Annotated in this window: 49 protein-coding genes and 1 other RNA gene (2 of these 50 only partly in view); 3 read left to right on the forward strand and 47 right to left on the reverse strand. The window is 48.1% G+C overall.

Features of this window, described 5'->3' with window-relative positions; all coding sequences use genetic code 11:
- The 10 genes from J2Z65_RS03075 to J2Z65_RS03120 form a co-directional block, all read right to left on the reverse strand.
- A protein-coding gene (locus J2Z65_RS03075; RefSeq protein WP_167063632.1) for a hypothetical protein crosses the window boundary here: on the reverse strand, positions 1-885 show its beginning. The gene continues 1,542 nt to the left of window position 1, outside the view; only the first 885 of its 2,427 coding nucleotides appear in the window; it begins with the start codon at positions 883-885; its stop codon lies beyond the left edge, outside the window.
- Between the two features lie 131 nt (positions 886-1,016).
- Entirely contained in the window at positions 1,017-1,697 is a 681-nt protein-coding gene (locus J2Z65_RS03080; protein ID WP_167063629.1) for a TerC family protein, read from the reverse strand.
- 81 nt (positions 1,698-1,778) lie between these two features.
- Positions 1,779-2,987 carry a tRNA uracil 4-sulfurtransferase ThiI gene (thiI, locus tag J2Z65_RS03085; RefSeq protein WP_167063626.1) on the reverse strand — a complete coding sequence of 403 codons (1,209 nt, stop codon included), beginning with the start codon at positions 2,985-2,987 and terminating at the stop codon, positions 1,779-1,781.
- Entirely contained in the window at positions 2,984-4,162 is a 1,179-nt protein-coding gene (locus tag J2Z65_RS03090; RefSeq protein ID WP_167063623.1) for a cysteine desulfurase family protein, read from the reverse strand. The genes thiI and J2Z65_RS03090 overlap by 4 nt, the downstream gene beginning before the upstream one ends.
- A 162-nt stretch (positions 4,163-4,324) precedes the next feature.
- Complete coding sequence (locus tag J2Z65_RS03095) at positions 4,325-5,020, reverse strand: lytic transglycosylase domain-containing protein (protein WP_167063620.1); 696 nt, start codon at positions 5,018-5,020, stop codon at positions 4,325-4,327.
- Positions 5,021-5,142: 122 nt separating this feature from the next.
- Positions 5,143-6,435, reverse strand: a complete 1,293-nt coding sequence (locus J2Z65_RS03100) for a hemolysin family protein (protein WP_167064338.1) — start codon at positions 6,433-6,435, stop codon at positions 5,143-5,145.
- 335 nt (positions 6,436-6,770) lie between these two features.
- Positions 6,771-7,208 (reverse strand): hypothetical protein, encoded by a 438-nt coding sequence (locus tag J2Z65_RS03105; protein WP_167063618.1) that lies wholly within the window; start codon positions 7,206-7,208, stop codon positions 6,771-6,773.
- A 2-nt stretch (positions 7,209-7,210) separates the two neighbouring features.
- The gene (locus J2Z65_RS03110; protein ID WP_167063615.1) at positions 7,211-7,426 is read right to left on the reverse strand and encodes a DUF1540 domain-containing protein; all 216 of its coding nucleotides are present in this window, start codon (positions 7,424-7,426) and stop codon (positions 7,211-7,213) included.
- A gap of 47 nt (positions 7,427-7,473) precedes the next feature.
- The gene (locus J2Z65_RS03115) at positions 7,474-8,568 is read right to left on the reverse strand and encodes a glycoside hydrolase family 15 protein (RefSeq protein ID WP_167063612.1); all 1,095 of its coding nucleotides are present in this window, start codon (positions 8,566-8,568) and stop codon (positions 7,474-7,476) included.
- A 77-nt stretch (positions 8,569-8,645) separates the two neighbouring features.
- A complete protein-coding gene (locus J2Z65_RS03120) occupies positions 8,646-9,146 on the reverse strand; it encodes a YpuI family protein (RefSeq protein WP_161406086.1) in 501 nt (166 codons plus the stop codon).
- A gap of 172 nt (positions 9,147-9,318) precedes the next feature.
- On the opposite strand from J2Z65_RS03120, the gene J2Z65_RS03125 reads away from it, so the two are divergent.
- Positions 9,319-11,250, forward strand: a complete 1,932-nt coding sequence (locus J2Z65_RS03125; protein ID WP_167063609.1) for a S8 family peptidase — start codon at positions 9,319-9,321, stop codon at positions 11,248-11,250.
- Between the two features lie 100 nt (positions 11,251-11,350).
- Here the strand turns inward: J2Z65_RS03125 and rnpB are convergent.
- The 26 genes from rnpB to rsgA form a co-directional block, all read right to left on the reverse strand.
- An RNA gene (rnpB, locus tag J2Z65_RS03130) (RNase P RNA component class A) lies at positions 11,351-11,768 on the reverse strand.
- A 121-nt stretch (positions 11,769-11,889) separates the two neighbouring features.
- On the reverse strand, positions 11,890-12,999 hold the full coding sequence (locus J2Z65_RS03135) for a Nif3-like dinuclear metal center hexameric protein (RefSeq protein WP_167063606.1): 1,110 nt from the start codon (positions 12,997-12,999) through the stop codon (positions 11,890-11,892).
- Positions 12,975-13,739, reverse strand: a complete 765-nt coding sequence (locus tag J2Z65_RS03140; RefSeq protein WP_167063603.1) for a tRNA (adenine(22)-N(1))-methyltransferase — start codon at positions 13,737-13,739, stop codon at positions 12,975-12,977. The genes J2Z65_RS03135 and J2Z65_RS03140 overlap by 25 nt, the downstream gene beginning before the upstream one ends.
- A gap of 3 nt (positions 13,740-13,742) precedes the next feature.
- Positions 13,743-14,573: a hypothetical protein gene (locus tag J2Z65_RS03145; RefSeq protein WP_167063600.1), complete on the reverse strand. Its 831-nt coding sequence runs from the start codon at positions 14,571-14,573 to the stop codon at positions 13,743-13,745.
- A 113-nt stretch (positions 14,574-14,686) separates the two neighbouring features.
- On the reverse strand, positions 14,687-15,802 hold the full coding sequence (rpoD, locus tag J2Z65_RS03150; RefSeq protein ID WP_127451881.1) for an RNA polymerase sigma factor RpoD: 1,116 nt from the start codon (positions 15,800-15,802) through the stop codon (positions 14,687-14,689).
- A gap of 37 nt (positions 15,803-15,839) precedes the next feature.
- A complete protein-coding gene (gene dnaG / locus J2Z65_RS03155) occupies positions 15,840-17,687 on the reverse strand; it encodes a DNA primase (protein WP_167063597.1) in 1,848 nt (615 codons plus the stop codon).
- Between the two features lie 49 nt (positions 17,688-17,736).
- The gene (locus J2Z65_RS03160) at positions 17,737-18,201 is read right to left on the reverse strand and encodes a YaiI/YqxD family protein (RefSeq protein WP_167063594.1); all 465 of its coding nucleotides are present in this window, start codon (positions 18,199-18,201) and stop codon (positions 17,737-17,739) included.
- Positions 18,202-18,294: 93 nt separating this feature from the next.
- Positions 18,295-19,110: a pyruvate, water dikinase regulatory protein gene (locus J2Z65_RS03165; protein ID WP_167063591.1), complete on the reverse strand. Its 816-nt coding sequence runs from the start codon at positions 19,108-19,110 to the stop codon at positions 18,295-18,297.
- 182 nt (positions 19,111-19,292) lie between these two features.
- Positions 19,293-20,042 (reverse strand): DNA repair protein RecO, encoded by a 750-nt coding sequence (gene recO, locus J2Z65_RS03170; protein ID WP_167063588.1) that lies wholly within the window; start codon positions 20,040-20,042, stop codon positions 19,293-19,295.
- Positions 20,043-20,085: 43 nt separating this feature from the next.
- Positions 20,086-20,238 (reverse strand): YqzL family protein, encoded by a 153-nt coding sequence (locus J2Z65_RS03175; RefSeq protein WP_167063585.1) that lies wholly within the window; start codon positions 20,236-20,238, stop codon positions 20,086-20,088.
- 94 nt (positions 20,239-20,332) lie between these two features.
- Complete coding sequence (gene era / locus J2Z65_RS03180; RefSeq protein WP_167063582.1) at positions 20,333-21,232, reverse strand: GTPase Era; 900 nt, start codon at positions 21,230-21,232, stop codon at positions 20,333-20,335.
- 6 nt (positions 21,233-21,238) lie between these two features.
- Complete coding sequence (gene cdd, locus J2Z65_RS03185) at positions 21,239-21,652, reverse strand: cytidine deaminase (RefSeq protein ID WP_167063579.1); 414 nt, start codon at positions 21,650-21,652, stop codon at positions 21,239-21,241.
- 31 nt (positions 21,653-21,683) lie between these two features.
- Entirely contained in the window at positions 21,684-22,388 is a 705-nt protein-coding gene (locus J2Z65_RS03190) for a diacylglycerol kinase (RefSeq protein WP_167063576.1), read from the reverse strand.
- The gene (gene ybeY / locus J2Z65_RS03195) at positions 22,388-22,915 is read right to left on the reverse strand and encodes an rRNA maturation RNase YbeY (protein ID WP_167064333.1); all 528 of its coding nucleotides are present in this window, start codon (positions 22,913-22,915) and stop codon (positions 22,388-22,390) included. The genes J2Z65_RS03190 and ybeY overlap by 1 nt, the downstream gene beginning before the upstream one ends.
- Positions 22,916-22,948: 33 nt before the next feature.
- Positions 22,949-25,177 (reverse strand): HD family phosphohydrolase, encoded by a 2,229-nt coding sequence (locus J2Z65_RS03200; protein WP_167064330.1) that lies wholly within the window; start codon positions 25,175-25,177, stop codon positions 22,949-22,951.
- 40 nt (positions 25,178-25,217) lie between these two features.
- The gene (locus J2Z65_RS03205; protein WP_167063573.1) at positions 25,218-26,183 is read right to left on the reverse strand and encodes a PhoH family protein; all 966 of its coding nucleotides are present in this window, start codon (positions 26,181-26,183) and stop codon (positions 25,218-25,220) included.
- Positions 26,184-26,189: 6 nt separating this feature from the next.
- Positions 26,190-27,383 carry a sporulation protein YqfD gene (yqfD, locus tag J2Z65_RS03210; RefSeq protein ID WP_167063570.1) on the reverse strand — a complete coding sequence of 398 codons (1,194 nt, stop codon included), beginning with the start codon at positions 27,381-27,383 and terminating at the stop codon, positions 26,190-26,192.
- 36 nt (positions 27,384-27,419) lie between these two features.
- On the reverse strand, positions 27,420-27,698 hold the full coding sequence (yqfC, locus tag J2Z65_RS03215) for a sporulation protein YqfC (protein ID WP_167063567.1): 279 nt from the start codon (positions 27,696-27,698) through the stop codon (positions 27,420-27,422).
- 158 nt (positions 27,699-27,856) lie between these two features.
- Positions 27,857-28,315 carry a hypothetical protein gene (locus tag J2Z65_RS03220; protein WP_167063564.1) on the reverse strand — a complete coding sequence of 153 codons (459 nt, stop codon included), beginning with the start codon at positions 28,313-28,315 and terminating at the stop codon, positions 27,857-27,859.
- A gap of 16 nt (positions 28,316-28,331) precedes the next feature.
- On the reverse strand, positions 28,332-29,324 hold the full coding sequence (floA, locus tag J2Z65_RS03225) for a flotillin-like protein FloA (protein ID WP_193581052.1): 993 nt from the start codon (positions 29,322-29,324) through the stop codon (positions 28,332-28,334).
- Positions 29,325-29,336: 12 nt separating this feature from the next.
- Complete coding sequence (locus J2Z65_RS03230) at positions 29,337-30,002, reverse strand: NfeD family protein (RefSeq protein ID WP_167063561.1); 666 nt, start codon at positions 30,000-30,002, stop codon at positions 29,337-29,339.
- A 134-nt stretch (positions 30,003-30,136) separates the two neighbouring features.
- Entirely contained in the window at positions 30,137-30,580 is a 444-nt protein-coding gene (locus J2Z65_RS03235) for a GatB/YqeY domain-containing protein (RefSeq protein WP_167063558.1), read from the reverse strand.
- An 8-nt stretch (positions 30,581-30,588) separates the two neighbouring features.
- Entirely contained in the window at positions 30,589-30,762 is a 174-nt protein-coding gene (gene rpsU / locus J2Z65_RS03240; protein WP_029195880.1) for a 30S ribosomal protein S21, read from the reverse strand.
- 114 nt (positions 30,763-30,876) lie between these two features.
- A complete protein-coding gene (locus J2Z65_RS03245; RefSeq protein ID WP_167063555.1) occupies positions 30,877-31,227 on the reverse strand; it encodes a histidine triad nucleotide-binding protein in 351 nt (116 codons plus the stop codon).
- A gap of 163 nt (positions 31,228-31,390) precedes the next feature.
- Positions 31,391-31,693 (reverse strand): hypothetical protein, encoded by a 303-nt coding sequence (locus tag J2Z65_RS03250; protein ID WP_167063552.1) that lies wholly within the window; start codon positions 31,691-31,693, stop codon positions 31,391-31,393.
- An 86-nt stretch (positions 31,694-31,779) separates the two neighbouring features.
- A complete protein-coding gene (gene rsgA / locus J2Z65_RS03255; protein WP_193581051.1) occupies positions 31,780-32,841 on the reverse strand; it encodes a ribosome small subunit-dependent GTPase A in 1,062 nt (353 codons plus the stop codon).
- Positions 32,842-33,044: 203 nt separating this feature from the next.
- Here rsgA and J2Z65_RS03260 point away from each other — a divergent pair, with 203 nt between their 5' ends.
- Positions 33,045-34,955, forward strand: a complete 1,911-nt coding sequence (locus J2Z65_RS03260; RefSeq protein WP_244999132.1) for an FAD-dependent oxidoreductase — start codon at positions 33,045-33,047, stop codon at positions 34,953-34,955.
- 68 nt (positions 34,956-35,023) lie between these two features.
- Here the strand turns inward: J2Z65_RS03260 and J2Z65_RS03265 are convergent, their stop codons facing one another.
- From J2Z65_RS03265 to J2Z65_RS03300, 8 genes are all read right to left on the reverse strand, one after another.
- The gene (locus J2Z65_RS03265; protein WP_167064319.1) at positions 35,024-36,964 is read right to left on the reverse strand and encodes a stalk domain-containing protein; all 1,941 of its coding nucleotides are present in this window, start codon (positions 36,962-36,964) and stop codon (positions 35,024-35,026) included.
- Positions 36,965-37,113: 149 nt separating this feature from the next.
- Positions 37,114-38,217 (reverse strand): chymotrypsin family serine protease, encoded by a 1,104-nt coding sequence (locus J2Z65_RS03270; RefSeq protein WP_167063546.1) that lies wholly within the window; start codon positions 38,215-38,217, stop codon positions 37,114-37,116.
- A 151-nt stretch (positions 38,218-38,368) separates the two neighbouring features.
- Entirely contained in the window at positions 38,369-41,839 is a 3,471-nt protein-coding gene (locus J2Z65_RS35635) for an SbcC/MukB-like Walker B domain-containing protein (RefSeq protein ID WP_167063544.1), read from the reverse strand.
- Positions 41,840-41,874: 35 nt separating this feature from the next.
- A complete protein-coding gene (locus tag J2Z65_RS03280) occupies positions 41,875-43,053 on the reverse strand; it encodes an exonuclease SbcCD subunit D (RefSeq protein ID WP_167063541.1) in 1,179 nt (392 codons plus the stop codon).
- A gap of 15 nt (positions 43,054-43,068) precedes the next feature.
- A complete protein-coding gene (addA, locus tag J2Z65_RS03285) occupies positions 43,069-47,031 on the reverse strand; it encodes a helicase-exonuclease AddAB subunit AddA (protein ID WP_338111758.1) in 3,963 nt (1,320 codons plus the stop codon).
- 25 nt (positions 47,032-47,056) lie between these two features.
- Entirely contained in the window at positions 47,057-50,584 is a 3,528-nt protein-coding gene (addB, locus tag J2Z65_RS03290) for a helicase-exonuclease AddAB subunit AddB (RefSeq protein WP_167063538.1), read from the reverse strand.
- Positions 50,585-50,762: 178 nt separating this feature from the next.
- Complete coding sequence (locus J2Z65_RS03295; RefSeq protein ID WP_167063535.1) at positions 50,763-51,881, reverse strand: citrate synthase/methylcitrate synthase; 1,119 nt, start codon at positions 51,879-51,881, stop codon at positions 50,763-50,765.
- Between the two features lie 830 nt (positions 51,882-52,711).
- A complete protein-coding gene (locus tag J2Z65_RS03300) occupies positions 52,712-54,088 on the reverse strand; it encodes a class I SAM-dependent rRNA methyltransferase (RefSeq protein ID WP_167063532.1) in 1,377 nt (458 codons plus the stop codon).
- 120 nt (positions 54,089-54,208) lie between these two features.
- On the opposite strand from J2Z65_RS03300, the gene J2Z65_RS03305 reads away from it, so the two are divergent.
- Entirely contained in the window at positions 54,209-55,213 is a 1,005-nt protein-coding gene (locus tag J2Z65_RS03305; RefSeq protein WP_167063529.1) for a Na/Pi cotransporter family protein, read from the forward strand.
- Here J2Z65_RS03305 and deoC read toward each other — a convergent pair.
- From deoC to J2Z65_RS03320, 3 genes are all read right to left on the reverse strand, one after another.
- Positions 55,176-55,856, reverse strand: a complete 681-nt coding sequence (gene deoC, locus J2Z65_RS03310) for a deoxyribose-phosphate aldolase (protein WP_167063526.1) — start codon at positions 55,854-55,856, stop codon at positions 55,176-55,178. The genes J2Z65_RS03305 and deoC overlap by 38 nt on opposite strands.
- A 126-nt stretch (positions 55,857-55,982) precedes the next feature.
- A complete protein-coding gene (mtaB, locus tag J2Z65_RS03315) occupies positions 55,983-57,323 on the reverse strand; it encodes a tRNA (N(6)-L-threonylcarbamoyladenosine(37)-C(2))-methylthiotransferase MtaB (RefSeq protein ID WP_167063523.1) in 1,341 nt (446 codons plus the stop codon).
- Positions 57,324-57,328: 5 nt separating this feature from the next.
- On the reverse strand, positions 57,329-57,671 hold the 3' portion of the coding sequence (locus J2Z65_RS03320; RefSeq protein WP_167063520.1) for a 16S rRNA (uracil(1498)-N(3))-methyltransferase. 425 nt of this gene lie beyond the right edge of the window; only the last 343 of its 768 coding nucleotides appear in the window; the start codon falls outside the window, past its right edge; the stop codon is at positions 57,329-57,331.

The following is a 57,671-nucleotide window of genomic DNA, read 5'->3' on the forward strand; positions in this document are numbered from 1 at the left end:
AATCGACTCCGCTCCGCCCGTCAGTTTGGCTTGAGAAAGCGTGAACGGCTGGGGGAATACAAGTTCCTTCTCCCCAATCTTCTCAACCGTTGGAAGCTCATTCAATTCTGTTGTCCCTTCATAGGTCACTGGCGATGCTTTTGCAAAAGGAGCCGCTGACTTCGGATAACCCGCTCCGCCTGCCAAGAGAAGGGTGCCCCCCCGTTGTGTCCAAAGCCCTATGGCTTGTACTTGCTCTGACGTTAATGTATCCGCGGCAAAGTCATTGATAGCAAGCACATCAAGGCTATCTAGGCCAAGTGATTCCTTAGGGATATCTTCTTGCTTAAGATGAAGAACATTCACCTTGTTTCCCGACTGGTTCAAAAGGGTAAGAAAGTTCAATGTATCCACATCTCTGGCCAAAACGCCGACTTGCAACGTTTCCTTCGGTAAACTGAACGCTTCCAAGTAGGTATTGCCTGCCAGCGTTATTTTCTTCCCGTTTTTTTGCGATTTTTCATAAAAAGCTATCGTATTATTGCTTTTCGTGTACCCATTGCCAGGTATGAGCATCGTCACGACTTTGGTGCTGCCTTTTGGAAGTTCAACATGCTGTACATAGTTAAAATCCTTATTTCGATTCGGGTTCGCCACCTGAATGACGAGATCACCGGACAGATCGGCCCCTTGGTTGCGGAGCGTCATTGTGACTGGAGTCCATCTCCCTTGCTTCACATTAGAAGCCCCAAAGCCTATTTGGGATTCAATCTCAATGAGAGCGGCCTCATCTGCCCTAGCAGTGCCCAGGAAAAGCCCGCAGCATTGCATCCATAATACGAGAAGGATACTGCCAATCAAACAAGTAAGACGAAACGTACATTTGTTGAGAAAACTGGGTTTCACTCGGGTAACTCCCTTCTACTCATTCCTATCTCATATCTAGACGACAAAATTGGAAGAAAGTTTCAATTATTTTCCAACAAAAATAAAACCGCATCGCTGAATACTACCAGCTTGGCGGTTTTCCCAATTCTCTATTCGTTTCTTGTTTTTAATTGCAATAATCGCAGCCATTTGACGGACAAACCAATCATGATAACAAGGGCAGATGCAACAATCGGTATCCAAACATGTAAGAACTCGTAATCATGCAGGAACCAATCGATCATTTTCTCGTCTTTTACAAACATTTCACCTGCAGTATAGCCAAGAATGCCCGCTCCCAGCAAGACGAGAATCGGATACTTATGCAGCAAATTCATGACAAGCGTACTGCCCCAAATAATGATAGGGATGCTAAGACCGATCCCCAAAATGATAACCGTATTATTGCCATTGCCTTTGGCTGCAATCGCCAGTACATTGTCCAAACTCATCACGAAATCTGCAACGATAATCGTCCAGATAGCTTTGCCAAGCGTCGAAGCTTCCTTCACATTCGCATGACTGTCATCATCCGTCAGCAGTTTGATGGCAATCCAGAATAATAAAATGGATCCACCCGCTTGAATATAAGGGATATCGAGCAGACTAACAGCTACTAACGTCAGGACCAGCCGTAACGCAATAGCTCCAAACGCCCCCCACCATACGGCAAGCTTTCGTTGTTCTAGAGGGAGATTTTTGCTGGCAAGCGCAATGACAACGGCATTATCGCCACTAAGCACAATATTGATCAACATAATTTGTAAAAACAAAATGAGCGCATCAATCATGCTTGATAACCTCCCGGGATCCTTGGCGAGCTAGTGAAGAAAGGTGATGAAGTCAAAGACTGCCCGGCGCCGGAAAAGCATTTAGAAGAAATGCTGATCGGGCACCTTCTTCATTTGTCCATGTACAATTTCAATCGTTTCCGTTTGTTCCACGGCTTTCTGGATTAATTCCGGTAGAAAATCCATGCCGTTCTCGAGCCTCTCTACCATATTCAAGTTTGGATTGGTGCTTGGAGATGGAGGCAGAAATAAAGAACAGCAATCCTCGTACGGTAAAATAGAAATCGGGAACGTGCCGATGCTTTCGGCAATCCGTATAATTTCTTGCTTGTCCATCATCATAAGCGGCTGTAAAATCGGCAAGGATACAACGCGCCCAATTACATTCAGGCTTGGCAGCGTTTGACTCGCCACCTGCCCTAAGCTTTCTCCGGTCACTAACGCACTAAGGCCTTCACCATCTGCGATTTGTTCTGCTATCCGATACATCGCCCTGCGAATCAGCGTGACTAATAAGTTATCCTTATACGCGCGATGAATAGAGGTCTGCACATCAGTAAAGGGCACGAGATGCAGCTTGATGGAGTCCGTATATCCCGAAAGTTGATGAGCCAAGTCCATCACTTTATCCTTCGCACGTTCACTCGTATAAGGGTAACTATGAAAGTGAATCGCTTCAAGGGTAAGACCTTTACGCATTCCTAACCAACCTGCTACCGGACTGTCAATCCCTCCCGAGAGCATCAACAACGCCTTTCCGCTTGTACCTGCCGGGAATCCGCCCGCTCCCTCAATGACTTCCGCATACAACAATACCTGCTCTTCACGAATTTCCACGCGGAGCTCCACTTCGGGATTCCGCACATCAACTTGCAAACCAGGACATGCTTCTAGAATATAGCCTCCGACGAGATAATTCATTTGCTGGGAATCGAGCGGAAATGATTTATTAACTCTGCGGACATTCACCTTAAAGGTTTTTGGCTGTTTGGGGAGATTTTGTACGATGCGCAGCGCAGTTTGTTTGATAGCTTCTGCCTCCATTGGAGCATGATAAGCCGGACTAAACGATGCCAGTCCAAAAACGCGCTGCAAAGCCGCCGAAGCCTCCTCATACGCAGCACCCCCTAGCTCCACATATACGCGTCCATATTCCGGAATATACCTCAAATCTGGAAATGCCCCTAGAACTTTACGAATTTGCGTGATAACACTGCGCTCAAAACGCTTACGGTTCTTCCCTTTGAGCGTCAACTCGCCAAAACGCAATATTAAACAATCCGGTTTCATCTTTGCTTCCCCCTTTTGACTGACGATTTGCCTAACATGGGAGAGAGTTCTCTCACGACCTCCCTAAGTGCAAGCAAAAATCGTTCCATATCTTCAATCTGCAGCTCATCTGAAAAACTGATTCTGAGCCCGCTCACCGCCTGCTCGCGCGTGCAACCTAATGCCAGCATGACTTCGCTAGGATCCGACGCCTCAGAAGCACAGGCAGATTTCGTTGAGATGTACATCTGTCTTTGCTCTAGAGCATGGACGACGACCTCCGCTTTCATCCCGGCAAAAGCAAAATGGACAATGTGCGGCGCCATCTCCTCATTGCGTTCAGATCCCATTAAGGTGAGCTCAGGAATCGATACAATGCCATCCACAAGATAACGTCTGAGCCTATACTTATGCTCCAGCTTCTCTGGCAGATTTTGCATCGACAGCCGCAGCGCTTTTGCCATTCCTACGATAAGCGGAACGTTCTCTGTACCCGAGCGCAGGCCGTCTTCTTGCCCGCCACCAACGAGCAGCGGCTTCAACTGTACACCCTCCCTGCGGTACAAAAAGCCGGCTCCCTTGGGTCCGCGAAATTTATGCGCCGAGACACTGCATAAATCTATTCCCCATGCCCTAGGGGAAAAAGGAAGCTTGGCTACACCTTGTACGGCATCTACATGAAACAGTACTTTCGGATACTTGGCAAGTAGCTGGCCAATCGCTTGTACAGGCTGTATCGTGCCTATTTCATTATTTACATGCATCACACTAACAAGGATCGTATCTTCACATAAGGCCTCTTTTACTGTTTCCAGTTCTAGACAACCATTCCGATTGACAGGCAAATACGTTACACGAAAGCCCTCGCGCTCCAGCCCATAAAATACTTCTTTCACGGAAGGATGCTCGATTTGTGTGGTTATGAGGTGCTTGCCCCGATTCTGATAGTGATAGGCTGCGCCACGAATGGCCAGATTGTTGCTTTCCGTTCCACCGGAAGTACATATAATATTGGCAGGCTGAACGCCTATAGCTCCTGCTATCACTTCTTTAGCGCTATGCAGCAGCTTCTCTGCTTGGACACCTAATCCATGGATCGAAGAGGGGTTCCCATAGTGCGTTTTCATTACTTCTGCTATCGTATCAATGACTTCATCATATGGCGGTGTGGTCGCCGCGCAGTCCAAATATAACATCTTCTTGCTGATTCCCCTTTTTCATGCCCTGCAGTCTCGCAATCAAAATAATTTCCTTACATCATTAAAGCCTAAAACAGGGCATAACTCAAGCACGCACCTGAACGCAAAAAGCCGATCCCCGCATGATTCATGCGAAAATCAGCTCTTTGAAATTCCCAACTACATTGAAAATTTCACCCTATGACCTAAAACCTGGGAGACATACGCTTGTGTTTCTTTCGGCAATAAGTGTAGTTTATTGGATAAGTCCTGATCGTTCTTGATGCCTAAGCGGTCAATGCGTCCTGGTCCTGCATTGTATGCTGCGAGAGCAACGCCTTCGTTCCCATTGTACTTCTGAATCAAATTGCTTAGGAAATGCGTACCCGCATCCACATTTTGCTGAGGATCAAACGGATTCGTCACACCAAGACCTCGGCCAGTGCCGTCCATTAACTGCATTAAGCCTTTAGCTCCCGCTGGGGAAACGGCTTGATGGTTGAAATCGGACTCTTGTTGAATAACCGCTTTCACCAGGGACTGATCAACCCCGTATTTGGCACTAGCCTCTTGTATGTAGGGATCAAACTGTACTGTGGAAGAAGATTGACTCCACGTTTGCAAAGGGGTGTACGCTTTATTCAAGCCGACCAAGGAGCTCGGAGCGCTATTCGTCGACTTATCGAGCAAGGACTGACCGTCAAGACCGGTGCCGGATGCCTGTCCCATCAATGTGTTCAGTAATGAGCTGAAATCGCTGGAATCGTCCGTACTTGCCGTATCGGAATTTCCGGAAAACAAACTAATTTTACTCATCATTTGAAGCTGCAGCAGCTCCTTCAGAACTCTAGGATCAATGCTGTTCGCACTATTCATCCGTCAGACCTCGTTTCCTATCATCATCGTTGTTTTTATTGTACACGTTTTGCGCCCTAACGACCATCCCAAATTTTTAGAATCAAAAAAAAGGACAGTCATTCGACTGTCCCGTTTGCATGTCATGAGATGTTCTGTTGTAAAATCTCGTCTTGTTCCGTCATTTTTCTAACAATCAGGCGTGATATTCGCAAATGGTCCGTTTCTTCCACGATAAACAAAAACTCATCATTGTAGTTCACCTGCTGGTTCTTGCTTGGAGGAATTTCTGTCTGCGAGTAAATCCAACCGCCAATGGTATCATAGTCATCGGATTCAATATCGAGCCCGAAATAGTCATTCACTTCATCGATCAATAGCAGACCGTCAATGGAGTAGGTATGTTCATCCTTGATTTCGATGGTTGGTCGTTCTTCATCAAACTCATCCTGGATTTCACCTACGATTTCTTCCATGATGTCTTCCAAAGTCACAAGTCCTGATGTGCCGCCATATTCATCAATAAGCAGGGCCATCTGACTCTTTCTTTTCTGCATCATTTTAAGCAAATCACTAATATGAATGGAATCCGGCACCGTCGTGATCGGTCGAATAATTTTCTTAATTCCTTTCAGGTTGGCATCCGGCTTAAGCAAATCCTTGATATGGACGAAGCCAATAATATTGTCTTTGTCCGGATCACAAACCGGATAGCGCGTGCGCATTTCTTTAATGGCAATCGCTAAATTCTCCGAATACGAAAGTCCAGCATACAGACATTCCATCTCAGTTCTCGGAATCATAATTTCCCGAGCTGTCGTCTCGGCAAATCCGAATATATTATCAACAAGCGTTAGCTCTGTGTTATCTATAAGTCCATTTTTGTGGCTTTCTTTCATGAGGACTCGAATTTCATCCTCGGTGTGTGCTGATTCATGCTCCGTTGTCGGCTCAATACCCGCGCGGCGAAGCATCCAGTTCGATATCCCGTTTAACAACCATATAAAAGGATACATAATTTTGTAGAATAAGACCATCGGTCCTGCGGAAAGCAGCGTGATCTGTTCAGCTTTACGAATAGCATACGTTTTGGGGAACTGCTCGCCCAATGTAATATGCAAGGTAGTCATTAAAGAAAAGGCAATAATAAAGGTAATCGTGTGGAACACCGAATCTGGTAAATTCAGCGGAGCGAACAGAGGTTCCAGAATTTTAGCGAACGTCGGCTCCCCAACATAACCAAGTCCCAACGAAGTAAGTGTAATCCCGAGCTGACAAGCACCTAAGTACGCATCGAGATTGTTCATGATTCCTTGTGCAAATTTCGCGTTCCGGCGTCCTTCTCCTACAAGCGAATCAATTCGACTACCTCTTACTTTAACCATCGCGAATTCAGCTGCGACAAAAAAACCATTCAACAACACCAGTCCAAACATTAACAGAAAACTGATTAACGTTTCGGGCAAAGGATCTTCCAATACCTTACCTATCCCCTGTCAAGCGCGGCTTCCGCACCAAGGAGAGTAGGTACACCTCCCTTAATTTTGATTTAACTTGAAATATCACTTTTCATTATATAATAATACTGTAATCATTCAAAGGTGCGAATATGACTCTTGAAGCCAAATAGTACGAGCAAACGGGAGTATAGGGTTTAATATGACGCCATAATGAGACCTAACCCGTTAATTATCCCTCATAAACAGCGAATATCCCCGATTTTTTCTGAAAAAAGAAAAACAAGCCGATGTCTCGGCTTGCTTATCCATGATCAAGCATAAAAAGGAACGAGTAAAAAATAGGCAGCGACGGCAATAAAACCAAGCACGACTGACCAGGTTCCAAGTCCTTTGTTCCCCATGAAGAAGGCTATGATACCAAGTACAATACCCGATACGCCAAGCAGCACAGGCCATACAAAGAGTGAAGCTAATGCGACGAACAAGGCAATGTACCCAACCGCCTTATTGCGTGTAACAGCTTCAACTAAATCATCGATCTCCTCATCCGTAACATCCGATTGGGAGGCTGCTCTCTGTACCTCTGCATTTTTTGCTTTATAAGGCTCGGCATAATTGATTCTCCGCGAGGGAGCTGTGATCTCGGCTGCGTATTCTTCCTGATGGCTCAGACCGCTTTCCTTTCGAAGCTGATCCTGCTGGAACCGCTCCTTAGTCGCTTTATCCAAATTGCCTCCATGCTGTCGCATGATTACTGATTCTTCTTTGCTTGAAAGGTGTGGCAGCAAGTGTTCGCGGCTTTGCTCGCTGCATCTTGATGATCGGTATCGAATGATTCCCCAGCAAACTCTTCATTGTAATTGGCATTGGCATGCTGATCTACTTCAATCATAATGGTCCCTGCGTTGCAGTTGTTACCTTGCGTCCAATATTCGCAGTTAGCAACTGAACATTTTACATCTGGCATAGTCATCACCCCACTAACAATTTGCCCGCTAATAGGGTGAGCTATGCTCAGTCTAAGCTGTCAGATAGCACCAAGAACATGGCATGGGACCAAAGCAGCGGCAAAGCCGGTTCCCCCCATTTAGCCAACCATTCCGTGTATGCGGAAGACTCTCTAAGTTGATCGGGAACTTGTTCAGGAAGCCTGCCTAGCTCATCCGCTTTACTTATGATCCAATCTAGGCAACGCTGTGCTTCCTGACGGTTTCCAAGCTCTTTCTGATACCATCCATACCAAGCCGTTAATAGCAACCACTCGCCTCCGCCATAATACCGGTCTTCCACATAACGCTGAATCCCCTCATGTTTCAAATCACTTTCGATCTTCTCTACAGTTTTCAGCATGATGGGATCATTAACTTCACATACGCCAAACGGCACTGCTAGCCAAAGCAGACTGGCATCTACACCCGCTAAGACAGGTTTCCACAACTCTTCCATGCATTGAACAGACTTCACGAACCGGCCTTCATACACGCAATGGCTGAGAATGAATTCTTTCACCTTAGCCGCCTTATCAAGCAGCTGCGGACGTTGTTCCAACTCCCCAAGTGCTTTCAATCCGCCGTACACGCAAGCAAGTGTTGCAGGATGAACATAATCAGGGAACTCTTCCCAACAATCAAAGTTCGGATAATGCCAGAACGTCATTAAATAATCAACCGTGATCTCAATGCTTTCGCGCAGCTCTTCTAATAGAGTCCTGTTCCCGGTCACTTTTATGTGCTCTGACAATCCCCAAAGCCAAGCTCCATAACCATCCAGTTGAAAATGTCCCCATTCCGAGACATCATCCCGGCCATCCAAATGATAGCGGGTTCCCAGAAATTCAGAACGATCGATCCACTCTTTGTTTTCATGTTTATGTAAGAGAGCATCAACACGGGAACGTTTGTTCCTCAACACACCTGCAACCCATTTGTAAAAAAGGGCAGAGCTATCGGTTTGGCCTGCACGGTCCATCGCATTCGCTATGAATGTGCCATCGCGCAGCCAGCTATATGCATATGGCGGGAAAAGCGGAGATGCAATATATCCTCCGCGGGGATGCTGATTGCTTTTAATAATCGAGATTGAGTGGTTGATTAATTGATCACGCTGCATACACATGTCCCCTTTGAAAAGAAAAGAGATGCGCTGAATGCCGCATCCCTTATATCTTTTGTAATTTCACGTTACAATTATACTTTTTCACCTTGCATTCGGCGCTGCGTGATGTAATCTGTCTCATAGTAAGCAAGATCTTCGCGAAGCTCTTCAAACACTTTGGACAACTCGATCGTTAAGTCACGCACTTCGCGTGAAGGTTTTTTACGAAAACGGATTGCATCTTGTCCGGTATAAGCATAACGACCATCCTCGGAATAGCACTCGTTCTTAGGATAGAAAAATGTATTCACGCAAGTATGGTATACCTCATACAAAACTTTTTCCGAAAAATCAACATTAAAAGTAGGACGTCTCAAGCTAACGCCCAATTTCTCATACGCCACTTCACAAAAAACTAAAAGATGACGTGTATCTTGGAGATAACCACGATAAAATTCATCCATTGCGGGATCATTTTCTACATTGAGTTGTGAGAGTGAATGTTGATTTAGAAACAATTCCATTTTGGCGGTTGTTTCTTTTAGCTTTGTACGCGTTGAATCACAAATATTTTTGACATTAAAAACAGCCATTTATGATGACCTCCTCTAATTGCGCTATTCCTATCCTACCATAAATTAACCTGAAAAGGTATATGTAAAACTCCCGATTACATGCATAAAAGACTCCCTTGAACCTCACTCTAATCTAAGATACTGCGTTTGTCACCCACTGAGGAGATGCGAGTAAGAAGGAGGGTTATTGATGTGGCGTTATTTATCTTCTATTAGTCTAGTTTTAGGCCTAGGTTTCGTTCTTTTTCCACACCACTCTAACAAAGAAAATACACCCGGTCCGGAGGTGTACAGCGCGAAGTACGAAACGGATCAAAAATTATCTTTGCTGCAGCAGGATGTTGCGTTAACCGATGATTTATGTCGAACCCAATGTTCGATAGACTATTCGAAAATGATTCTACAGATTGAAAGCGGCGAATCAGCGGCCAAAGTGCTTGGGGATATGAAAGCCCAGCACGAAAAAATGGACATCCTGATTTGGTCAAAAAATAGCCAGCCGATCGATCAAGGGGTAAAAGCCGGTGAAATTCCTGCCTCTGATAAAGATCAGGCGAGCAAATATTTACAAGAAGCTAAGACTGCCGCTGAGTCAGGTAAGCATTATCAGTCACCCAAATTCGGTGCCGGTAAGCAAATCTATTTTGTTCAAGGAATACCATCGACAGATAGGGGTTCTTCACTCATTGGCGTAATTCATCAAGATATTCTTCATCAAGTGACGGATCATCAGATGAAAAATTTGCGTCTCGAACCGTATCCGAACGAAAATCGCTGGAAAGTTGAATCCGTGGACACAGATACCTTGAAGGACAAGGTTGTTGATCATCCTGAAGACAATCAAGGAACAAGCCACTACCATCTGAATGAGGTCGTCGTTAAGTTCAAGCAGGATCCGACAGAGGCGCAACTGGCTCAAATGAAATCAGAGATAAAAGCCACTACTGTACAAAAGCTTGGTTACACATATGTATTCCGAACAGAAGCAATGGAAGCTAAAGCGTTAATGGCCTATTTTAAAAAATGGGATGTTGCTTATGTTGAGCCCCACTTTTTATATTTGACCAATGATTACTACGATGATCAGGAAAAGAATGACACAAGTGATTCCAGCGATTATACGGATTCTACTAAAAACTCCAATGAGTCGGCGAGCATCGCGCCTAATTTCAAACCAAATGACAACTTGTACAGCCGATATCAATGGAATCTTCCTCTGATTGAAACCGAACAAGGCTGGCAATTGAACAGGGGGACCAAGGATGTTATTGTGGCAGTCGTCGATACAGGCGTTGATTTGCAGCATCCAGATCTTAAGGGCCAACTGTTGCCCGGATATAATGTGATCAGCGGGGATGACAAGCCGCAGGATGATGTCGGTCATGGAACTCACGTGACAGGTGTTATTGCAGCTTTAGTGAACAATAATTTGGGCGTTGCCGGAATGACTTGGTATAACAAAGTTCTGCCTGTTAAAGTTTTAGATCAAACTGGAGCCGGCAGCACGTATTCCGTTGCTCAAGGCATCATTTGGGCTGCGGATCATGGCGCTAAGGTAATGAATTTAAGCTTAGGGAATTATGCGGATTCTGGTTTTCTGCACGATGCGATTAAGTATGCTTATGACAAAGATGTGGCGTTGATCGCGGCAAGCGGCAATGATAATACGGACAGACCTGGCTTTCCAGCCGCATATCCGGAAGTTTTCGCCGTTGCCGCCAGCGATTCGCAGAATAATAAAGCTCCATTTTCCAATTATGGCGATTATATCGATGTAACGGCACCGGGGGTCAGCATTGCCAGCACGTATCCAAACAATCAATATGCTGCACTATCCGGTACATCCATGGCCAGTCCGCATGTGACCGCATTGGCTGCGCTAATCCGCTCTACAAATCCGAATTTGAAGAATACAGAAGTCTACCAAATTATGAGAGATACAGCGCAAGATCTTGGCACAAAGGGTCATGACCAATATTTCGGGTACGGACTGATTGACGTTGTCAAAGCCGTACAAAAAGCGGAAGAAAAAACGAGCGTTGGCTTCGACTGGCCACATCACTGGTTTCGTCAGATGAGCCTTGTTTCCAAAAAGTATGCCGGTCCTGAACTTACCAAATAAAAAAAGGCTGCCTTTAGGTTTCGATACCTTGAGGTGGCCTTTTTTGCTGGCTAAAAATGAAAATACCCGCAAGGCCGAAGCCTTGCGGGTAACCGACAGTAAGGAAAGTTTGCCGTAAGCCGGGTTCTGTACTTCCAGTGGTCGTAACGGGCGTCTGTCCCCTGCCACCATTGAAGCGACAATCATCTATCTAGGCCATACATTGCTGCACAGCTCAAGCGACCAACCCGAACGCGTCTCAGGCGAAGACTGCCGTCTCGAAGACGGCTAGCGTTCCTCTAGGTCTTGCTCCAAGTGGGGTTTACCAGGATCTATGTCACCATAGAACCTCGTGGTCTCTTACACCACGGTTCCACCCTTGCCTGATCTCATCCGAAGATGAGCCATCGGCGGTCCATTTCTGTGGCCCTATCCTTCAACTCGCGTTGACTGGACGTTATCCAGCACCCTGCCTTGTGGAGCCCGGACTTTCCTCTCGCTGTGGCTTACCCACAGCCAGCGATTGTCTGTCAAACTTTCCGATGCATTTGCTAGTATACTAGGAATGCCTTCGAAATACAACTGTTGTTCGTTTCCTCGTCTACCAATTGCGAAAACTGCATACATACGAATGAAAAGAATGCATCAATATCCTTCAACCTACAGGAACTGAAAAGGTTCCGTGTTCACTTCGGATGCCAGCACCTGCGTATCCGTTTTGCTCAATTGCGCGGCGAGATAATCGGCTACGCCGCGCTTCATGATCTTCTCGACGTTGTGCCCAACGTCGATGAGCGTAAGCCCCGCCGCGAGCGCATCGTGCGCGGTATGATAATCAATGTCGCCGGTGACCAGCACATCGGCGCCGGCAAACATGGCGTGCCGCATGTAGCGGCCGCCGGAGCCTCCAAGCACGGCCACCTTGCGGATAGGCCGTGTCAAATCGCCAACGACGCGCACCATCGGCACGTCGAACACGGTCTTCGTGAGCTCCGTCAGCTCGCGGAGCGTCATCGGCGCAGACAGCTTGCCTACGCGCCCAAGACCGAACACTCTACCCTTGAGGTCCATCGGGTAGAGGTCATAGGCCACTTCCTCGTAGGGGTGAGCCTTCAGCATTGCCTGAACCGCCTTGCGCTGGACACTGGCGGTTACAATCGTCTCTACGCGTACTTCCTGTACGCGTTCAAGCTTGCCCGCTTCCCCTATGTAAGGGTGCGTCCCTTCCTGCGGAAGGAACGTACCCGTTCCGGGGATGTTGAAGGAGCAGTTGCTGTACTGCCCGATCCACCCCGCTCCCGCGGTGAAGAGGGCATCCAGCACAGCCTGATGATGTGTCTCCGGCACGAAGACGACTAGCTTCTGTAGCTTTTCGGTATGCACATCCTCCAGATGGGTGAGCTCCTTGAGGCCAAGTTTATCCGCCATCATGTCGTTGACACCGCCTTCAGCCACATCTAGATTCGTATGGGCGATATAAACGGCTATATCGTTTTTGATTAATTTTTCATATAAACGGCCTGCGGGCGTATCGGTTTGAAGATGCGCCAACGGTCTGAAAATTATCGCATGATGGGCAATGATGAGATTAGCCCCAAGGCGAATCGCTTCATCTACAACTTCATCGTTGACATCCAAGGCAACAAGAATCTTTTGAATCTCCTTCTGCAAGGAACCCAACTGCAAGCCGATTTTATCGTCAGGCATCGCATAATGCTTGGGTGCCAGCTGTTCGAACAGCTGAATTACGGTTTGACCTTTTGCAAACAAGCGATGACCTCCTCTATTTCCTTGATTTCCTGCGCGATTTGTTCCGCTTTAGCTACAGACGCATCAGCCGAAGAAAGCTTCAATTGACCTTCGATCATCGCTAATTTCTTCAGCTCGCTTTCCCATTTCGTAAACCACACTTCAGGAGCTTCCTTCATCAAGTACGGACCCATTTGAAGCAAACGCTCCCTAGTAACTGTGACTCCGCCTGGCAGCATGTGCTCAGCATATAGAGCTTCCTGGGAGCTCTTGTCACCGGCATGTCCGGCCGTCGCCGTCAAGATCTCATAAATCTTGCCGTCTTCTTCCAAAATGGCTTCAGCGTCCAGTTTCCACCCCTCTGCGAGCAGCCATCTGCGAACCTGATCTTCACCGACGTTCGGCTGCAAAATCAGATGTGTGACACCCTCAAGCTTACGTTTTCCTGCTTCCAAAATACTTGCCATCAAACTGCCGCCCATTCCGGCAATGGTGATGACATTCACCTCTCCTGGTTCAATGACCGCTAGACCATCGCCCGATCTGACACTGATTTTTTTGGACAGACCACATTCAAGCACTTGACGTGTTGCCGCTTCAAAAGGACCTGGATTGACTTCGCCTGCCACGGCAAACACAATAACACCCTGCTGCGCCAGATAGGTCGGCAGCAAGGCATGATCGGACCCTATATCCGCTAGCTTTGATCCTAAAGGTACACGATCGGCAATCATTTGCAATCTTTTCGATAATTTTACCATCTGTTAAACGACCCACTCTACCCATTTTTTTCGCAGCACGAAAAATGCCGCGCCCGCCGAAACTAATTTCCCTGTAAACGATAACTGTATGACGCGGGAGCTCATATTGACATCCGTTAGGAATGTCATCGCTTCAGGTGCAAACCAAACGAGACCGCCGACCAGAAGTAAAATTCCGGCCACTTGCTTATTCGTATGATGCGCAAGCCAGGCAATCCATATAAGTACAATACTAACCGGAATCCAACTAATTTCAAGTGAGAACCATCCAGGGGCGTTCAATTTATGCAGAAGCAGCCAGCCGTATGTCCCAACTAAACCTAACCAACCGCAAAATTGAAAAATTCCCATTCGACCCACAACGCCGTTTATCATCCATACTACACTACAAAAAGCTAAGTAACCAATATACGTATAAGAGGAACTTACATCGTACATATCCATTAAATACAGACCAAGGAGCAGCAGCGATATAGAAGCTGCACCGCAAAGCAAATAGGAAATCACCGGAGATTTACTGAATTGACGATAAGCAAATGAATAACAAATGATGACAAAAAGCGTGGAAATTCCAATTTGCATTGGCATTCCAAAAGAGTTAAAATTAAGAGCAGATAAGGCAAGAGCGGCTATTGCCGCCAAGATGACCAACCATATTTTCCAAGAACTGTTTGCAATTGAGGATACAGAAACCCCCATGATAGAAGCAGGTTTTGGCGTTGATTCATCCAAATACAAATTCATCAGAAAATCGCAATAATGTTCCGGAAGCAATTTGCTTCGCCGCCAATGTTCGATTTCCCTTACTATTACTTTTCGTTTCTCTGTATCCATTTCATCGCTCACCTTCCTACTACTTTATCGGTGATTTCAAGCTTTAGTTTTAGTAGTACTTTTCTAATCAAAAAAAGACCCCGCCGAATTTGGCAGGGCCCTCTCACAGCGCTTTATTCCAAGAAATCCTTCAATCTTTTACTACGGCTAGGGTGTCTCAGTTTGCGCAAGGCTTTGGCCTCAATTTGACGAATCCGCTCACGTGTAACACCGAAAACTTTACCCACTTCTTCAAGCGTACGTGTACGACCATCATCCAGACCAAAACGTAAGCGAAGCACATTCTCTTCTCTTTCCGTCAACGTATCCAAAACATCCTCAAGCTGTTCTTTCAAAAGTTCGTATGCAGCAGCATCCGCTGGAGCAAGTGCTTCCTGATCTTCAATGAAATCACCCAAATGCGAATCGTCCTCTTCACCAATAGGTGTTTCTAACGATACAGGCTCCTGCGCGATTTTCATAATTTCACGAACTTTGTCTGTACTCAGATCCATCTCTTTTGCAATTTCTTCCGGTGTAGGTTCACGCCCAAGCTCTTGCAGCAATTGACGAGAAACACGGATCAATTTGTTGATTGTTTCGACCATATGTACAGGGATCCGAATCGTTCTCGCTTGGTCTGCGATCGCGCGTGTAATAGCTTGACGAATCCACCATGTCGCATACGTGGAGAACTTGTAACCTTTGGTGTGGTCGAATTTCTCAACAGCCTTAATAAGTCCCATATTCCCTTCTTGGATCAAGTCCAAGAATAGCATGCCGCGGCCCACATATCTCTTAGCAATACTTACTACGAGTCTTAGGTTCGCTTCTGCTAGGCGACGCTTCGCCTCTTCGTCCCCATTCTCAATCCGTTTGGCTAAGCCCACTTCATCTTCCGCAGAAAGAAGCGGTACGCGACCAATTTCCTTCAAATACATCCGAACCGGATCATTAATCTTAATCCCTGGCGGCAAGGCCAGATCATCATCGAAATTAAATTCGTCGCGATCATTTTCTTCAGGATTCATGGAATCGTCGTCTGATTCATTCCCTACATCAATACCTTGCTCCGAAAGCTGCTCAAAAAACTCATCGATTTGCTCAGGATCCTGATCGAAGGGAGCTAATTTTTCCATAATATCCTTGTAAGTTAGTGAGGACCGCTTTTTCCCTTGCTCAATGAGCTGGTCTTTCACCTGGTCCAAGGTCAACTCTGTCTCTAGTTCTGTACGCTGATCATTCGCCATAGTACGGACTCCCTCCTCCCTAGTCAATTCAGTAGCTCTACGTTGACTTCAATCGTTTTTCTAGGGCGATAATTTCAATTGCAATTTGTGCTGCTCGAAGATGGTCGCCCGCGCGCTCGGCGCGAACTCGTTCTTCTTTCTTGCGTTCAATTTCTTCTTGCATCGGAACTTTACGAATTTGGCGAATATAGTCGTCAATCACTTGTTCGTTCATTCCATGACCGGCCCCCATCATGACGATGGAACTGGCCAAGCTCTCCAGCTGTTCGTCTTGCAGCATGGCAATGTATCGGCTTGCATCCGGCTCAGCATTCTGAGCGTAGTAAGCATATAAATAAGCAGCTAAGACTGCGTGAGCTTCAACGTTGAATTGATCACCTAACTGTTCTTCCACATGTGCGCAAACGTCGCGATCATGCATCATAACAGCCAAAATCAATCGTTCAGCATTGTGATAAGCTGGTAAAAGCGATGGTGTTTTCTTGCGTGTTCGTTCCGCTGTTCTCCCATTATTCATAACATTATTCCACAGAATTGGTTTATTATCCCCATCCGGTCGGTTTTTTTCCGACTGCAGCAAGATTTCGTGAAGGTCTAACTTCATCGCCTCATAGGAGGAATCAGGGAATTCCGAAGCCAACTGTTTCAGATAATGTTCTCGTTCCATAGGAGAATGAAGATCACTAATTAACTTCACAGCAGATTGCAGATAACGAAGTCGGTCACCGTCCTCATGCAATTTAAAATTTTTACGGATGTACAAAAGCTTATATTTCATCGATGGTACGGCAGGTTCAATGATCTCCCGTACGAATCGGTCAAAACCATAATTTTTTACATAATCATCTGGGTCCTTGCCATCCGGTAGCATCGCTACGGTAACTCGGCTTCCCGTCTCTTCCAGAATCGGAATGCTTTTGAATGCAGCTGATTGTCCGGCATTGTCGCCATCATAACATACGACGATTTGGTCAGCGTTACGGTTCAGCAGAGCCGCGTGTTCCTTCGTAAGTGCTGTCCCCATTGTGGCAACCCCATTATTGATTCCTGCTTCCCAAGCTTTTATGACATCTACATATCCTTCAAAAAGGACCGCTTGCTGCAGCTTCCGCATATTGGGTCTAGCCAAATGAAGATTGTACATTGTCCTGCTTTTATTAAAAAGAATAGATTCCGGACTATTTAAATACTTGGGTTGAGCATCGCCCATCGATCTCCCGCCGAAAGCAATAACCTTGCCGGCTGCATCGCAGATCGGGAATATAATGCGCTCCCTGAATTTATCCACGTAGCCAGTTCCTTCGTGTCTAGCAGAAATTAAACCGCCCTTTTCCATAAGCACTGGATCGAACTCACGCTTCACTAACTGTTGAACTAACGTATCCCACATAGCCGGGGCATAACCGATTTGAAACGTGTCGATCAGCTTATCCGAAATGCCTCTTGAAGCTAAATACCCTTTTGCCACTTTGCCCTGCTCTGTGTTGCCCAAAATATAATGATAAAGCTTAGCAGCGAAATCATAAGCTTTCAGCAGCGTTGCCTTCTCTTGCTGCTGTTCATTCTGCTCCTCGGTCGCTTCTTCCCACGTAATGGGGATATCCGCTTCTTCTGCAAGCTTGGTCACGGCTTCTGAGAAACTAAGGCCTTCAATTTCCATCACGAAGCGAATTAAATTCCCTCCGACGTTACAACCGAAACAGCGGTAAATTTGTTTTTCCGGCGTCACGGTGAACGAAGGGCTTTTCTCTGAATGGAAAGGACACAGCCCTTTCATATAATGCCCTTGTTTACTCAAATGTACATGTCTGCCAATCACATCAACGATGTCATGGCGCTTCAGTACAGCCTCAATGACCTCTTCAGGTATGCGTCCGTACCTCATGTTATTTCCACCCACAATTCAGGTCGCTTTTCCGACTAAGTACTATTCGCTACTTGTTTTCGATTTCCTGCAAATATCTTAAAAGTTTTGTCAAACCATGTAGAAAATTTTTACGATCCTCGTCCGTAAAGGGTTTCGGTCCTTTCGAATGCTTGCCGGATCTGCGCATTTTCGCTGAGGTATGACGTCGATCCAATAAAAAATCAATCGAACTGTCCGTATATTCCTGCCCCCGATTCGTCAAACAAAAAGAGCCTTTAGCTAACCCAAGCGCGGCAAGACCGAAATCCTGCGTCACCAAAATATCACCAGGCTGAATCTGATTGGCAATGTATAGATCAACAGATTGATCGGAGCGATCCACTTGAATGACCTTTACGCCTGGGTTCTCCTTCATCCGATGATCAAAAGAAGCAACCAGAACAACTTGTACACCAAACTGCCTTCCTGCCTGTTCTATTTCGGATTTAACGGGACAAGCATCGGCATCGACGATTATATTTCTCGCACCCATACAGTTCAGCCCACGCCCTTTTTTGACGAAATCTCACCGTACTATTATATACGATGAACTTCTAAAAAATCCTGCAAGTATAAACATAAAACCTTACTGAACTCGTTCAATATGATCCATAACCAAACTTGCTGTTTCTTCTACGGCACGGTTTGAGACATCAAAAATCACACAACCGATTTTGCTCATAATTTTGTCAGCAAAAGCCAGTTCTATTTTAATACGTTCTACATTCGCATAGGTTGCATTTTCTGCAAGACCAAGTGTGCGCAACCGTTCTTGCCGAATGACATTCAATTTGTCCGGGTCGATTCTAAGTCCGATAATTTTATCTTTCGGAATGGTATAAATAGCAGCAGGCGGCTGCATTTCCGGCACTAATGGCACGTTAGCCACTTTAAATCTTTTGTGCGCCAAGTACATGGATAACGGGGTCTTGGACGTTCGAGACACCCCAAGAAGAATGATGTCTGCTTTTTGAATTCCGCTAAAATCCCGGCCATCATCATATTTAACGGCAAATTCGACGGCCTCAACTTTTTTAAAATAATCCTCATCAAGCGGATGAATCATCCCAGGCTGTCTGCGAGGTTCTTGATGCAGCGCTTGCTCCAAGGTGTTAACAACCGGTCCAAGAAGATCAATATGCGGGATGCCGTGTTCTTTCGCTTTGGCAATAAGATCGTCCCTGAGCTCAGGTATAACCAATGTAAAGACGACAATACCGCCATGGATGCGAATGGCATTAATAACTTTATCAATGCCTTCTATATCGTGAATGAACGGAGCTCTTACAATCTCTACGGGAACCGGATGAAATTGCATAGCAGCAGCACGTACAACCGACTCCCCTGTTTCTCCGACTGAATCAGAAACGACATAAACTCGAGTAGGTAATGGATGATCCATTTTCCCATAGCCCCTTTCAACCTGTTCAGCAGGGACGAGACCCTACATTAGCATTTGTATGTGAAGTAGATTCAAACAGAACGTAAGCATAAAAAAACTCACCGATATGCGGACAGCACAAAGGCGAGGTGTTTTCCACCACATCATATCAAAGACGACTTCACATGTCAAATAAGACCAAACTATATGTTGTATTTTTCCATTTGTTCGATAAAGTCTCTAGATTTCCACTTTACCCCGATATGTATATCCATATAAGTTCTCATGCAAGTCTTTAACTGTGCTTTCGTTTCATCTTTAACCTGGACAGCTCCGAGCCTGCGCATATCCATGCGCGGGAACAATTTGAGCAGCTTCAGGGCACCCTCTCCAATCCCAATCGCTACGGGGTCTTTATATCGGCAACGGTTACATAAAGTCCCTCCCATGGAAGGGCTAAAGCTAGTGATACCTAATGTTTCACCACAAGAAACGCAGGCGTCGGTAACGGGCAAATATCCAGCCAATTCAAACATTTTCATTTCATAGAGGTGAACAACGATTTGCATATCCTTGCCCTCTTCAATCGCCATCAAACCTGCTTTCAGCTGTTCAAACAGATAGGTGCTGCCTTCTTCATCCCCAAGCATGCGGTCCGTCATTTCAGCCAAATAAGACGCATGAGCAGACATATGCAAATCTTCTCGCAAAGCGTGATGGGCTTCGATGATTTCAGCTGAATTCAAAGATCCCATTTGACCGCGCTGTTTAAAAAAAACAAAATCGCCGTACGTAAAAAGCTGCGTAACGGCGGCATGTCTACTTTTCACTTTCTTCGCACCCCGAGCCATAACACCAACTTTACCAAGCTCGGGGGTGAACAGACTAATGATCTTATTCCCCTCTCCGTAGTCCATACTACGGAGTACGATCCCCTGTACACTACGCAGCAAATGACTTCCCCCATGTAGGCCGCTCTGATCGCGAATTTATCTTTTACATATTCAGACCCTCGAGCGGCTCTTCATTACTTTGATCCTCTTCCTGTACATCCGTGTCCATGCCGGGCTGCCCGGTTACTTGTTTGTACAAAAGGTAGGCATCTACATCACCGGTCTTTGAAAAATACGTCCACGAAAAGTCTTTCATGTTCAGCATCCTCCCCATCGAACGTGATGTTCATAGGATGTGCAGAGAAAGCTTCTCTATGCGGACAATTTATTGGAACACTTAGGTAATACCATTAATCGTGACGGAAGCCTAGATCTTTCAAGACTCTGTCTTGATTTCTCCAGTCTTTCTTAACTTTCACCCAAAGTTCTAAAAACGTTTTGGAACCAAGCAGCGTCTCAATATCTCTACGGGCCTGTCTGCCGATTTCTTTCAGCAAACTCCCTTGTTTGCCAATGACGATGCCTTTTTGGGAATCGCGTTCAACAAAGATAACAGCAGAAATATGAACTACGCCATTGGATTCAACCCGCATATCTTCGATTTGGACTGCAATGGAATGCGGAATCTCTTCGCGAGTCAAATGCAAGATTTTCTCACGAACAAGCTCTGCGCAGACGAATTGCTCAGGATGATCGGTTATTTGATCGGCTGGGTAATATTGAGGTCCTTCAGGCAAATATTTAATAATTTGCTCCAAAAGCGTCGTTACATTATTCCCCTTAAGCGCTGAAACCGGTACAATTTCTGCAAAATCATATAGATCTTTGTACTGCGTAATGATCGCAAGCAGCGCTTCAGGCTGTACAAGATCAATTTTGTTAAGCACCAAAATAACCGGTGTTTCAACGTGCTTCAGTTGTTCAATAATATATCTGTCTCCGCCGCCTATGCCGTCAACAACATCGACCAGGAAAAGAACCGCATCGACTTCCCCGAGGGTACCGTGCGCGACTTTACTCATATAATCGCCTAATTTGGAAGTCGGTTTATGAATTCCTGGGGTATCCAGGAAAACGATCTGGCCGTTCGCCGACGTATACACGCCGTGTATCTTGTTTCTTGTTGTTTGAGGCTTGTCTGACATAATAGCGATTTTTTGTCCGATGATTTGATTCATCAATGTTGATTTCCCAACGTTCGGACGTCCGATGATTGCGACAAAGCCTGATTTAAATTCTTTTTTAGCCACTTCTAATTATCCTCCATTTGAATGCAAATCTTTCGTTGTAAAAGCTCCAGGGAGTAAGGCGGAAACTGTCGTTTCCGCAAAATCCCCTTTAAGATTGCCGAGGTATACAGGCATATCCGGGCCACAAAGCTCAACCAACACCTGGCGGCAAACACCGCATGGCGAAATCGGATCTTCCGTGTCGCCCATAACCGCAATAGCCTGAAAAGACCCAGCTTTGTGTCCATCTGCAATTGCGCGGAAAAGCGCAGTTCGCTCGGCGCAGTTCGTAGGACCATAGGCGGCATTCTCAACATTACAGCCGTAATGGACATGGCCTTCCGCATCCAGAAGCGCCGCGCCTACGTTGAAATTGGAATACGGCGTGTAGGCTCTTTTCATTGCTTCTTTCGCGTGTTGAATGAGTTCTTGTTTATTCATGGCCATCATCCTTCCTGTTGTTATAGTAACGTTATAGCATGTTTAGACACGATAAAGCGAGGATCGTGACGGCTGCACCAATCAGTGCACCGAGAAAAAGCGCTGGAAACGGCCGAGTCTTTTTGTCGTACAGCATAATAAATATAAGTGCAGCAAGCGTATACGCAAGTAAAGCTACAATCGTTTGCGAGACGAATATGGTGATGACAGTCGCGATCGAGAAGGCAACTGCCGTCAACAAACTCGGGCGAACTAACTTGCCTTTGTCCGAAAAACGCGTCTCGATGACAATGACCGTTAAGATGACGAGGGCAATAAGTACCCATATTGTCCCTGCAGATATTGGCGAATTCTGAATTCTGGATTCACGCAACAGCCGATCAATCGGTTCATAGAAAACAATCATCCCAACGATGACGGCAAAACCGGCAGACACTAAGACGGACGCCGCAGCGACGTCCTTTGCGATTTTGGCTAACGGATGGCGGTCCGGCATCGCCAGATCGACCGTTTTTTCCACAGCCGTATTGATCAGCTCCGTAACAATCATTAAGGTTACGGCTAACAAAATAAACAGGATATCCGTTTTTGGCAATCGTGCAAACAAAGCAGCCAACAAAACAAGAAAAGCAACGCAAAAATGGAATTTCATATTGCGCTGCGTATCTAAGGCATATTTGATTCCTTCGTAAGCATACCGGAAGCTCCTGCGCCATTTACGGAAGCCGTCTGTCATTAGCGCGTTAGACCTGCCTTCTGCAAAATGTCCTCCTGCTTGGCGAACATAACTTTCTCTTCTTCTTCACTTTGATGATCATAACCGATCAAGTGCAAGAATCCGTGAACGAACAGAAATCCAAGCTCCCGTTCTACGGAATGTCCATAGTCTTCAGCCTGTGCGATTGCGCGGGGAACGGATATAATAATATCCCCAAGCGGTTCAATGAACGATTCGGATACCGTCACATCATCCTCAAGACCTTCCGTATCGTCCTGCCCAGCATCTTCATAATTAATCTGAATTTCGTCTTCGCCAAACTCGCTCATTGCAAATGATAACACATCCGTTGGTTTATCCAAATCGCGATACTGTTTATTTAACTCCTGAATTGTTTCATCATCTACAAAGGTAAGGGCCACTTCGCCAGCTGTAACACCTTCCAATTCACCGGCTAATTTCAGAAGCTCCTCGATTTTCTCAATAAATGCAGGTGTGATCTCTTTCACTTCCTGCTCGCTGCTCCACTCTAGCGTCAAATCCATACTTGCCATACATGACAACCTCCTGTCATTTTCTTATGCCCCGGATTTCTTAGGAGACAGTTCGTTTGGATACTCAATCCTCGCATGAAAAATGCCAAGCAAGGTTTCATTCAATGTTTTGGCAATCTTATCCAATTCCTTGAGCGTGATGTCACATTCGTTGAACTGCCCGTCATCCAACCGGGACTTGATGATTTTGTGTACCATCGAATCAATCTGCTCCAACGTCGGATTGCGCAATGAACGAACAGCTGCTTCCACACTATCTGCAATTCCTACAATAGCCGCTTCCTTCGATTGTGCTTTAGGCCCCGTGTAGCGGAAATCCTCTTCACGGATCTCCTTCTCATTGCCTTCTTCTTCGGCTTGCTTCACTGCCTTATGATAGAAATAGTGCAGCAGAGTTGTTCCGTGATGCTGCTCCGCAATATCCCGGATTGCTTTGGGCATTTTGAAATCTTTGAGCATTTCAACTCCATCGCGGGGATGAGCGATAATGATGGATTTACTTAAGTTCGGATCAATGCGATCATGCGGATTTTCGATATTGGTCTGATTTTCGATAAAATAGCTCGGCCTTTTTGTCTTTCCTATATCGTGATAATAAGAGCCGACCCGGCATAGAAGTCCGTCTGCACCGATCGATTCCGCAGCGGCCTCTGACAAATTACCAACCATAACGCTGTGGTGATAAGTCCCGGGCGTTTCCGTCAGCAGCTTGCGCAGCAAAGGATGATTCGGGTTTGAGAGCTCCACCAATTTGAGCGGTGAAAGAATGCCGAATGCAACCTCAAAGAAAGGCAGCAGCCCAATGACGAAAACAACCGTCAATAATCCGCCGGCAGCGGCGAAGGACAGCGACATGATCGCTTCTCTTTGCTGAAAGTGATCCTCCAGCAGCAGCATGGAGGTGATCGTAAGCATAGAGAAAAATGCAATCAAAAGTCCCGCTTTCAAAATAGTAGCCCGCTGGCTGGCACGTTGAATCGTGAACACTGCGCTAAAGCAAATAACCAAGGATACTAACCCGTACCGAAAATCAAAAAGAAGCGTATGCTCCGTATTAAAAATAATACTTGCCATTAAAGAGAATAAGACCGATGAAATAAAAGCCAACGGAGCATCCAATAAAATGGCAATTAAAATGCTTCCTAATGCAGTCGGAGCCAGATAACCGATAAACGGATAGTCCAAATTTTGGACAAGCGAGATGATTTTCATACACGTAATGTTGATAAGAACAATCAAAATCAGCATCACAAGCTGAGAATTATTGTATTTAATCGCAAGCTGACTTTGCCGGACAAACATAGAAACAACAAAGGACAATAATGCCGCAAGTATTCCTAATCCAATCTGGGGCAAGTGATTCGCTTTGCTTTTGAGCAGTTCCAGCTTATCCAACCGGGCATAAATTTCTTCCGTAATGACGTCCCCAACCTTGACAAGCACATCATTTTTATTGATATATACCGGTTTTACGCTTTCTCTGGCTTGTCCTTTGGCATCATCCGTCCCCTTCTGATCAAAGAACTTATTCGGTGTGATGACCGCCCGCGCGATCTCCGTAACCATTTCACGCATCGTATTCTTCGCCAGATTAGAAGTATTCACCGTTTCAGCTACTTTAGCCCTAGCCGTCTGCGCATCAAGTATCTGATCATTCATCAGTTTCGTAACAATGTCCTTCGTTACAGGACGCATGGCCGTCAAGTCTTCTTTAGTCAATCGGGGAAGCTTAAAGTATGATTCCTCAGGCAGCGGGTACTGCTGCTCAGCAAGTCCTTGCTGTATCTGTTCAATAAGCGACTCATTATACTGACCGCTGGTGCTGAGCGATTTGACGGACTGACTTTCCATATCACTAATTAACTGAGGAATGACTCGACGGAAAATGCTTACTTTGTCATCGAACTTTACTTCTTCATCCGCATTAATCTGTAATAATTTATCATAAATGGCATCAATGATCGTATCATTTTTGAGATTCACAATGCGGTAGACAGGTTGAACGCGCTTAGCTGCATCTTCTTTTGCTTGTTCCGTCGCAACGGCGTTCTCAATCTGCCTTGGTGCATAAATCGTTGTTTCACTGGTTGTTCCTAATTCGATATCATAAACTTGAGGAACAAGCTTTGCGTAAAGAGAAATATAGAAAACTAAAGCCAGCAAGAAAAACAACAGTATCCGAATGCCCGTACTGTATTTCCATCCGTTCAGCTGGTAATGAAATTTACCTTTCATTTGCACTTCATTTTTCATCACGGAAGGTCATTCCTCTCTACCTGACAAACCAGCACAGTTACTTTTCCTTTTCAGCATTGTAGGCCACAATGATTTTCTGCACGAGTGAGTGTCTGACTACGTCCTGCTCATCAAAGTGAATAAAGCCGAGCTCTTCGATCTCATTGAGAATGCGAGCCGCTTCTACAAGTCCGGAAGATTTTCCCCGCGGCAAATCAATTTGTGTGACGTCCCCGGTAATTACCATTTTGGAGCCGAAACCGAGCCGCGTCAAAAACATTTTCATTTGTTCAGGCGTTGTATTTTGAGCTTCATCAAGAATAATAAACGAATCGTCTAGCGTTCTGCCGCGCATGTATGCCAGAGGAGCAATCTCGATCAGACCGCGCTCTAACGATTTAGCTACCTGCTCAGGACCCAAGACATCATTAAGAGCATCATACAATGGGCGCAAATAGGGGTCAACTTTTTCCTGCAGATCGCCTGGTAGAAAACCTAGACTTTCCCCTGCTTCAACCGCCGGACGCGTTAAAACAATCCTTTTGACAGCGCCTTCTTTAAGACGCGTAACCGCCAATACGACAGCCAAATAGGTTTTGCCTGTCCCGGCAGGTCCGATGCCAAAAACAATATCTTTCTTTTTGATCGTCTCAACGTATTTCCGTTGTCCAATCGTTTTGACGCGAATCGGCTTACCGCGATGCGTTGTTGTAATCTCGCCTTTAAACAAGTCAAGCAATTGGTCGGCTTTCATTTGCTTCGCAAGCTCAACCGCATACAGCACATCCCGCTCTGTTAACGTATAATTATTACGGATGAGCTGCAAGAGAACCTCAAAAAGCTGCTGAAGCGAGTTCACTTCCGCAGCGGGTCCTTGAATCGATATTTCGGCTTCACGCGTAAAAATTTGCGCGGCAATCTCTCTTTCAATTACATGCAGAAATTTGTCCTGAGGACCAAACAATGCCAGCCCTTCAGCCGGATTTTTCAAAGTTAATTTTACGGATTGTGCGTTTTCTACCAACAGGTCTCATTCTCCTCGTATGACAATTGGTTGCTCTTCGGCGATATTTTCTTCGACTTCAAAATGCACGTCTATATAAATTTTACCATTCTCTGATTTTTCATGCAAAATTTTTTCGCCTACGAGTCTAGCATCGGCCCCTGCAGCGCCAAGTAATTTGGCTCTAGCCTGCTCCAGGCCTGTCTTCTTGGCAATTGCAGGATCAATTGGCTCTTCTACGAGTTGAACTTCCATCACCTTTTCATGCAGCCATCCGATAGGAAGTGTAAAAGAACGCCATGCCAGCGTTTTACGCTCCGGGATCGTCTCAAAATGCTCGAAGCTTAGCTTCCCGTATCCGCTGACTTGCAAGGCTCTGGTACCCAAAACAATATAATTGCGATTGGTTACCTCACCTGTATAAGCCTTATAGGTTTTCGTAAGCGGCGACTCGATTCGGGAGGTATACCAAACGACACCCCTCACTTTACCGCTCGCGACAACGATTTGATTATTCTGCTCATCACCGATCGTGCCAGAAATAAGCACGTCCCCTTTTTTTACATACGTATTCGGCTTAACCATCGGTTTCCCTTTATCGGATAAAATCTCAGTCACAAGTGCGTTTTTAGAGGCAACTAGATTTCTCGGATTCTTCAAATCCTTTCTATCAGGAATTGTCGCTTCGACCACTTTAATCGTGATATGCGTACCACGAATTTCAACGCCAACCCAGGCAGTGCCTGGCAGCAAACTTTGGATCTCACGCGACAGGTCCTCAGCCTTTTTCAGCCTAAATTTCCATTGATATGTATGTATGCCCTGCTTGGAAGCCGCTTGCAAAATTTCCGCTTCCGAGATGCGGTCGTTGCCCTCCACAGTCACCTGCCAGACGAGCGAGGTCAATATGTATAGACCAATGATAAAAGCGGCAATGCCGCCCAGAAACACTTTCCTCCGCCCCAATCTTTCCATAAAAAAAGGAAGCCCGTACCGCTCTAGTACATGCACTCGGCAGCCTGTCCGTTTGAGCAGCGGCTTAAGTCTGAAAAAGTCTTTAATTAGCATATTAAGCTCGAGCTTGCCATCATCTTTGACTTGAATATCCCAAATGGAGAAACCCTTCTCCATCATGGGATTGATCAGCCTTTCGCATTCTTTGCCCCGTATTTGAATGCGCACATACCCGCGCAAACGGGCTATGAACATCGATTGTTTCATAACGCAGCCTCCCCATCCTATAATCCTGGCTTCCATCTATGGCATATATTTGACATTGTCGATCAAGCCTTCGATAAAAACTTCTTCCGAGAGGATCGCTCGAATGACCAAGTTTTTACCGAAAACTTCAAGCGTCCCTTTTGTTAATTCAAGCTTTAGGTGTTCACTGGAAAAATGGAGCACGCCCCGGTGATTCTCTACATAAAGCTGTACGTTGCCGATCATCGTAATACGCGGCAAGTCCTGCACAACATCCTGGGGAAGATCCAGGATTTTGGCCGTGAACTGGTTCCATTTGCGGGTCAAGCGACGCATAGCTGGGCACTACCCCCTCTAACTAGATGATCATGACGACAGAAAAGGCGCATAGCTTTCTACCAAATTATGCGGATTGCCCCGGATTTATGTGAAAAAACTGGAAAACAAAGAGCGCCCTCCCCGATAACTCGAGAGGGCGCCTTCTATTGTGGCCGTTACCTTCGGTAAGGCTTTTTTGACCTTGGAGGACCAAGAATTTCGGCCCATACCACACCTTGAAGCACCTGTTCTTGACTGGGTGACTCAGGAAAGTGACTTGCCGCAGTTAGGTCCCCTGCATAAACAGATGAACTTTCTGCATTTGCTTGCTTGGATGAGCTGAAAGGAGACGACTTCGCCTTCGGACCAGAGGCTGAAGATTGCATGGCATTTGGACGGCTGAGTTCGTCACGTATGCCTCCGGAGGATTGCGGTGAGCCTAAACCCTTCTGCTCTAGTTTACCCGCTTCAGGACGTCGCTGAGCCTGGCCAGGAGCTTCACCAAAAGAAAGCATGCCTCTTCCAGGTGCTTTTTGACTCGCGCGACGCCCCTTGTTTTGAATTTGATACAACAAGGTTAATCCGATAATAACCAGATACCAGTGTTTAAACAAAAATGCAATGAGTTGTTCCACGCTATCACCTCATGGGCTATGAGTCTTTATCATTCTTGCCGTCGCCCATTTTACCGAGCGTTGAACGCATTTGAGTGTCTGCATCAATATTTTTGAGATTCATATAATCCATGACTCCGAGTTTTCCGTTTCGCAACGCCTCTGACATGGCAAGGGGCACCTGAGATTCCGATTCAACAACCTTCGCACGCATCTCCACAACTTTAGCCTTCATCTCCTGCTCAGCCGCAACTGCCATTGCCCTTCTTTCTTCGGCTTTCGCCTGTGCGATGCGCTTATCGGCTTCCGCTTGCTCGGTTTGCAGATGGGCACCGATATTTTTTCCTACATCCACGTCTGCAATATCGATGGATAGGATTTCAAAAGCCGTTCCAGCATCCAAACCTTTTCCCAGAACGGTCCGGGAGATGAGATCCGGATTCTCTAGAACATCCTTGTGAGAATCGCTGGAACCAACTGTCGTGACAATCCCTTCACCGACGCGGGCAATAATCGTTTCCTCGCCGGCGCCGCCGACCAAACGTTCAATATTGGCACGTACAGTCACTCTGGCGATAACTTTAACCTCAATTCCGTTTTTGGCCACCGCAGAAACATTCGGCGTTTCGATAACTCGCGGATTGACACTCATTTGAACAGCCTGAAGCACATCGCGGCCTGCCAGATCAATGGCTGCTGCGCGCTCGAACTCCAAATGAATTTTGGCCCGATGTGCTGCGATTAAAGCATTAACGACTCTGTCGACGTTACCTCCAGCAAGGAAGTGACTTTCCAATTGATTAATGCTAAGATCGATACCCGCTTTAGTCGCTTTAATCAATGGATTAACGATCCGACTAGGCGTGACACGGCGCAGTCTCATGGCAATCAAAGTAATAATGCTGATACGCACTCCTGAAGCCAGCGCAGAAATCCACAGCATCACCGGTACGACGCTGAGTAATATGGAAAGTACAATAATGATAATAGCCGCGAGCAGTACCAAATATAGTCCCGGTTCAATATTCATTCGTTTTTCCTCCTAAGTATGTTTAGATTCAATCTCCCGCACCACAACACGGGCCCCTTCAACTTCTACGACAATGATTTCCTTCGCATTCGGGATAAAGCTTCCGTTCGTCACAACATCCACTCGTTCTCCTTGTATGATCGCTGTTCCTGCCGGCCGGAGAGGGGTTATCGCTTGCCCTGTCATCCCTACCAAATAGGAGCGATCCGGGTTGGAGGTAAAACCCTTGTCTGTCGTCAACTGCTCCTTCAAAATAAAACGATTCCAAACTCCGCGATGCTTGAATGTTCGGATGGCAAAAGCAACCACAACGATCGCTACCAAAAGCGCTATCCCCAGCATGACCGCGGCATCCATCGGGTTCGAAGAAGCCAGCAGCACCCCGCCAAAGAGACAAATGGCACCCAAAACACTTAGAATACCAAAGCTTGGAACAACCAATTCCAAAATAAGGAGCACTAAACCGATGCCGAATACGGCCAAATCGCCAAAACCAGCAAAACCAGCCAAATAAAACCCAAGAAAATAAAGTCCGAATCCAGCAACGCCCGCTAATGCAAGTAAGCCGCTGCTAAAAAAAAGAAGTTCTAAAGCGATTCCAATGATCCCAACCATCAAGAGTACAGTCGCTGTAATCGGATGCGTCAGAAAGGCCGATAAGTTTTCTGCAAACATCATCTTTCACTCCTTTCCTTGTTCTTCCTTATCATTATTATGTACGTCCTTTGGAATAATCTGTTTCGTTTTGCAAGAAAAATAAAAAGATCGAGAGGATGTAGCATCCGCTCGATCTTGTCATACATATTTAAGTATTATCCCAATAATTGTTGGACTAACTGATTAATAAGCTTACCATCAGCGCGTCCCTTGACCTGAGGCATCAATGCCGTCATCACTTTGCCCATATCCGCTTTGGAAGAAGCACCAATTTGCTGGATGGTCTGCTGTACAATGGCTTTCACTTCTTCCTCAGAAAGCTGTTGCGGCATGTACTCAGCTAGAATAACAAGTTCTGCCTTCAGGTTCTCGGCCAAATCATCTCTGCCGGCCTTCGTAAATTCTTGGAGGGAATCCTTACGCTGTTTGATCTCACGAGTTAGTACGTCAAGCACTTCATTGTCATCTAAGGATCTTTTCAGATCAATCTCAGAATTCTTAATCGTAGATCTTACCATTCGAATTACAGAGAGTTTGAACTTGTCCTGACTCTTCATCGCTTGCTTCATATCTTCGTTCAATCGATCGCTTAAGCTCATATTGCCTCCTAGAACTTTCTCTTGCGAGCAGCCTCAGATTTAAGCTTACGCTTAACGCTAGGCTTGTCATAATGTTTACGTTTCTTAACTTCTGCTAGAATGCCATCCTTAGCGATGGAACGCTTAAAGCGACGAAGTGCAGCATCTATAGTTTCGTTCTTACGAACTCGAGTTTCTGACAACAGATTTCCCTCCCTCCGAACAGACCATCTAGGATCAAACGGTTCATCAAATCTCATTATAGGTGATAGTACTAAGGGTGTCAATCGAATCCTTTGGTTTCCTAAAAGTTGATCTTAATTATGAACCCCTAAAGGAGACAACCGCGCCCCAGCCATCAGGTGATAATGGATATGATGAACAATCTGTCCAGCATTTGCGCCGATATTCGTAATGACGCGGTAACCGGACTCTTCAACATCTAGTTCTCTAGCAATTTGCGCGGCTGCCGCTTGCATTTGACCCATCAACGGCCAATCCTCCGCCTTGGCATCCGCCAAAGAAGCTATATGCTTCTTAGGGATAATAAGCACATGGATGGGTGAAGCCGGCTGGATATCATGAAAAGCTAGAATCTCGCCATCTTCATACACTTTTTTCGAGGGAAGTTCCCCTGCAACAATTTTGCAAAAAATACAATCGCTCATAATTGGGCTTGTCCCTCCGCTTTCTTTCAATCTCTACTTTTAATTTTATCGGAAACGCGTGAAAAAATCCAATCCAATCCGTCCTTTTACAAGGAATAATAGCAAAAAAAAGAAACGCCTCGGCCACAGCTGAGAAGGTTCTTAACAGACGCGGAATTCTCTATTAATAATAAGGCAGTAATGACAAAGCTAGCAATCCGGCTAATGGTAGTACTTGCCTAGCAAATCGGCGTCTGCCATATATATATCCGGGATACGGATAGCCGTAAAACGGGGAGGGATACCCATAGGGCAAAAATGCTCTCATCTGTTCTTGATCCATGCCGCCAAGGGGCACAGCTAAGTATAAATTGTCATCATCGACATTTTCGACAATGCCATCATAAACCGCCCCGTTTGTCATTGTGACAATCACATAGCGGTACATATGTTTCTTGCAAATCTCATGCATTTCAGGATGTTTCATGGGCTCATGCCTCCTTTTTTTCTACAGCATATTCAGCAATAGGCAAAAGGCTACTACGAACCCATGAGTCATTATGCAGATACGGACTAGCGGTTGTGTTGGCTTTTCAAAGCTTGATGAATCTTCTTCCATTTCGTTTTCTCGGCGGCCTGAAGTCCTTTATCTTCTTTGCGCGCCAAATAAGCGAGTTCTTTCTGCAATTTCACATAGTTATAAAAACGTTCTTGCGGGAGACTGCCCTCCTCTAAAGCGCCTTTGACAGCACATCTCGGTTCATTCTCATGCTTGCAGTCCTGGAAAAAGCACTGCTCCGCGAGCTCTTCGATGTCCTGAAAGGACGTGCTCAGGCCCTCTGAAGCGTCCCACAACTGCAGCTCGCGCATACCAGGGGTGTCGATGAGAATGCCTCCACCAGGCAGCGTAATCAACTCCCGGTGTGTTGTTGTATGCTTCCCTTTGTCATCACCTTCGCGGATATCTCCAGTTTCTAGAATATCCTTGCCGTAAATACGGTTTACAATCGTTGATTTGCCCACTCCCGAAGATCCTAGCAAAGCGACAGTGCAGCCTGGTGCAATATAAGGAGCCAGTTCCTCGAGACCGCGGTTTTCTGCGGAGCTAATGATATGAATGGGAACGCCAACTGCAATAGCCGCAACTTCCGCTGCCAGGGAATCCGGATCGTCACACAGATCCGCCTTACTAAGGACGATAACCGGAGTGGCTCCGCTCTCCCACGCCAAGACCAAATAACGTTCTATACGGCGTACATTAAAATCCAAATTTAAAGCAGTGACCAGAAAGACGGTATCCACGTTCGTGGCTACAATTTGCTCTTCCGTGACTTGACCGGCGACTTTCCGGGAAAACTTACTTTTACGAGGAAGTACCGCATGGATCGTCGCTCTCTGCTCCTCTTGCCGTACGGACACAACAACCCAATCCCCGACAGCGGGATAATCTTCACGGCGTGCAGCAAGGTGACGCATCTTGCCTGAGACCTCTGCCAAGGCTTCACCGGATTCCGTAAGAACGCGATACATATGTTTATGTTCCAAGGACACCCGTCCAGCTTGGTATCCTTCTTCTAGATAAGATTCAAATGCTTTTTCAAAAAACGAATTCCAGCCTAAATCTTTTTTAATCAAGTGTTAAATTCATCCTCTCATGTGGTTCTAAACTGAAGTATAGACTACGTTTAGCGCCTTCACACGGTAAATAATCATTTAGATTATTTTTTCCTCCAACCATTTTAGACATCGGTCAATTCACTTATAGACTACGGGTCTATTTTTGCATATAATAGGAATAAATCGATGGTTTGGAATGGAGTGAGCGGATGAGCCAATTCATGAGAGCCACCACCCGCAAAAAGCGTGATGTCATGATGGACGTCGCTTTATCCATGTTTATGGAAAAAGGTTACGAGAATGTGTCTGTCGACGACATTATTACAGCAACGCGAGCGTCAAAGGGAACTTTTTACCATTATTTCAAAAGCAAAGATGCCATCATTGCCGACCTTTACAGCAAACAAATCCAATTGATTCAAGAATGGGTGAAGCAGCCTCCTTCCAAAGTGCAGTCCCTAGAAGGACACATCAATCGCTTATTTTTAGACTTAGCGTCTAACATTCGCGTTTCACCGCGTCTTATTCGAAGCTTACAAGCATTATCCTTACAAAATGAAACCGTAAAAACGGAAGAGCAGCATCAATTGAACGTACTCTCAGAAAGCTTGCTGCATTGGCTGCCTGAGCCTAGAAAAGTCGAACTGCTCGTCTGCATGTATGCCGGTACTATTCGAACTTGGTGCAATCAGGAACATGCGGATTTACTCTCCATGATGAAAAACAACCTAGCTTGGATGTGGGCAGGCATTCGTTCTAACGAGCCTTACACACCGCTGCAAGTAGAACCAGTCCCCAAGGAGGAAAACAAAATGAAAGTAGCAATTATCGGCGGAGGCCTAGCCGGATTAACCGCGGCCGCATATTTATCGGAGAACCCGCATATCGAAGGCGTTCTTTTTGAGCGTAGTCCGCAGCTTGGCGGCCGCGCATTTACTTATGAAAAAGCTGGATTTACGCTAAACTATGGCGCGCACGCCATCTATGGGATAGATCGTCATACCATCACGAACATGGAACGAGAATTGGGACTGTCTTTCTCTTCCAAGCAAGTCGATAAACGCAAAGTTGTTTACGCGAAGCATAATCAGCTTACAACCGCTCCGCTCGATGCTATTAACCTTCTCAAAACGGATCTGCTCAGCACCGCTCAAAAAGTGCGGTTCGTTGGTGAAATCGCAGCGATCATTGCAAACATTCATAACTTGAAAAATTACGCAACCTTAGCCGATTACCTCGCTGAGTCCAATGCGGACGAGGATGTGAAGGAGCTGTGGGAGCATCTCGTTTGTTCCAACTTCTTCATCACCCCAGAGGATGCCCGCAATGTATCCGGTGCAGTAATCAGCGAATACTATCATAACCTGTTCCTTTCCTCGAAGCCTGTCAACTATATTCTAGGAAGCTGGGCGGTCATTACCAATCAACTTAAGCAAAAGCTCACCACATCCGGCAGATGGGAAATCGCCATTCAAGAGGGCGTCGAAAGCTTGCGCTATGCGGATCGGAAGTTCGTTCTTCAAACGAAAAACCGCGAAGCTTCTTTCGATAAAGTGATTTTTGCAATGCCTGTACAACAAGTTGTCAAACTGCTAAAAGGCACAGCTTGGGAGCCATTCCTGGCCCCTTATGAATCAAATACGGCTACCGAAGTCATGGTTTATGACGTTGGATTAAGCAAAGTGGTGGCAAGACCTTTTAGTTATATCAGCGACATGGACAACAAATTGTTCATTAGCGATGTTTCCGCAACAGATCACACTTTGGTGCCAGAGGGCGGGCAGCTGCTGCAAGGTATCGCTTACTTGAGCGATCGATTCGAAAGCGATGAGCAACGCAAATCGTATCTTGAAGATAAAAATACGCAGATGGAAGCACTGTTCGACAAACATTATCCAGGCTGGCGCGATGTAACCGCGGTAAAACGGGTTTCGAAGAAAGCAATGGTATCAAGTGTCAAAAACATTGCAACCAACCACCTTCTGCCAATACGCGTGGAAAATGTGCCTTTCTACTTCTGCGGTGACGGCTGTACAGGCAAAGGCGAACTTGCAGAACGCGCATTCTCAAGCGCTCGCACAGCAGCCTTAGCCGTTGTACAAGAAGTGCAGCAGGCTCTTCAAGGCGTATAATCCGGTCATAAATAAAAAAAGCTGTTCCAGTATGTCGAGACTGGAGCAGCTTTTTTGTATGCAGGCAGTTATTTTCTTGTAATCGTGACTGTTCGGCTTGTGCCTTCCCAAGACACTTTGCCGCCAAATGTTTCTCCAACGAATCTGGCGGGAGCAAGCGTGTAGCCGTTCACAAGACGAGCGGGCTCCTCCAACTGAACAGCTTGACCGTTCACATAGACGGTTTTCTGATCAAGCGTAAGGCGTACGGTAGTGTTCCCTTTCACCGCGGTCACCGTTTTTGTAACCGCCTCATACGCTACTGTCGCTCCCATCTCTTCAAAAATAGCACGCAGCGGTGTTAGCGTAGATCCGTTCACAATCACAGGAGCTTGCTCGAAGATCTGCTCTTTTCCATCAATCTCCACGGATACCTGAGAAGAAATGCCAAAAGTGCGCAATGCAACTTGCTTGCCGGATTTGTTCGTCACGCGAATCTGAAGAACGGAACCTTCCGGGACATCTCCAGCGCGCAGTTGCAAGCCGTAAGGCAATTCGGTCTGAGACGCTATTACTCGTCCGTTCAGAATGTACTCTACTTTCCCAATGTACACTTCGGGTATTTTAACAAAAGGAATGAATTTGGTTTGTTTCGTAAAAGATTGATGGGCCGCGTCGACCGGCACATAACCAATGCCGTCTGCTGGTTTGGCAGAGTCGGCCACTTTTGAGAGCAAATATGGATTGGCAATCAGTTTTGTATAGTAATTTTGGATGTCAGACGAGCTGGACAGGGAGTAGTTATTTTTTGCGTTGTCCATGTTTTGATTCACATTAAAATAAGTAATAGCCTTCAACCTTGGATATTTGTAGGGCATAATTTCATAAAGCCGCTGCAAGTTAAGTTTAGCCCATTCCGTAAAATCTTCCTCAGTCGAATGCGAGTAATGCGGTACCCCCGTCTCGCTAAGCATCAGCGGTTTTCGATCGGAGTATGTATTGTACAGCCTCGTCAGTCTCTCCACGCTGCTTGTAGCGATCATGGAAGGCAAAGACGGGTCCCCGTTTTCATAGGGTTCAATATACAAACTAACGCCAACCCAGTCTACATAGGCATCACCCGGATAGTAGGGGTCGATATCATTCGCAGGAACATCCCCAGGGCTCCAAACCATGGCGACATTTGGGGCATCGCTAGCAAATACATCATGCAGCATACGAAATTTCGCTATATATTGAGCGGGGTTCCCATGCCATTTCACCCAAGCGCCATTCATTTCTCCCGCAAAACGTAAAAAGATCGGAATCCCCGCCGCCTTCGCGTCTTGTGCCCACTTTCGTAAATACGCGCCATCCGTTACAGGATTTAAGCCATCGTCAGGCTCCCACGCAATTTGAAGCGCACCTCCCGCGTCTTTGGCTCTCTTCGCATAAGCTGCCGGGAAGCTTTGTCCCCAATGGGCATAGGCCAAGTATATCGCATGTTTTTTACCGTAAACGGATTCCGTCTTCGCAAACATATTGCCAACCTTGGGATCTTGCTCAGAATACATTCCCAAATATGTACCGAATGCAGGTTCAAACTTGGCTAGTTGGCCATTCTTAGGCATGGCTAGCTTCTGAATAGCGGTCTGATCGCGGTCCTGGCGATATAGTTCAACGGTTGTCCGGATTTGATCGGCACGCTGCAGCTTGACAGCTCCCCAATCTTTTCCCGCTTTCACCCAGTACTCGTTTTCTAACTCGTAGTAATGAATCGCCTCATCATAATCTCCGATGGCATCGTAATAGGAATCTAATTTGCCGCAAAAAAGCGCTGCATTTTCCCAATCGCCGGTACTCCCATAGTGGTTAGCGAGAAATTGCCAATGAGAGACCGCTTCTGCATTATTGCCGCTGGCGCTGAGCGACTCCGCCTTTTGCCAGTGATCCCATACGATATCTGCATAAGCAGGTGCAGGCGAGCCAGCCAAACTAGCAGCTAATAATATGCCGACGGCAAGCGTCATGACGCCAATTCTTTTTTTCATTATAATCAAGAAAAAATGACTCCCTTCAGCCTACCTTTAAGTGATAACCCTATACTTGATACGTTCAAAAGCGGGTAAAGTAGCACAGGGAACAGAAATTTAAAAAAGGCTGGATAGGAATAAATTCCTGTCCACCCCTTTTATAACCATCATGATTTAGGTGACGATTTAGAATATACTACACGGATCCGATTGCGTTGTTCTTTCGTCAAAGGCTGAACGTACGAATGATTGCCCTTAGGGGCAATTCCTCTAATCGCACCGGCCTTGAACGTGCCGCCCGCTACCGGAACTGCGGTACGCAAGCCATAGGTGGACATAACGAGACCAATCGGATTACTGATCGAGCGCATGCCATCCGACGTACCCGCGAAATTGAGCGCCGCAGCGAACCGGTCGCTGGAGCGAAGCCAAACAGAGCCCGAATCTCCCGGAAGCGATACCGGCCCTGTATTCCCTCGAATAATCGATTGATTACGGAATGTCAACACGCCAAGCGCACCACCGTAGGTAACTCGCACATCCGCATGATTAGACTCAACCGTTCCTCTGACAAATCCCGACGTGCGGCCGGACTTCATCAATTGTTGACCGACAGGGTAACTAGAGACATGACCTGGTACCGTAATGAGTCGGCCGGATGAGTTGAGCAAGTATCTGGGATTGAGCAGGCTGTTCAAAGCAGGTCGCGCAAGCGCCGAATCCTGGAAGTTGATTCCAGGGACTAATTTGACAAACTGGAAGCGGCGTCCAACGGTATCTTTTGCCGCCTCACCGCCGTCCGCCGGTCCTGGTTGCACCGTTGCAGCAGAGGCTGAAGAATTATTTTTGACAAGCACATGGTTATTACTCAAGATATACAGCTTATGGTTCTTAGTAACGATGAGACCGCCTGTTCCTGTAGCGTCAGGACTCACCTTTCCCACGCTCACACCTCCCGGAAAAGGCCGGTGTCTACCTTGAAAACCGCCTATAGCAGCAGCTTTCGGTTCGGGAAGCGCACTGTTCGTCTTGAACGCACCGGAAGGCACAAAACGGATGGGAATTCCCGTGCCGGTTTTGGCGAGCACACCCTTGAGGCTTTGAAGGCTGGAAGGGACGATCTTTTTCTGAGTGTACACAATGATACCCGCACCTAATGACGGCTTGCTTGGATCCGCATAGCCAACACCAACAGCAACAACCTCCGCACGCTTCAATAAAACAGGAGAAATTTTATTTTTGAGTTTCAAGGCCTCATGAAATGTAGCCATTCACCATTCTCCTCTTCGTAAAAGATGTAGCAGTGTATGCCAGCTTGTACGAATCGGCTTGATGATTTTACCCAGTCCCGTTAATTTGGAGCAAGATGTAGCAATAATCGCTTTAGAAATTACTGCGTGCATACAGAGACAAACGATCCGTCTACTGCTCCTCCAGCATAATTCGGCTCCCGCGACCCGAAGGCTCAGCAGGCTGGACGATTAATTTGCGAGCCAAACGAGCTCGAAGCTCCGGAACGTGCGAAATGACCCCTACTGACAAGCTGTCCATGTGAAGCTTTTCCAACGCACCAATCACCATATCCAGCAATTCCTGGTCCAATGTGCCGAAGCCTTCGTCCAAGAAGAAGAATTCCAACGGATATTCGCCTTTGAGCTGAATTTGCGCTGAGAGCGCAAGAGCTAAAGCCAGGGAGGTCAGGAACGTTTCGCCGCCAGACAGCGTACTGACCGGGCGCTTCACGCCTCCATTGGCGTCATCACGGATGACAAACCCGCCTCCGGAGTCGACTTCAATCGCATAGCGCCGGCGTGTTAATTCGCCCAGCCGCTCGGAAGCCGCCCGGCTTACCTGCATGAGCTGCTCTTCGGCCAAGTATTCGACGAAGGCATTCGCTTTGAGCACAGATTGCAGCTTGCCAAGCCGTTCCAGCTGCTTCGCCTGCTCCGCGCGCAGCGCCTCAAGCTCGCACCACCGCGCATGCCGCACCGCAAGCTCGCTGGCGCCCTGGGCCGCCTTGGCGCGCGACTCAAGCGCAGCATCGGCAGCAGCCTTCGCAGCGCTAAGCAGCGCCTGCGTCTGCGCCCATGCGTCCGCGCTCAGCACGCGGCCCTGCAGCTTCGCTGCCAGCTGCGCCAACTGGACGCGCAGCGCCTGCTCTCGCTCGCGGTGCTCCGCCGCTAGCAGCGCCCACTGGCGGCGCTGCTCAGGCGCCAGCGCCGCAGCTGCTTCGGCTTCGCGCGACGCGAAGCCGTTCTCCGCGAGCGCGCCGTGCAGCGCGCGCTCGCTCTGCGCCAGCTGCCGCGCCGCGGCAGCAGCTGCTTCGGCGGCGGCGCTGTAGCGCTGCGCTGCCAGGGACTGCTCGCGCTGCGCCGTTGCGTGCGCGAGCTTGGTTTGCTGCGCGAGCAGCCGCAGCTGCTCCAGCGCGGAGGTCGCCTCCGCGATGAGCTGCGGCACAGCCGCGCCGGGCGCGCGCTGCGCCAGCTGCCGCGACTTGTCAGCGGCGAGCTGCGCAAGGCCCTGCAGCCGCTCGTGCAGCTGCAGAGCGGTACGATCCTGCTCCGCCGCAGCACGCTGGAGCTCATCGATCTTCACGATCAACTCATCGAGAAAGGGAATGCTCTTCTCAATGCGACCGCGGAGCTCCTCGGCCAGCCGTTCATTGGCAAGCTGCCTTTCAAGCTGATTGTCTACAGCTTCCCAAATAAGCTCCGTATATCGTTCCTGCCACTGCCTCGACCGCTCGTTCACCGCTATTTGAACGGCTGCTAGCCTAGCCTCCGCTTCCGTAAACAAACTCGCCGCTGCCTGCTGCTGGGCCGCTGCTTGCACAGCCCGCTGTTCATGGCTGGCATGCTCCTTCAATAAAGTCTGAAACGATTGCTCCAGCTCATCGGCACGAGCCATCGCCGATGCTAGATCCCCTTCCATTTCCATCCATTTATCAAAGAAAAACGAGTACCCTAGATCGGCTTGATACTCTGAAATATGTACAGATGCAGCTTCTTCCAGACCCGGAGCTGCTTCTTTCCATGCTTGTCCCGCTTCAGGTTCAACTAATGGGACCTGTGCCTGTGCAAACTGTGACGCCAGTTCAGCAGCTTGTTGCTTGACAGTTGCTATTCGCTGCAATTGCTGCAGGTAGGTAAATTGGCGCTCTTTTGCGCGTTGAAGCAGCGTTTCCCCTTGCTGAAGCTGCACTTCGGTTTCTTCTCCTGGTGCCGCCACTTCAGAACGTAAGTGCCTTGACGGATGCTCTGTTGCTCCGCACACCGGGCAATGCTCTCCATCCGTTAATTCACTTGCCAAAATCGCCGCCAATGCATGCCGTTCTTCCATTTTCCAGCGCCGCTTCATGTGCTCCAAAGCCACTTGCAGAGCAGGAATGAACGCATTTAATGAGACATTTTGCTGCTCGGCCGCAAAGCTGATTTCATGCGAATGTTCCCGCCATACATGCAGCTTGCTCACGATAGCTTGATGCTTGTCAGCCAAATGACGCTGATATTGCTCTTGATCAGCATGGCCACGAGCCCTTTCGTCCTTAGCTTTTTGGGCCTCGCTTTGTTGATCTCGAAGCTGCTCAATCGTCTTTTTCTCTTGAATCGCCTTGTGCAGAAGCTGTGTGGTTGCCGTGTTGGTCTCCACCAGCTTCAATTGATCCTTCAGCTCCGTTTGTTTTAGGACCGCCTTTTGCTTCGTCTCCGTGCTTTTCTTGATATCCGCTTGAAGAGTCGCAAGCGCAGCCTTCACTTCATTTTCTTGGTGCTGAGCGGTCTGTATCTGCTGTTGAACGTGATCAAGCTCCTGCTGAATAACAAGTGCCTGCTGCAGCTGATCTAACCTTAGTAAAAGCGGACCTTCTTTCAGCGACAGCTCTTGCTGAGCTTGTTCGTATCGTTCAGACGCCTGTTGGTAAGAAGCCTCCGCCCTATGCTGGCTCAACTTCTCAACATCTAGCAAGGTTTGCGTCGTTTGCACGTCCTTAGAGGCTAATTCATGCTGCTCCAAGTAAGGCCTTACCTTCTCGGCTTTCTCTGCATACCCCAAAAGCAGCTCTTTCTCGCGGATTTGCGGCTCTTGTTCCTGTTGTTTTTGCGCTTCAGCTTCGAGTATACCTTTCTCCTGCTGCCATTGAACGATTTGCTTTTGCTCGTCAAAGCACTTTTCCTGCTCTTCTAATTGCAGCCGGCTTCTCAGCACTTCATGCTCTGCTTCGTGCAGTCTGTCTTTAGCTGCTTGCAGTGCCAGTTCCGAGGCATCGCCCAGACCTAACTGTTCGGCAGCAAGCTGCTTCACGGTGCTGTCCGTTTCTTTCACTTTAGAGCTTACTTTGGCACTTAATTGATCCCCATACTGCTCAAGGTGAAAAAGTCTTTGCAGCATTTGCCTGCGGTCTTTGCCCGTCAAGGTCAGAAACTCTGCGAACTTTCCTTGCGGGAGCACGACAGCCCTCGTGAAGTCTTGCATCGATAAGCCGAGAATTTGCAGCACTCTCTGATTGACTTCACCTGCTTTATCCGCGAGAACAATGGTCTCATTTTCCTGAACATGCAGCAGCCTGGCGATAGTGCCGTTGATCGACATTTCCGTCCCGCGCTTAAATTGCCGCTCTACGCGATAACGCTCAGTTCCCGCTGCATTGGTCAGCTCAAAGGTGAAAGAAACGAACAGCGTTTGCTCCGCATGATTCATGATCGCTTGCGTGCCGCCGCTGGCTCGTTCGACTTTGCCGTATAACGATAGCGTAATCGCATCGAGAATGGACGATTTCCCGCTCCCCGTCGGCCCAAAAATACCAAACACGCCCGCACCCACCAATTGACTAAAATCAATTGTTTGCAGCTCCCGATAACTTTGGAGCCCGGACATTTGCAGCTGAATTGGACGCATGCCCACGTCCTCCTTTCATTATTTGATTAACGCATTTACTCCCCTGCCGCATCCGTCAAATCTTTTTCCTGCAGCAGCTCCAAAAACAACCGGATCAACTCCGGCTCAGGCTGCGCCCCGCCGGTTTGTCGCGAATAGAAGCGCGTGAAGTGCTCTTCCATGGAGAGATCCGCCTTAGGCGCCGATGCCCTAACAGCCTCCATTTCCGGATAGATCGGACGAATATGAATGAAACCGTCATAGGCTTTGCGCAGGGACTGAATTTGTTCAATCGACATCGCCTCAGTCATTGTGATCTCCAAATCGATCCATGCTGCCACATCGCGTTTCTCTTCGAGCCATTGGTGAACCTGACCTATGCCTTCTTTGGCTTTCCAGCTTACGAGGGGACGACCGGCGGTCAGGAAAATTTCCTTGGGCTCAGCCGCCTGCCCAGGCACCAAATCCAGCACAGTTACGGATTTCGCCTGCCCAGCTTCCGAAAAGCTGTAAGCAATAGGCGATCCGCAATAACGTACAGGAGAAGCCGCTTTAACATTTTGCGGCCTGTGCAAATGGCCTAGAGCCACATATTGCGCGCCTGCCGAAAGCGCCGCAGTATCCACTGTATAGGCACCGCCCACTTGAATCGGACGTTCCGATTCCGTCTCAAGGCCGCCAAGCACATAGAGATGGCTCATAATCAGATTGACAGTCCCCGTCTCAAAGAAAGCAGCTTGTTTGCGGATGAGCGCTCCAACTCGCTCCGAATATTTGCTGCGCAGCGCTTCTTCCTCCGCTACATCCGAAAGCAACTCCTTCAAGCGCGATTCCGATGGATAAGGAAGTGCAATAAGTCGGGCAAGCTCCCCCGTGCGAGCAATTCCTATCGATTGGATCTCAGGAACGGGCAAGCCAATCAGTGTAATACTTTGTTTCGCTGCAAGAGGTCCTGCTGCGGCAAGACGATCCGGATGATCGTGGTTGCCGGCTATGATAGCAACATGGCGCTTTCCGCCCTCCGCAAGTCTCGCAATGCTTTCATAGAAAAGCTGCTCCGCAGCTGCGGGAGGATTGACGCTGTCGTAAATGTCGCCTGCGATCAATACCAAGTCAATCTCCTGGTCTTTGACAATATCCACAAGCTCGTCTACAAATGCGGATTGCTCCTCCAGACGGCTGCGCCCTTCCAGCGTCCGGCCAAAATGCCAGTCACCCGTGTGTAAAATTCGCATCCTTCACCCTCCACCTTACATTTCAAGCAGTTTCGCTCCGTCAAAGAAATACAGAAACTTTCCGCTTACCGGACGTTTCCAAATATGTTCCACAGCTCGAGTATATAGTGAAATTTGCTGCTCGTACCGATGTATCAACTCGGCATCACTGCTGCCTTTCACTGCATCCGTTTTATAATCAACCAGAACAAGTCCCAGCTCATCTTCAAATAAACAATCAATTACCCCTTGGATCAGAACCGTCTCACCGATCGTGGAACGATCAGCCCCGCTGTATACTTCGTCTGCAGCAAGCCCATAGCTGAACGGCACCTCACGCTGCACGTTTCTTGCTTGAAGCATTCGCTTCCCGACCTCCGTCTGGAAAAAACGCAGCACAACAGGGATATCCACAGCTTCACTCTGTTCGGCGGTCAGCGTTTGCTTCGTCAACATTTCGTTGAGCGTCCCCCGAATGCTAGCCTCCGTCGGCGTCTCCCGCAAGGAAAGGTTTTGCATGACAGCGTGGACAACGGTGCCTTTTTCCGCTGCCGACAGCTTTTTCTCCTCCATGAATTTGGGCCTGCGCCAAATGGTGGATTTGCTGCTGCTTCCGCCGAGCGGTGCAGAGGCGGCTAAAGAAGAAGCAGCCGGCATTTCCATGTCATCGGCAATCCGGTTGAGTTCCGATAGCCGCTTCATTTCCGAGACGGTCGTTTTCGCAAAATGTTTAGGTGCATCAGGATAGGAGTACGACCATGACAGCCGGTCATTCAACCATTCCTGCCATCCACCCGTTGTAGAGACCGTCTCCGTTCGGCGAATGCTTTCCAGCCGATCCCTATCAGGGACGAGGCTCTGGTCTTCCAGCACATCTTCCATTTGCAAGCTTTCGGGCTTAATGACAGTCAGCTTCCACTGTGAAGGATCCTCCAATAGCCGTACCCCCGAGGATGCATCGCTAATGCCCAGACGCTCTCTCCAAAGTGCTGCATGGGGGTGACGCAGCAGGGCAGGACCGACCCAATCCAGATAGCTTTTGGCTTTTGCCAGCTCAAAATCAGGCAAATACCATTCTGATCTTGAAAGATGCCGCCCCCATCCGCGCAGAAGCTTATCAAGCGATTTGACAGTGCCAAGTAAATAGAGCTTTTCTCTTGCTCTTGTCAGCGCTACATACAGAACCCGCATTTCTTCTGCAAGCAGCTCCAGCTTCATTCTTCTTTTAATCGCCAAGGATGGCAGGGTTGGATAACTCACACGCAAAGTTGTGTCAACAAACCTTGGTCCAAACCCAAGCTCCTTATGCAGGAGGAAAGCATCGTTCAAATCCCGTTGATTAAACATTTTGGCCATGCCGGCCACAAATACGACCGGGAATTCCAGCCCTTTACTTTTGTGAATGGACATGATCCGGACAACATCTTCTTGTTCCCCAAGCGCACGCGCTGTACCGAGATCACCGCCGCTTTCCTTCATTCTTTCAATAAATCGCAAGAAACGGAATAACCCGCGCAAAGAGGTGCTCTCATATTGTCTTGCACGATCATACAGCGCTCTTAAGTTAGCCTGTCTTTGCAGCCCCCCTGGCAATCCGCCGGCAAAATCGTAGTATCCCGTTTGTCTGTAAATATCCCAGATTAAATCAGCTAGGGAGCCTTGTCTAGCCTCCGTTCGCCATGTTTCAAGAAGCTCCAGGAAATAATTCAGCTTTTGCAATAAGTCCTCATTCTCTTCGGTCTTCTCGCTACGGACTGCTTGTAAGACTGATTCGTAAAATGGCGCTGATTTATCAGCAACGCGGATTCGCGCTAAGTCCTCTGCCGTTAACTGCACGACGGGCGAACGCAAAACAGCAGCCAGCGGAACATCCTGATACGGGTTATCAATGACTTTTAGCAGTGATAACATCACTTCCACTTCTGTCGCGGAAAAATATCCTGTGCTTAGTTCTGCGTAAGCAGGGATACCCTGTTTTTTCAGCTCTTCTATAATGATTGGAGACCACATCTGCGTAGCCCGTAGCAAAATGACAATATCCCGGTACGTAACAGGACGATCCCCGCCGGTTCTTTTATCAAAGACTTGAAAAGCCGACTCTCCCCCGCTGCCAAACAAAGTACGAATTTGGCGGGCAATGGTGCGCGCCTCCAGTTGGGCGGTTTCCAGCTCCTGCGCTTCCAATACGGGATCAAGAGCTGTACCATCTGGGGAAGACTCCGCTTGCAGCTCCTCATTTTCTTCCGTTTCAGCAGCGAAGGTCTCACCGGTATCAGGCGCATCTGTCGCACGATCCACAATCAACATCTCTACCGAGCAATCTGAGGCGGAGGGTGGATAGCCCGCTCCATATACAAGCTCTGCACGCTCGTCATAGGCGATTTCGCCCACAGTTTCATTCATCATTTGTTTAAAAATAAAATTGACCGCGTCCACAACTTCAACACGGCTGCGGAAATTTCGCGCCAAATCAATTCTTCCGCCGTCTGACGGCATGTGCGACGACTCCTCTTTGTTGGAGCGGTACGCTTTGTATTTCTCCAGAAAGAGGCCAGGCTCGGCTAGTCGGAACCGATATATACTTTGCTTCACGTCGCCGACCATAAACCGATTACCGGGCCGCGAGTTGGATATCAATTCCACAATCGCTTCTTGCACGCGGTTCGTATCTTGATATTCATCAAGCAGCACTTCAGCGAATTGCTTGCGGTAAGCCTGGGCTGCCTCTGATGGAACCAATTCCCCCGGAACGGAGCCAGGTGCGCTTAGAATTTGTAAACAATAATGTTCCAGATCGGCGAAATCGATTAAGCCTTTAGCTTGTTTAGCTCCTTGATATCGATGTCCAAAATCAACAACCAAATCCACTAATGTATGCAGAAGCGGCGCCATCTCGGCAATTTCTTGATGGAATTGCTCAGGCGTTCGTCCGAACAGCTCCTCTTGCATTTTATTAATTTGCTCTTTGGCTTTATTGCGCAGCTCCTTGACTTCTTCCTGCAACGCTTTATCGTAATCATCGCCTTTGCATGCTTTGAGCTTGCCAAACTCGACCGTTTGAAAACCAAGATACAGAACGGACCACGGATAAGTTGTCGTTTCCAACAGGTTGTTTACGAGCAGCAAATCTTCTCGTAAGTTGTCCAAATAAGGCGCCGGTCCGCCAGGTGAATCGGCGATTTGGATCGCCTGCCGCAGCAAGTCGGCGGCTCCTTCCAATTCCAGTGCCAAGTCGCGAATTAAACTCTGCTCCCAAATCGCATAGTCCGCCGGCGCCGATGCGGCGGCAACAAATGGCAGCGCCTCTTGGATGACGGCAGCGGCCTCGTCTGGCGCCTCCTGCGTTTCAGGTGCAGCCGGTGGCGCTCCAAACATGGAAGCCGTTGCTCTAAGCCAATGCTCCGGCCAAGGATGGCTGCGCGACACATCATACAGCTTCTGGATCAGCTGCATAATGGCGTCGTCATTCCGCTCACCGCTGAACGAATCCACCAGCTGCCAGAAGGCGCTATTTTCTCCGCTATCGGCGTAATAGGCTTCAAGCATCTCGCCCAGCAAGTCTTGGCGCATAAGCTCCGCTTCCGTCTCATTCGCGATGCGAAAGCCGGGATCTAGACGAATGAGGCTGAAATAACGCTGCACGACTTCCAAACAGAAGGAATGCAGCGTTGTGATCGAAGCGCGCCCCATCAAAGCGATCTGCTTGCGCAAATGCTGCGAGTGCGGCTGCTTCATCAGTTCTTTTTCCAACGCTTCGCGAATGCGATGCTTCATTTCAGATGCCGCCGCTTTAGTAAAGGTCGCGACAAGCAATCGGTCTACATCGACAGGCTCCCACTCGTCGGAAATACGCCGGATAATCCTCTCCACGAGTACGGCTGTCTTGCCTGAACCCGCCGCAGCGGCAACGAGCATATTTTGGCCCTTCAACGTAATGGCATCCCATTGATCGTCCGTCCAAGTACTTCCGGGAGGTTTAGGCTGTTGTTGTTTATTCACTTCGTTATGCTCCTTTCCGCATCCATTACGGGCTCACATTTTGCTCCAAATCGGACCAGAGCTGATCTTTCCCCCGCTGTTTCAAAATGTGAATTTCATTCCCTTCGAACAATGGATCAAATTGGCAAATCGATTTATATGAGCAGTGCAAACAGGCTGTTTTTTTGCCTAGCCGGTATGGCGCGATGTCAACATGACCGTCGGTAATGCTGGTTCCGATCCCTTTTACCTGCTTACGTACATATTTGCGAAGAGTGTCCCACTGTTCGTCCGTTGCGACGGAGGAGCTTGAATAGAAGCTTCCATCCTTTTTCAGCGCTACTGGAATCAATTGAGAATGACCCGTACTTTTTATAAGCTCATCGTCCATCAATCCAGCTACCTGGGCATCTGCGGTAATTAAACCTTTCATTTTAAAACGTTTGCGGAGTTCCCTCTCGACAGCGGCGGGGTCCAACGCATTTTTTTGCTGAAGCATCGGGTTATGCACATGAAAATACAGAACGCCTGCCGGCTTCGCCGCAATGCCCAGCCACCGCTCCGCATGTGTTAGGATGACATCCAAATAAGTCAACATTTGCAGAGACAACCCGTAATACACTTCTGATAACTGCAAGGAGGTAGAGCTTGATTTGTAATCAATAACGCGGAGCAACACGCCTTGTTCGCCGTCCGCCCGGTCCACCCGGTCGATTCGCCCGATAATTTCCATCGTACAGCCGTTCTCTAACTCAAAAGTCAACGGAGGCAATTCTTTGCCCGGACCAAAATCAATCTCCAGACCTAACGGTTCAAACTGTCCATGTTTGGCATGCTCGCCGAGCACGACGGCCGCTCTGCCCACGACCTGCTTCAATTTTCTAGCAATGTACGCATACCTGCTGGAACTGAGCAAGATTTCCCCTTGCAGCCTAGGGGCAAGTTCGTCTACGACTTGTGCGGAACGCTCCATGCATTGTTCGGCCGTCAACGAACCCCAATCGAGTTGATCCTGCTGCAGCCTTTGCACAAACTGGTTCAACGCTGCATGGAACAGTTGCCCGATATCGGGAGCATCAAGCCGGTAGACACGTCTTTCCTGCAGTCTTAATCCGTGTGAAACAAAATGAGAAAAGGGACATGCCACGTACTTCTCCATCCGAGAGACGCTCGCCCTCAGATTTTGACCGTATAACAGCTTGCTGGTCTTCGAAGAAATTTTGCTCTCTTTATTTGTATACTGCAGTGCCTGAACCACGGACTGCAGCTTCATATGCCACTCGGGCTTGTCCGCGTACCAATTATAAGTTTCCCACCATAGGTCCGCCATGCGGCCGCCAAGCATCCAGTGCTTCATGCGTACAGCCAAGTAGGAAATTGCCTGATTGGGATGCGCCATATAGGCTGCCTGCTCATTTTCCGGTGATTCGCCAGCCGGTTCAGCCAGCAAAAGCGGGGCCTCTGTCCCCGGAAATAACTGGCGCATCTGCTTAATCAACTCGGAAGGCAGAAGCGATTTGCCTTCTTCATCGGCAAGCGGGTAGCTCATCCACAGCCTTTTGCCTGGTACGGTTAGGGATGTATAGACGATAAATTGCTCGTCCAACAGCTTGCGCCGGCTTCCATCCGCCATCGGCAAACCGGACTCCATCAGGACGCTTCGTTCCGCTTCCGTCAAAACCCCTTTTTCCGGCATTTGCGCAGGGATGACTCCATCGTTAACCCCCAATATGTACGCATAACGAATACCGCTGGAGCGAGTCCGATCCATGCTTCCGATTAATAATTGATCCATGGAAGGAGGAACTAGGCCCAGCTTCATGCTTTCCATCCCGGTCTCGACCAAACCGTTAAAAATCTCAAGGGACAAGTCATCTTCCCCCATAGTCTCCACCAGCTGATCGAGCATCTCCATAACACTATTCCACATTTGGCCGTGTTCCCGAGCTTTTTCCGGCTTGCCGTCAAGAATCGCTTGCTGACTCCAAGCTTCCAATTTCTCCGGTGCCTGCACATTGACCAGAAGCTCATATAGAGCTTCAACCTGCGCTTTGACGGTGCCTGCTTGCTGCAAACGTTTAGAAAAGGCAAGAAGCGGCCCCACCACCCACTCTTTGCTTCTATTTAAAGCGGCTAATTCAGCCGTTTGCTCCTGGACTCCTTCATCAGCTTGCTCCAAATTAGCCCGGAATTTATAGCTCCATGGCTTGCCGTCCGTCCATCTGTAGCCTTGAATACCGAAAGCGAGCACGTAGTTCTCCAGCTTATCCAGTTCTGTTCTTTGAGCGGCTGCCTCACTCGGCAAAAGCAAATCCGTTTTGACGCAGCGAAACACGGCATCATAATGCCAATTATGCTGAACTACCTCCAACGCTGAGCGAATAAATTCAACCAGCGGGTGATGAAGCACCGTTCTCTTTTGGTCAAAAAAGTGCGGAATTTCATAATCGGTCAGCACCGCTTTCAACAAATCCTGATAGCCTTCCATGTTCCGGACCATAACGGCGACTTCACGCCAGCGTACGCCATGCTCACGAACCAACTGCAGCATATCCCGCACAGCGCCTTCCACTTCAGCACGGCGATGGACAGCTTCTGCAATCACGAGCTGATCGCTTATTTTCTCACCTGCCGCAGGTTGATACCGCTGAGCCCCGCCGCCAATCCGGCGGTCAAAATGACGTTCCAAATACCTGAGCGCAGGGCTATCCTCGTATCGCGGTGAGCTTTCCGGCGCCAATAGATGAACCTCAGCTGCCGGTAATCCAAGCTGCCAAATGAGCTCTTGCAGCCGAACCATCGTCGTCGCCGTAGGGTGAAAGAGATCTAACTCATCCGGCGAATCCCCAGCCTGCAGTTCCCGGTCGAGACACAGCGTAATCGTCACCTGTTTGCAAGCGGAGAATAATGCGCCAAGCACGCCAAACTCCTGCGGTGTAAAACCGTGGAAGCCATCAATCCAGACAGACGCGGACCGCAAATAAGCCGAGTTAGGAATTTGCTCCGCCAGCAGCGTCAAATAATCCTCGCCATCCAAATATTGACGGGCTAGCTCGGATTCAAAATCGCGATAAATCAGCTGAATATCATGCATTTTATCACGAAGCAAACCACTTTCGCCTAATACCGCAGCGCGTTTCTGCTCATGCTCGGTGAGCTGCTTCGCAGTCACACAATACCTTTTCATCTCGGTAAAAAGCTGATTTAACCGATCTACAAAGCCCATTTGCTCAGCCGAATGGCCGAATAAGCGAAGCTTTTCTTTCTGTTTATGTAAAATGCTCGTTAGCAGCAGTTTTTTACCCATATCATCAATCGGCATCCTCGCTGTGCCGCCTTCTTCCTGCATGACACGCCATGCCAAACGGTGGAAGCTCAATACCTGGGCACGGATCATTCCGCGAATATTAGGATCGGACACGATCGCATGCTCGGCTTGAAAAGTTGCCTGCTCCGGCACTAATAAAACAAGCGGGTCGCCTTCCGGCTCTGCCGCCAAATGCCGCTTCATCTCTATTAAACAACGTTCGCTTTTCCCGCTGCCGGCTCTGCCGATCACGAAACGAATGGACATACAGGGCCTCCTTCAAGCTTCTCAAAAGATATCAATCTCATCTATTCTATCATACTTTTGGTAGAAAAGAGGCGTGGCAGATGATGGGCTTACGATGGACAACCAAAAAGCCGCGATCCGCTAGCATGCATTTACATGACAGGGAAGACGGCTTTTCCTATATCAATTCTTCAACTGATTAGGGACGGTTTGGGATCGAAGTTGGCAGTTCGCCAATATATACCGATTGCGGACGAAAAATACGATTACAGCTTGCTTGTTCCAATAAATGAGCGGTCCACCCGACAATTCGGCTCAAAGTGAAGCTCGGGGTAAATAAGGACGTCGGCAGTGCAATAGCACGCATCACGGCTGCGGCATAGAACTCCACATTCACATACAATTTCCGTCCGGGTTTATACTCATTTAGCAGCTCGACGGCCACCTTCTCAACGTGGACAGCCAAATCAAACCATGGATCCTCAGAAGCTAGTTCTTGCATGAGTTGTCTAAGCGCTTCCGCTCTAGGATCGCTTGTTTTGTAAATGCGGTGTCCAAAGCCCATAAGCCTTTTGCCTGCCGCCAGCTCTTTACGCAACCAAGCTTCCGATTGTTCTTTCGATCCGATTTCATCCAGCATATGAAGCACTTCCGAAGGCGCTCCGCCATGCAGCGGCCCTTTCATCGCTCCAATAGAAGCGCAAAGCGCAGAAGCCAGATCCGATTGCGTAGAAAGCACAACACGTCCGGCGAACGTGGAAGCATTCATCCCATGTTCCATCGCTAGAATCAAATACGCCGTTAATACCTTCGCATGAACAGATTGCGGGACGGAACCCGTCAGCATGTACAAGTAATTAGCAACATGATCTAACTGCGGGTCAGGTTCTATGGGCTGAAGTCCTTGTGATCGCCGATAGTGATATGCAATTATCGTTGGCAGCAATGCCGTATTGGCTAAAATTCTATCGAATTGAGGCGGCCACGCAGGTACCTGCTGATTGCCTGTTCCCAAGACAGAAATGGCTGTCCGGAGTACGCTCATCATTTCACTCTCTTTCGGCAGCAAGTCCAGCACAGCCTTCAATTCAGCAGGTATGGCGCGATGAACGACCCATTGCGTTTTGAATGCTTCAAGCTCTTCCGGGGATGGCAGCTCGCCATGCCACAGCAAGAAGGCCACTTCTTCAAAACTCAACTTCAGAGCCAACTCCTTCGCTTCGTATCCGCGGTAAACCAAATACCCGTTCTGCCCATCGACTAAAGCCAATTCTGTTTCTGCTGCTACAACGCCGTCTAAACCGGTTACGGATGCCATATCGTCATTTTCCTTTCGATGTGAAGTGTAAAGTTACTTTTCTTCATCATATTCGAATAGGACGGCATCATCCAATTAGCGTTTTCTTTCGTCACGATAAATAAAGTGTTTCATTATATATGCAGTGATTATAGTTGTTTATAGAGTTTGCCTGCTCTTAGATTCCACCCGTGAACCCGAAGGCACACTATCGCGCCTACGTTGCACTTTCTACAATGAAAACCATCATTTCCCCCCCGAGCAAAATCATTGCATTTTGTACAACGAAACGCATCCTTGAAGTGAAAAAAGCCTCAAATCGTTGCACAAAATACAACCTACGCTAAGAGTTGAAGCACCGCAGCTATTTCCTAGCACTCAGTACCCACTTAGCTCTACAGAACCGTCTAGCTTCTCTCCAGTTCAGCTAGCTGTAGGTCTATCTCCACAAATAGAGCAATATCATCAAGATTCATCATCAACGTGCTGGCTCTGTTCATAATTCCAACCATCACAAGGAAAACAGTCAGCGAAATTACCTGCTGATGGTCTGATGGTCTTTTTGAGTTTAGCAAACAGCGGTGCTCGGACGAGCACATGGATGCCCCGCCTTAATATGGGAACTCCACTCTCTTATTTATGCGATCAGCGGAATTTCAGAGTTGGAGAGGAACTACAGGCTCCTATTCAAGCTCCATCGTCCAAATAAGTGTCAAAATGGGGAAATAACGGACCCTAGTTCCCGCTTCCTCAAGCAAAGGGATCTTTTTGACCGAATAGCGGCCTGTAGTTTCCCTACAAACATAGAAATACTAAAAAAAGCGAGACCACATGGCCTCGCTCTTCCCGTCTTATTTGCTCCGCACCTCAAAAATAGCGAATTTCAAGTAATGCCCCTCGTCCACGCCGAGAATGCGCGGATGATCCATGCCTGCTCCGCGGAACTCAACCAATCGCAGCAGCTTCCCTGCGTCCGTCGCAGCCGCATGTATCGTCTCTAGGAACAACTCTGGATGCATGTGGTACGAACAGCTCGCAGTTACGAGATAGCCGCCTTCATTCACAAGCTTCATCCCGTGGAGGTTGATGTCTTTGTAGCCGCGGCATGCGCCTTCAACAGCGCTTTTGGTTTTGGCAAAAGCAGGAGGATCCAGGATAACGACATCCCAAGTCCTACCGCCCTCGGCAACCGGCTTCGACGTGTCGATCTTCTTCCCTTGAGCTCCGCCGCCAGCGTTAGCGCGCACTTTCCGTTCATCCAAGCCTTTGACTTGGGTCCGCAAATATTCAAATGCGTCGGCGACTACAAACTCGACGCGGTCTTGAAAGCCATTCAAAGCGACATTCGTTCTCGCGCTCTCAATAGCATGCTCGGAGATGTCCAGGCAGGTCACTTTTTTAGCGCCGAATTTACACGCATTGAGTGTGAAGCTGCCGGTATGCGAGAAGCATTCCAATACGGAAGCACCGTCCCAGTATGGGAATGTGACGACTTTACCGTTGGCATTAACGGGCAGTATTTGGCTCGCTCCCTCATGTTCTACTTCCTTCCGTTCAATCCCGCTGCGATGGCCCCAGCCTGTCATTAAAGGAGCGATGGCTGCGCGATTTTCCCTTTGGTCGAAAAAGTAGCCCGTTTTTTGGCCCTCCTCGATATCCACTCGAATGCGCAAGCCATTTTCAAGAATGTCCACATGCTTGGGGCACTCTCCGTACAATAAGCCTTTGGTTTGCTTTAAGCTTTCCAGCTCACGAATAGATACGTCGCTGCGCTCATAAATGCCTGTCGGCTTCATCACCTGTACCAAAGCTGCAACAATTTGCTCTCTGCACCGATCCATCCCCAATGTAAGAATTTGTACAACGAGCGTATCTTCAAATTTATCGACAATCAGCCCCGGCAGAAAGTCTGCCTCGCCATAGACCAAGCGATACGATTGCGCGTCTTTCACAAAGCGGCTGCGATGCTGCAAGCAGCGTGTGAACCGCTCAACAAAAAAGTCCGTCGTCATTGCTTCAAGAGGCTTGTAGGATACGATTCGTACCGTTATTTGCGAGGCCTCATTATAATAGCCCGTCGCCAAATACTGGCCAAGATGCGATTGCACAGGGACAAGCTGGCCCGGCACGATTTCCCCGTCTGCCCGTTCAATTTCACTTTTGTACACCCATGGGTGACCTTGCTCTAATCGAGCTTTGCGTTTCTTATGTAAAAATACTGCTGCCATATGCAATTAGCCGTCCTTTGTGTGAATCCGTTCCGTCTCTCCGGTGCTTGTCATGCTTGTCTGTACGGTCACATATATTGATTGATAATGAAAAGTACACTTACGAGGGAGAACGCGATTATGATAAATACCATTATCCTGCCTGTAGTCGCAGGCTTAGTTTTATTCCTCTTCGGCATGAAGCTGATGGAAACCTCGCTTCAGATGTGGGCAGGCCCCCGCCTCCAGCTGTGGCTGGAGCGGTTTACCCGAACGCCGGTGCGCGGACTCGTCACCGGCACTGTCCTAACGGCAGCGCTGCAAAGCAGCACGGCCATTACCGTGATCGCCATCGGCCTCGTCGGCGCCGGCGTCTTGACCTTCCCGAGAACGCTGGGCGTCATTCTCGGCACCAACATCGGCACGTGCCTCACCACCGAGCTGATTGGACTCAGCCTCGGGGGGATCGGCGTGCCGATCCTGATCGTGAGCGCCAGCATCTGGATGGCGAGCTGGCTGGCCGGCCCCTTGCCTGTGGCGCAGGGGACAGCGCTTGACCCGTCCGCCGCGCCGCCTGGCCGCCGCGAGTGGCTGCGCAGCGTCCGTTACGGATCGCTGGCCGCAGCAGGCTTCTCTCTCGTGCTGCTCGGCATCGAGATCATGCAAACGATCGGGCCTGCGCTGCAGTCCCGCGGGCTCTTCAGCTGGTTTGTGCAGGAAGCCAGGCAAAGCTTGCTGTGGGGCATCATCGCCGGCGCCGCCGTTACCGCTCTGGTGCACAGCAGTGCAGCTGTCATCGCCATGGCCATGGGCCTCGCCGCGATTCAAGGCATCCCCGTTGAGCTGGGCATTGCCATCACGATCGGTGCCAATGTCGGCACCTGTGTGACTGCCTTGATCGCCGGGATGAGCTCTTCACGCGCCGGGCGTTATGTCGCCTGGTCGCATATCCTCCTCAACGTCGGAGGCGCGATCCTCTTTTATCCATTCATCCATCAGCTGGTCAGCCTTTCAGCTTTGCTGGCCGATGACGCATCGTCGCAGATCGCCCGCTCGCAAACGATTTTCAACGTTGCTTGCTCGCTGATCGCCTTACCTTTTTGCTATCTTAGTACGTGGAAGCGCCTTGAGTTCCGTTCACAATAGCAACGCCTGAACTAGTTCCCAGCCGAGTTGCTCCGGCTTCGATCATCGCTACTGCCGTTTGCAAGTCTCTCACGCCGCCGGATGCTTTCACACCGATCGTCTCGGATACGTTTTGGCGCATAAGGCGAACATCTTCCACTGTAGCGCCGCCTGGACCGAAGCCAGTGGATGTTTTGACAAAGTGAGCGCCCGCTTCTTCCGAGAGCTTGCAAGCCGCCTTTTTTTGCTCATCGTTCAAAAAGCCCGTTTCCATGATCACTTTAACAATCGCTTTCCCTTTTACCGCGTCAACGACTTGTTTAATATCCGAACGAACTGCATCATACTGACCTTCTAGCAACAGGCCGATCGGAAGAACCGTATCGATTTCAGCTGCACCGTTTTCGACTGCCTTCGCGGCTTCAAATGCTTTCACTTCGCTCAAGCTTGCGCCAAGCGGGAAGCCAACGACCGCCGCAACTTTCACACCGGTACCTTCCAAAGCTTTGCTAGCTACTCCAACAAATTGAGAGTTCACGCAAACACTGAAAAATTGGTGTTGAGCCGCTTCTTCACACAGTTTGTGGATAGCTGCCGTGCTCGCATCCGGTTTCAATAGCGTATGATCGATATATTTGGCAATTTCTTTCGCATTCAAAGTCATTTCGAAGCACCTCATTAAATATTTTGTTTTATCTAGCTATTGCTGCTAATAGAGAAAACCTCTATCGTGGTCATTCAAGGATGAGCGACCACGCTTAGAGGTAGGGTTTATCGCCTAATCAAACATTTACAAATTCACGACGGATGCTGTTTCTAAAACACGGACCAATTGACCTTTGCTTTCATTCACACCAGCTTCGGTTACTTTGACGCGGCAAACTTGGCCAATCATGTCCTCAGAGCCTTGGAAAACAAGTTGAATATAGTTATCGGAATAGCCCATGTACAATCCGCTGTCAGGAGCGCCTTTGTAAGCACGTTCCGGAATAACTTCCAGCACTTGCCCTACAAATTGCTGAGCATAGGCAAGCTGCATTTTCTCAGAAAGATCGATCAGCTCATGCACGCGCGCATTTTTGATCTCCTCATCCACTTGATCCTCCATCCGAGCAGCAGGCGTGCCTGTCCGTTTGGAATAAGGGAATACGTGCATTTCAGAGAATTTCATACGTTCCATGAATTCAACGCCACCCCGGAACATTTCCTCGGTTTCACCCGGGAAGCCCACAATCACATCCGTCGTAATAGCTACATCCGGCATAATTTCGTGCAGACGCTCAATTTTGCTGGCAAATTCGGCTGTCGTATATTTTCTGCGCATGCGCGCTAATACACGATCATCTCCCGCTTGCAGAGGAATGTGCAGATGGCGGCACATTTTGTCCGAAGCTTTCAATACTTCAATCACTTCGTCTGTAATTTGGCTCGCTTCGATCGAAGAAATACGAATCCGTTTCAAGCCTTCGACTTTGTCCAAATCCCACAGCAGCTTAGCCAAGCTGTAATCCTCAATATCTTCGCCATAACCGCCGGTATGAATACCCGTCAAGACAATTTCCTGATAACCGGCAGCCACAAGCTGCTCCGCTTGCGCAATAACGCTTTGCGGCTCACGGCTGCGCATCAGTCCGCGCGACCAAGGGATAATGCAGAAGGTGCAGAAATTATTGCAGCCCTCTTGAATTTTGAGAAAAGCTCTGGTGCGATCAGCAAAGTCAGGCACATCCAGTTCCTCGAACTGGCGTGTTTTCATGATGTTGCGAACCGCATTGATAGGTTGACGATCCTGTTCAAATTGCTTCACAATCGGAATAATTTTGTCACGGTCCTGTGTCCCGATAACCATATCGACACCTGGGATCGCCATAATTTCCGCGGGTGAAGTCTGCGCATAGCAGCCTGTCACCGCAACAATCGCTTCCGGATTTCGACGAATCGCACGGCGAATCATTTGGCGGCTCTTTTTATCCCCCGTATTCGTTACCGTACATGTATTAATGACGTAAACATCAGCCGTTTGCTCAAAATCAACCTGCTCATATCCCTCATTTTTGAAAAGCTGCCAAATGGCCTCTGTATCATAGAAATTAACTTTGCATCCTAATGTATGAAACGCTACCGTTGCCATAACGCTTATCCTCCCATCTCTCCGGTTTCATAGAAAAGACACGTAAGACCTACCATAGCAGCAGTCTCCGTGCGTAAAATGCGTGCCCCCAACGATACGGAACGAAAACCAGCCTCTTCGGCCTGCTTGATTTCCTGTTCCGTAAATCCGCCTTCCGGCCCGACTGCAATAACGACTTTGCTTCCTTGTCCCAATTTACCAGCGGCTAGCGCATCCTGAATGGCGGGCCTCAATTGTTGCCCGTCTTCCTTCTCGTAGCAGATCCATGCTGCATCCGCTTCTTTGGCTTGCTGCAGCAGTTGCTTCCACGAATAAACGCTTTCTACCTGCGGCACACGATTTCTGTGC

The organism is Paenibacillus aceris (assembly GCF_017874035.1).
Classification (GTDB): Bacteria; Bacillota; Bacilli; order Paenibacillales; family NBRC-103111; genus Paenibacillus_E; species Paenibacillus_E aceris.

What these genes read in the sequence shown, in the direction of transcription:
- J2Z65_RS03160 (WP_167063594.1), bottom strand. Translation starts at nt 18,201, where the DNA reads ATGGGTGCGAGAAATATAATCGTCGATGCCGATGCTTGTCCCGTTAAA.
- J2Z65_RS03265 (WP_167064319.1), bottom strand. Translation starts at nt 36,964, where the DNA reads ATGAAAAAAAGAATTGGCGTCATGACGCTTGCCGTCGGCATATTATTA.
- J2Z65_RS03115 (WP_167063612.1), bottom strand. Translation starts at nt 8,568, where the DNA reads ATGCAGCGTGATCAATTAATCAACCACTCAATCTCGATTATTAAAAGC.
- J2Z65_RS03245 (WP_167063555.1), bottom strand. Translation starts at nt 31,227, where the DNA reads ATGAGCGATTGTATTTTTTGCAAAATTGTTGCAGGGGAACTTCCCTCG.
- rpoD (WP_127451881.1), bottom strand. Translation starts at nt 15,802, where the DNA reads ATGGCGAATGATCAGCGTACAGAACTAGAGACAGAGTTGACCTTGGAC.
- J2Z65_RS03270 (WP_167063546.1), bottom strand. Translation starts at nt 38,217, where the DNA reads ATGGCTACATTTCATGAGGCCTTGAAACTCAAAAATAAAATTTCTCCT.
- thiI (WP_167063626.1), bottom strand. Translation starts at nt 2,987, where the DNA reads ATGAAACCGGATTGTTTAATATTGCGTTTTGGCGAGTTGACGCTCAAA.
- yqfD (WP_167063570.1), bottom strand. Translation starts at nt 27,383, where the DNA reads ATGAAACAATCGATGTTCATAGCCCGTTTGCGCGGGTATGTGCGCATT.
- J2Z65_RS03095 (WP_167063620.1), bottom strand. Translation starts at nt 5,020, where the DNA reads ATGAATAGTGCGAACAGCATTGATCCTAGAGTTCTGAAGGAGCTGCTG.
- J2Z65_RS03280 (WP_167063541.1), bottom strand. Translation starts at nt 43,053, where the DNA reads ATGCGAATTTTACACACGGGTGACTGGCATTTTGGCCGGACGCTGGAA.
- mtaB (WP_167063523.1), bottom strand. Translation starts at nt 57,323, where the DNA reads ATGGCAACGGTAGCGTTTCATACATTAGGATGCAAAGTTAATTTCTAT.
- J2Z65_RS03165 (WP_167063591.1), bottom strand. Translation starts at nt 19,110, where the DNA reads ATGGATCATCCATTACCTACTCGAGTTTATGTCGTTTCTGATTCAGTC.
- J2Z65_RS03080 (WP_167063629.1), bottom strand. Translation starts at nt 1,697, where the DNA reads ATGATTGATGCGCTCATTTTGTTTTTACAAATTATGTTGATCAATATT.
- deoC (WP_167063526.1), bottom strand. Translation starts at nt 55,856, where the DNA reads ATGACTTTGAATGCGAAAGAAATTGCCAAATATATCGATCATACGCTA.
- dnaG (WP_167063597.1), bottom strand. Translation starts at nt 17,687, where the DNA reads ATGAGGTACGGACGCATACCTGAAGAGGTCATTGAGGCTGTACTGAAG.
- J2Z65_RS03235 (WP_167063558.1), bottom strand. Translation starts at nt 30,580, where the DNA reads ATGAGCTTAAGCGATCGATTGAACGAAGATATGAAGCAAGCGATGAAG.
- J2Z65_RS03260 (WP_244999132.1), top strand. Translation starts at nt 33,045, where the DNA reads ATGAGAGCCACCACCCGCAAAAAGCGTGATGTCATGATGGACGTCGCT.
- J2Z65_RS03110 (WP_167063615.1), bottom strand. Translation starts at nt 7,426, where the DNA reads ATGCCAGATGTAAAATGTTCAGTTGCTAACTGCGAATATTGGACGCAA.
- cdd (WP_167063579.1), bottom strand. Translation starts at nt 21,652, where the DNA reads ATGAATAAACAAGAACTCATTCAACACGCGAAAGAAGCAATGAAAAGA.
- J2Z65_RS03125 (WP_167063609.1), top strand. Translation starts at nt 9,319, where the DNA reads ATGTGGCGTTATTTATCTTCTATTAGTCTAGTTTTAGGCCTAGGTTTC.
- J2Z65_RS03175 (WP_167063585.1), bottom strand. Translation starts at nt 20,238, where the DNA reads ATGAAAGACTTTTCGTGGACGTATTTTTCAAAGACCGGTGATGTAGAT.
- J2Z65_RS35635 (WP_167063544.1), bottom strand. Translation starts at nt 41,839, where the DNA reads ATGCGTCCAATTCAGCTGCAAATGTCCGGGCTCCAAAGTTATCGGGAG.
- J2Z65_RS03190 (WP_167063576.1), bottom strand. Translation starts at nt 22,388, where the DNA reads ATGACAGACGGCTTCCGTAAATGGCGCAGGAGCTTCCGGTATGCTTAC.
- J2Z65_RS03300 (WP_167063532.1), bottom strand. Translation starts at nt 54,088, where the DNA reads ATGGCAGCAGTATTTTTACATAAGAAACGCAAAGCTCGATTAGAGCAA.
- J2Z65_RS03100 (WP_167064338.1), bottom strand. Translation starts at nt 6,435, where the DNA reads ATGTTTGGACTGGTGTTGTTGAATGGTTTTTTTGTCGCAGCTGAATTC.
- J2Z65_RS03090 (WP_167063623.1), bottom strand. Translation starts at nt 4,162, where the DNA reads ATGTTATATTTGGACTGCGCGGCGACCACACCGCCATATGATGAAGTC.
- addB (WP_167063538.1), bottom strand. Translation starts at nt 50,584, where the DNA reads ATGTCCATTCGTTTCGTGATCGGCAGAGCCGGCAGCGGGAAAAGCGAA.
- yqfC (WP_167063567.1), bottom strand. Translation starts at nt 27,698, where the DNA reads ATGCGTCGCTTGACCCGCAAATGGAACCAGTTCACGGCCAAAATCCTG.
- floA (WP_193581052.1), bottom strand. Translation starts at nt 29,324, where the DNA reads ATGAATATTGAACCGGGACTATATTTGGTACTGCTCGCGGCTATTATC.
- J2Z65_RS03295 (WP_167063535.1), bottom strand. Translation starts at nt 51,881, where the DNA reads ATGGCATCCGTAACCGGTTTAGACGGCGTTGTAGCAGCAGAAACAGAA.
- ybeY (WP_167064333.1), bottom strand. Translation starts at nt 22,915, where the DNA reads ATGGATTTGACGCTAGAGTGGAGCAGCGAGCAGGAAGTGAAAGAGATC.
- J2Z65_RS03105 (WP_167063618.1), bottom strand. Translation starts at nt 7,208, where the DNA reads ATGCGACAGCATGGAGGCAATTTGGATAAAGCGACTAAGGAGCGGTTC.
- J2Z65_RS03140 (WP_167063603.1), bottom strand. Translation starts at nt 13,739, where the DNA reads ATGGTAAAATTATCGAAAAGATTGCAAATGATTGCCGATCGTGTACCT.
- J2Z65_RS03250 (WP_167063552.1), bottom strand. Translation starts at nt 31,693, where the DNA reads ATGAAACATCCTGAAATGCATGAGATTTGCAAGAAACATATGTACCGC.
- J2Z65_RS03230 (WP_167063561.1), bottom strand. Translation starts at nt 30,002, where the DNA reads ATGATGTTTGCAGAAAACTTATCGGCCTTTCTGACGCATCCGATTACA.
- J2Z65_RS03200 (WP_167064330.1), bottom strand. Translation starts at nt 25,177, where the DNA reads ATGAAAAATGAAGTGCAAATGAAAGGTAAATTTCATTACCAGCTGAAC.
- J2Z65_RS03145 (WP_167063600.1), bottom strand. Translation starts at nt 14,573, where the DNA reads ATGGATACAGAGAAACGAAAAGTAATAGTAAGGGAAATCGAACATTGG.
- J2Z65_RS03305 (WP_167063529.1), top strand. Translation starts at nt 54,209, where the DNA reads ATGATAAATACCATTATCCTGCCTGTAGTCGCAGGCTTAGTTTTATTC.
- J2Z65_RS03120 (WP_161406086.1), bottom strand. Translation starts at nt 9,146, where the DNA reads ATGGCTGTTTTTAATGTCAAAAATATTTGTGATTCAACGCGTACAAAG.